This window comes from Cryobacterium sp. MP_3.1 (genome assembly GCF_035984795.1).
Lineage (GTDB): Bacteria > Actinomycetota > Actinomycetes > Actinomycetales > Microbacteriaceae > Cryobacterium > Cryobacterium zongtaii.
The window spans coordinates 286,426-329,241 of sequence record NZ_JAXCHV010000002.1; the positions used below are offsets into that span (position 1 = coordinate 286,426).

Below are 42,816 nucleotides of genomic sequence, written 5' to 3' on the forward strand. Positions count from 1 at the left end.
GCGAGCTGGCCCTGCAGCGCCGACTGCTGGCGGACGGGTTCGTCACGCCCGGCCAGTTCCTCCGCAACGTGATCGTGCGCGGCGGGTATCGCTTCGTTCCGGTCGTCATCCGACGAGCCGTGTATCGCCGAATGGCCGTGAGCAAGCACACAGACACGCCCCAGTAGGATCGAAGTTTGGTCGAACTGGCCGGCTGTAAGTGAGGATGGGTGTTATGAACGTTGACCTTGTGGTTGTCGGAGCCGGTTTCTTCGGCCTCACTGTGGCAGAGCGCTGCGCCAACGAATTGGGATTGCGGGTTGTCGTCATCGACAAGCGCGACCACATCGGTGGCAACGCATACAGCTCGGTCGAGCCCGAGACCGGAATCGAGGTGCATCGCTACGGCGCCCACCTCTTCCACACCTCGAACAAGGTGGTCTGGGACTACGTCAACAGGTTCACGTCCTTCACGGCCTACCGGCACCGGGTGTACACCACCCACAAGGGTGAGGTCTTCCCGCTGCCGATCAACCTCGGCACCATCAACCAGTTCTTCCACAGCGCTTACTCGCCCACCGAGGCCCGCGCGCTGATCAGCGAACAGGCCGCGGAGGGCGAGCTCGCCACGGTGAGCAACCTCGAGGACAAGGCCGTCGCCCTGATCGGCCGTCCCCTCTACGAGGCGTTCATCAGGGACTACACCGCCAAGCAGTGGCAGACCGACCCGCGGGAGCTGCCCGCAGAGGTCATCAGCCGCCTGCCCGTGCGGTACAACTACGACAACCGGTACTTCAGCGACACCTATGAGGGACTGCCCGTCGACGGGTACACGGCCTGGATCGAACGCATGGCCGATCACCCCAACATCGAGGTGCGGCTGTCCACGGACTTCTTCGACCTCGACCAGGAAATCAACATCCGCGACACCGTCGGCACGGTCCCCGTCGTCTACACCGGTCCCGTCGACAGGTACTTCGACTACTCGGAGGGGCCGCTGTCCTGGCGCACCCTGGACTTCGAGGAAGAAGTCATCCAGACCGGTGACTACCAGGGCACACCGGTGATGAACTACGCGGACACCGACGTCGCGTACACCCGCATCCACGAGTTCAAGCACTTCCACCCCGAGCGGGACTACCCGAACGACAAGACCGTGATCATGCGGGAGTTCTCGCGCTTCGCCGAGGAAGCCGACGAGCCCTACTACCCCGTGAACACCGCTGCAGACCGCGAACGCCTGCTGCGCTACCGGGAGCGCATCGCCGAGCAGCCCAACGTGATCTTCGGCGGCCGACTGGGCACCTACCAGTACCTCGACATGCACATGGCGATCGGTGCCGCACTGTCCACCTTCGAGAACAAGCTCCGTCCGCTTTTCGCGACGGACGCCACGGCCTGACCCGGTCGTGGGCCACACGGAAGGCTGACGTGTCCGGAACCTCCCTCGCCGACACTCCGGTCGGCGCCGCCCCCATCAGGCAGATCCATGCCCTGACCGGTGTGCGGATCCTTGCCGCCCTCTGGGTGGTGCTGTTCCACATCCGGTTCAGCATCGCCGCAGAGTTCCCCGCGGTGTACGCCGCCTTCGCTCCGATCATCACCCACGGCGACTACGGCGTCGACCTCTTCTTCATCCTCAGCGGTTACGTCATCACGCTGAACTACGGGCGCAAGATGGGTGGCTCCCTCGACCGTAAGGCGAGCGTCAAGTTCTGGTGGGCCCGGCTGTCGCGCATCTGGCCGGCGTACTTCGTCATGCTGGCCTTCGTGTCGGTCTGGCACGGCAGCTTCCTGATCTTCGGCGCCACCGACCCCGTCGCGCCGCGTGACTTCAGCGTGTGGAGCTTCCTGCGCCAGTCGACCCTGGTCGTGCAGTGGACCGAAGCCGACTTCAACCGGCTGACCTGGAACGGCGCCGCCTGGTCGGTGTCGGTCGAAGCCCTGGCCTACCTGCTGTTCCCGATCCTCGCCCTGCTGTTGTTCCGCCTGTCGCGGGTGCTCGGAACCCGCGGCCTCGGCATCCTCGCTGTCGTCACGGTGATGCCGGTGGTGCTCTTCGCCCTCGCCCTCGGATCGTTGTACGCCCCCTGGATGTGGCTGATCCGCATCCTCTGCGAGTTCGTGGCCGGCGGGTTGCTTTTCTACGCTCTCGAACGGGTGCAGAACCGGCCCGGTGCTCAGCGCATCGCCAACTGGCTGGCACCCGCACTGATCGTGGTGGTGCTGATCGTGGCCTACCTGCTCAACGGCAGGGTCAACGAGCGGTGGGGAGTGCTCGTGGTCCCCGCGTTGCTGGTCTTCGTCGGTGCGATCGTGGTGGGCCGCAAGGGCCTGATGAGTCTCCTCGGGCACCGCTGGCTCGTGATCGGCGGCATGGCGTCGTACAGCGTCTATCTTGTGCACATGCCGCTGATCGAAATTGTCTGGACGGCCCAGGAGAGGCTCCCATTCCTGGCGCAAGGTACACTTGCTAGCAAGATCCTCATCTTCCTGGTCCCCGCGCTTGCCACGATCTTCGGCTTCGCCCTGTGGAAGTGGGTCGAGGAACCGGCCCGCCGCGCCATGCGACGCATGTCCCTCCAGAACATCCCCGAACGCGCCGTTGACGACGTGCCCATCAAACAGGCCGGCATCGAGGCACCACGTGCTTGATCCGGTCGGCTGCGGGAGTCGACGGTGCCACCGGGCATCGACTCCTGCCAGCCAAGCGAAGTGAAAGTACCCTCTTCACCATGTCTGACCTTCTCTCGACGGCCTTCGGTCGTCCCGCACTGTTCACCGCCGACCTCTCAGCCCCGGCGGCGGAGAAGCTCGGGTCTGCGCTGACCGAGCGGCAGCTGGCGCTGCTGGTCTCCGCGACCAACTTCCACGCCCTCGACAATCCGGGCGCACGCCTGCGCATCGTGGTGCACATCAACCGCCCGGGCCTCGGGGCGCACCTGACGGATGCCGGCACCCGGCACGAGAAGGTCACCGCCGAAGCGACCAGAGTGGCCGAGTTCACCATCGTGAGCACCGTGGCCGGCTCGCCGCACCCGCACTACACCCATACCCGCAAGAGCTGGCTGACCGACCCGGAAACGGGGGTTCGCAACATCGTGATCGACGCCGAGCGCGAACCCGGATCCACCGCGACCGTCGGGCGGGCCAGCCTGTACTGGCGGCTGCGCGGCGGCATCGAACGGCGGTACCCGTTCGAGTACGACCGGCTGCGGCAGTGGCTGCTGCGCGGACGTGAGTCCTCGCTGAACTCCACCGTCGTGGCGCGCCGCGTTGTCGACCTGACCGGCGTGCCGACCGGCGGCACCGCGACCGACCTGGAACCCGCCGTCATCATCGGCCTGCACTGGCTCGAGCTGGGCGGTGCAGAGCGCTGGGCAATGGAGTCCATCGCGCTCGCCCGCAACAGCGGGCTGCGACCCATCGTCATCACCGATGTGCCCTCGACGCACCCGTGGATCACCAAGGCCGAGTTGGACGGTGCCATCGTTCTCACACTGACGCACCCGGTCAACCAGCCAGAGCACTCAGAACCGGTGCTCGAGGCCCTCGCCACGAACTTCGACATCCGTGGCGCATTCGTGCACCACAGCCGGTGGCTCTACGACCGGTTGCCGTGGCTGCGCAACCGCATCCCGGGGCTGCACGTGGCCACCACCCATCACATCCTCGAATACAACGGCGGTGGCTACCCGGCAATCGGCGCGGCCCTGGACGAGTTCATCGACGTGCACCACGTGATCTCGCCGCAGCTGCAGGACTGGTTCGTTCGGGTGCAGGGCGTGGACCCGGCGAAGGTGGCGCTGGCGCCCCTGATCGGTCTCACCACAACGGGGTCGGTCGCCGAGGTGGCGCGTGCGCGCGTCGATGAGTCGGTGCTGACTCTGGGCTTCATCGGCCGCTTCGCGGCGCAGAAGCGTCCCTACCTGTTCACCAAGTTGGTCAGGGAGCTTCAGGACGTCGAGGGGCTGACCATCCGGGTGGTGATCCAGGGTGGCGGCGAACTCGAGCAGTTCGTCCGGCGGGACATCGACAGCCACAAGCTGTCCGGCCTGGTCGAATGGGTGGACGAGGGATCTCCGGTCAGCAATACCCTCGCCCGGATCGACTGCCTCGTCCTGAGCTCGCAGAACGAAGGACTCACCCTCACCACGCTGGAGGCCTTGGCAGCGGGTGTGCCCGTGATCTCCACCGACGTCGGCTCCCAGCGCACCGTCATCGTGCCCGACGCCCTGGTGTCCCGCGACCCCGGCCTGTTCCTGACCGAGGCGAGCGAAATCGTCACCCGGATGGCCGGCTCAGAGGATTATCGAACAGACGTCTGGCGTCGAGAAGTCGCCCTGGCCCAGGAATTCACCGAGTATGAAAGCGCCCACGATTGGGCCGGAAAGCTGTTCGAGTTATGGATCAAGTAAGCGCCGTCGTCGTCACCTTCAACAGGCTCGCGAAGCTCAAGACGGTGATCGCCTCCATCGAAGCCCAGACCTTCGCGCCCACCCGCCTCATCATCGTGGACAACGCGTCGACCGACGGCACCGCGGAATACCTCGGTCAGCTGACGACCAGCATCCCGCTCGAGGTGATGTCCCTGCCCACGAACACCGGTGGGGCCGGCGGATTCTCGGCGGGCATGGAGCGCGGCTATCAGCTCGGCGCCGATTTCGTCTGGATCATGGACGACGACTGCTACCCGCAGCCCGACGCCCTCGAGAAGCTGCGTGACGGCTTCGTCGCCGCCGTCGCCGAGCTCGGCCCCGAGGTGCCGTTCTCCTGCTCGCTGGTCAACTACATCGACGGCGCCATCTGCGAGATGAACAACCCTGAACCCACCTGGGACTGGGCCAGGCTCGTGTCCAAGGGTCAGCGTTCGGTGACGGTGAAGAGCTGTTCCTTCGTGTCGGTGCTCATTCCCCGTTGGGTGATCGAGAAGCACGGCCTGCCGTACTCCGAGTACTTCATCTGGTTCGACGACCACGAGTACACCCTGCGCATCACCCGAGCCTGCCCGGGTGTGCAGGTCCTCGACAGCGTTGTCGTGCACGACATGGGCGACAACAAGGGCGTCAACTTCGGCTTGATCGATGACGCCAATGCGTGGAAATTCGCCTACGGCATCCGCAACGAGGCGTCCTTCAGGCTGCACCACCAGAGTCTCTTCGCTTACCTGTACCTGTGCGCCCGGGTGGCCCTGATGATGCGGCGGGGCCGGGTCGCCGGCAAGCTGCAGCGCCGGATGTACGGTCGCCTGCTGGCCGGAATCCGGTTCAACCCGGCCGTCGTGTTCCCCCGGACGTCGCCTCAGTAGGTCTGACGCGTTCGTCGCACGGTCCGCAATGCACAGACGAGAGCCCCGGCTGGATATCCAGCCGGGGCTCTCGTGAGCCTGCGTGGGGCTAGGCGGCGGCAGTGGAGCGGCGGCGCAGTCGGCCGACCGAAACGAGTAGCGTCCAGATCAGGATGCCCGCCAGCGCGGTCAACCAGGCGGTCACCTCGATGGCCCAGCCCGGCGGCTGGAATGTGACGGTGACGACCTCGCCGACCGACGACTGCGGAATATCCACCCCAAGGAGGAAACCGTCCACAGGCGCCGTGCTGAGCGTGGCGTTCTCGGCCGAGTATCCGGGCCAAGCCAAGCGGCTCAGGGCCACCGTGCCCCCGTCAGCGGGCGCTGAGAGCACCTTCATGGTGACGGAGGTGTCCGTCTGGGACAGGGTCTCGACGCTGGTGCCGTCGCTGCTCCACACCACGTCACCGGTGGAACCGACGGGTTCGTCCCGGCTCCAGACCACGGTCAGTCCGGTGTCGCGCTCGATGCTCCACCCGGCGGGGGGTGTGCGCCATTCGTCGTCGTCGTCGTCGAACGCGGCCTTGAGAATCTGGATGTTGTCGATCGAGAGCTGGTCCACCAGGAGCAGCCCCGTCGCCTCGCGCGGCTCGAAGAGGGTGATGAGCAGTTCGGGGCAGGTGCCGCCCAGGTATTGCAGGCAGAGCGCCGAGTTGTACGCGGCGAACCCGATGAGCTGGTAGCGGTTCTGCACCTGGGCCGGGCTGAGGTACCACATGTTGGCCATCAGCGTCTCCCGCCAGACCGCGGGGTCGGCCCCGTAGATGAGGGGGTCGCCCACTACGATCACGTCGCCTTCGATACCTTCGAGCACGCCCTTGGCGATGCTCGTGTCGGCGGGCACGTTGTTCATCGACAGTGGGCTTGAGCGCGTGTCGTAGTGCTGGGCAGCCGTCAGCACCAGGCTGACGGCGACGGCGACGGCGGCCACGGTCGGCCAGACCGAGCTGTGTTCGGGGCGCCGGCGCATCAACCACCAGATTGCGCCGAGACCGAGGATGGCCACCAGGCCGCTGAAGATGAGGGCGAGATAGTGCGGCGGAAGTTGGGCCCAGGACAGGTAGACCGCGGCAATGATCACGGCGGCGGCGCCGAAGATCCGGTTGCGGCCCGGCCGGGGCACGCCAGCCCGGCTGAGGGCGACCACGGTGAGGACAATCAGGGTGAGGGCGAAGTACGGCATGAAGCGCACCGGATAGCGCAGCGGCCCGATCACGGTCGGCAGGAGCACGTAGAGCAGGGACAGGCTCATCACGATGGTCAGGTCCCGCACCTGTGCGCGGTTCTGCAGGGCCTTGCGCCAATCGACGAAGAACAGCACCGGCAGGAACCAGGCGATGTAGACCACCGGGCTGGTCGCGGTGGGCCCGGACCACCACCAGGAACTCACCTGCGGGTAGCCCGTGGCGATGGTGGAGCTGAAGATGCCGCCCAGGTCCACGCTCATCATGCCGTCGTTGCCGACGATGTTCACGGCACGGTTGGTGACCGACCCCGTCAGCGCGCCGGGCAGGAAGACCGTGACGGCCACGAGCACCAGCGCGACGCCGACGCCGACGACGCGCATGGCTTTGGCCCAGTGCCGGCGGATGAGGCAGTCGACGCCGACGGCGAGAAGCACGAAGCCGATGGCGAAGACACCCTGCACGTAGCCGACGGTGACGATGAGATAGCCGACCAGGAAGGCGGGCAGCGGGTTCGCCGAACGCTGGGTGAGCCGCCGCAGCGCGACCCAGAAGTAGGGAATCAGCGCCCAGACCAGCAGACCGGTGACCCAGGATGGGGCGTCGAAGTAGATGGTGAAACCGTTGAGGGTGACGGCGAAACCCGCCACGTAGGCCAGTGGCGGAGCGGCACGGTAGGACCGGGCCAGCAGGTACACGCCGCAGCCCGCGATGATCAGGAGCAGCACCTTCAGAACTGTCATGAACAGCACCGCGTTGGTGCCGAGGTACGCGCCGACGCCGATGAGCATGATCAGCGGGTTCCAGGTGCCCCACTGACCCTCTGCCAGGTAGTTGCCGCTTGACCATACCGACGGGTTGAGGACCGGGAGTTTTCCGGCCAGGAGGTTCTGTCCGATGTGGTACCAGACGCCGAAGGCGCCGTTCTCCGAGTCGTCCTGGAAATAGAACCGTCGGTTCCAGATGAGGGGAACCAGTGCGAGCACACCGACGGTCAGAGCGGTCAGCGCCAGCCACTTGAGATCGGCGAGCCTGTGCGGGCCGGTGCGGTTCATGGCGGAGGTGTCTTTCGTCGAGGTGGTCGGCAGGGGAGGGACTGACATCAGTCAGTGACCAGCGCGTCGGGGGCGACGGGTGCGGCTTCGCCGTTCCGTGCGACGGCGAGATACACGCCGTGCAGGAGAACACCGGCGGCCGGTCCGACGAGCAGCGCGAGCATGGTGCGCTCGAGGAAATCGACGGGCAGCAGCAGGCAGACCACGGTGGTGAGGGCGGCGACGACCCAGCCGGCGGTGAAGGCGCTGTGCGCGTTGCGGGAGAGCACCGCGGGAGCGCTCACGCACAGCGCACCGACGAGCGCGGAGGAGGCCACGAAGGTTGCGATGACCCAGTCCTCTGGCACGCTTTGGCCGGGGAAGAGGAAGGCGAACACGGCGGGACCGGCCAGGAAGCCGAGGACGGCCAGGACGGCGCCCAGACCCAGGACCAGGGCCTCGAGCTGCAGCAGCGATCGCCAGAACCGGTCCAGTCGACCGCGGAAAAAGACGATGAGGAAGCTCTGCAGGGCCATCCCCACGACGATCAGCGGAGCCCGGGTCAGGGTGGCCGCGAGAATGACGAGGCCGAGTTCGGCGGCGGGCACCGCCGGTGAGGTGAGACTGAGCACGAGCGGGAACCCGCTGACCATCAGGCCCATCGACGCGGCGGCGACGATGGTGCGCACGACGTTCCAGGTGAGAGCAGGCAGCGCGACGTCCAGCTGGGTCTTGCCGACGACGCGGGACCTGGCGAAGGGCCAGATGGCCAGCACGGTGACGGGGAACGGGATGGCGACAGCCCACGCGAGCGGGACTGAACCGGGCAGGAAGGCCAGCGCGATCCCGATCAGCACCAGCCGCAGCACGCCTTCGACGACGATCAGGCCGAAGAGGGCCTTCCAGTGGCCGATGCCGTAGAGCGACCCGGCCAGCACCGCGAGGGGCACATAGGAGGCGGCGCCGACCGCCAACGGCACGACCAGCGACCAGCCGTCGGTGGGGAAGACCTGAGCCTGCCAGAGCGGGGCGGTGCCCAGCACGAGCGCCAGGACGACCAGGAACGCGGCCACAGCGAAGACGCCTGCTCGGTTGCGGTAGCTGGTGTTGCCGGTGTCGCGCGGATGCGTCGCCCTGGTGACCTCCTGTTGGATGCCCGAGAGCGCCGCGGCGACGAGGAAGATGAACGACCAGAACACGGCGAACACGGCGTACGGGCCGACGCCGATCACGGCGGGCACCAGCCAGGTGATGACGTACCCCGCGATGCCCACGATTCCGGTGGCCGCGACGATGAGGATGAAGCCAGAGGACTTCTGGTCTGCTTCCTCGTCGGCGCTCTGGGCCGTCACAGCGTTACGCACCGTTCCCTTGCATCGAGGCGACAGCGTCGTTGACCGCGCCGTCGAAGCAGACCTTGCCGTCGCGCAGCACGATTCCCCGCTTGCAGACCTGGGTGACCATATCGACATCGTGGCTCACCACGAGCATGGTTTTACCCTGATCGGTGAGCTCCTGGATCTTCTTCTTGCACTTCTCGCGGAAAGGGGCGTCACCGACGGCCAGGACCTCGTCGACCAGCAGGATGTCCAGTTCGGTGTGGATCGCCACGGAGAACGCCAGCCTGACGAACATGCCCGACGAATAGTGCTTGACCTCGGTGTCGATGAACTCGCCGATCTCGGAGAATTCGACGATGTCGTTGAACCGGCGGTCGATCTCGTCCTTGTTCATGCCGAGAATCGCGGCGTTCAGGTACACGTTCTCCCGGCCGGAGAGATCGGGGTGGAACCCGGCACCGACCTCGATCAAGCCGGCGACCCGCCCGCGGGTGAGGATCCGGCCGGAGTCGGGTCGCATCACCCCGGAGATGAGCTTGAGCAGGGTGGACTTTCCGGAGCCGTTGTAGCCCAGCAGGGCCACGGATTCGCCCTCCTGAACGGTGAAACCGATGTCGGAAAGCGCGGAGAAACTTGTCGTCGTCTTCTTCTTCTGAAGCTTGGCGATGAACGATTCCTTGAACGAGTGGGTGTGCCGAAGGATGAAGGTCTTGTCGACGCCGTCGATGATGATGCGCGGCAGGGCCAGATCAGAGGTTCTGGGCAAAGTGCCCCTCCAGACGCTTGAAGACGAGTTGCCCGATAGCAAGGATGATGAGCGAAATCAGCAGGCCGATCAGGCTGAACGCGGCCAGGTGCGGCGGCTGGGGCAGGGAGCCCGTTGTGGTGCTGAACCAGAAGCCGGCGTGGAACAACTCAACTGCGGAGGTGAGCGGGTTGGAGAGGTAGAGGTTGAAGACCCAGGGTGAGACCTTGTCGGCGACCATCGTCCACGCGTACAGCACCGGGGAGGTCCAGGTCGCGAAGAGGAGGATCAGTTCGACGAGGTTCTGCGCGTCGCGGAACGCCACGTTGATGGCCCCGAAGAACAGTCCGAGACCGATGGCCAGGGTGACGACGATGAGCATGCCGAGGATGATGCTCGCGATGCCGACCAGGGTGGGTACCCAGCCCGCGAACAGGCAGACGACGACCAGGATCAAGACCTGCGGAAGGAAATGCACGAAGGCGACGATCACGGCAGAGATCGGGAACAGTTCCCGGGGCAGATAGATCTTCTGCACCAGGGCGGTGTTGTCGACGATCGACCTGGTCGCGTTGCCGAAGGCCTCGCCGAACAGGTTGATCGCGATCATGCCGGAGAAGAGATAGATCGGGAAGTTGTCGATCCCCTTGTTCAGGCCGAGGAAGAACCCGAAGACCAGGTAGAACACCAGGAACTGGGCGGCGGGCTTGACGTACGACCACACCCAACCGAGAACCGAGCCGTGATAGCGGGTGAGGGTGCCCTTCCGGATCAGCAGCCGCAGAAGGTATCGGTATGACAGGGCGTCGATGATTCCGCGGCTGTGGCCGGGGACCGTGAACTCGCTCAGGTCAGCAGGAAATTTTTGACTCACTCGAACTGGTTCCGATCACTTGACTGCGTCAGGGACTGTGTGCTCTCTCCCGCGCGGGGCGGCCGGAGAGCTCGCAAGATTGTAGCTGCACTTGTTCAGCGGATGGTGCGGGCGGCGGGCCTGGTGAGCCGGAGCGCATCCGCGGATTCGTGAAATGCCAGCTTAGACTTCTCAGTCCCCGCTCCTGAAATCCCGTTATAGGGGGAAGCGCGGATCTCGATCGCCCACTAAGTTCACCGGCACAGCCTCACACGTGGCACCGGAAGGGCGAACCAGTGGACTCAGAGCGGTCGGCGAGGACATCCGTACGCGGGTGGCTGGCGCGTGGCGTGAGTGTTCTGGTGGCGGTGGCCGTGTTCGCGGCCACGCAGGCCGGCATGTACCTGGCGAATCCGGGCTGGTCGATCAACCGGTTTCGCGCCTTCTTCGAGCACGATCAACTGGGCTACCTGGCAATCGTCACGAACTTTTCCGAGGGGCAGTTCCAGGACGTCGAGCCGGACACCGAGACCGGGTCGAACACGTACCCGCGGGCGTACTACGAGTTCGCGGGACTGGTCGCGCGGGCGTTCGGGCTGACGCCGATCACCGCGTGGAACATCACCGGCCTGGCGGCCCAGCTGGTGCTGGTCGCCGTGCTCGCCACGGTGCTCATTACGGCCGGAAACCGGTGGTGGATGGGCCTCTTGGCCCCGATTCCGTTCCTGCTGGGAACCTTCGCAGCGTTCCAGGGCGACGGCTGGTACACCGAATTGGCGTCCCATGCCGTGCTCTGGGGTCCGTTCGCGGTGCTGCATCCTCTCAACGGTGAAGCCGTCTCCCTGTCGATTGCGGGGATGGTGCTGCTCAGTCTCGGCTGGCTCTGGTGGCGGCCGCACGGACAGCGCGTGCGCCTGTTCGGCACCATCGGTCTCAGCCTGGTGATCGGTCTGCTCGCAAACGTGCAGACCTACTCCTTCATCGCCGCGGTGTATTTCCTTGCCGGGGTCCTCGCCGTGCTGGCCATCGTCAGCGGGCGCTGGCTGATCCTCGCTGTCCTGAGCATCGGCCTGATCCCGGTGCTCTTCGTGTGGGGTCCTCGGGTCGCCGCCGAGTTCGGCCAGCTGCCCGCCCTCGTGTTCGGACTGCTGCCGATGGCGCCCGGATTGGGGGTACTGATTGTGCGGACGAGGGGGGTCGTCGCGCTGTTTTTCGGTGCCGCGGCGCTCGGGGCCTCGCCGCAGATCGCCGCGACGGTCGGCGGGCTGGCCGCCGGTGACCCGTTCCTGGTGTACAGGGTTGCGTCGAATTCCCAGCTCGGGGTGCCGGCAGCAGCGGGCCTGCTGGGCGGCACCGTTCTGATCGTGCCGCTGGTCGGGATCGCGATCGCGGGCCTGATCCGGCGGCGACCCGAATGGGCCGCCTACGCGCTGGGCGGCGCGACGGCCTGGTTGCTGCTGGCGTCGAACGACCTGTGGGGCGCCAACGCGGAACCGTACCGGCTGTGGATCGATATGTTCTTCCTCATTGCCGCCACCATCCTTCCGGTGCTGGTGCTGGTGGCGAGGGACCTTCGGGCCTTATCGGTGGGTCGGTGGGTGGGCCTGGCCGGGTTCGCGGTGGTGACCGTGCTGGCGTTCCTGTCGATGGGGGACTTCGTCCGCTTCGCCGGCTCGTTCCAGGCCAGGGCTCTCCTGGACACGGACTCGGACCGGTACCGGGTTGCGGCCGGCCTCGCGAGGGAATCGGCTTCGGAGAGTCCGGGGACGCTGCTCATCGTGGGCCCGTGCCTGGATCCGCGGGTCGTGAAGGTCACCGCGGGGGTCCCCATCGCGTACTTCCACTACGGGATGGCGTGGCCGGAGGATTTCGGCGCGGTCAACGCCATCGTCGCCGCGGGAGGAGCCCTCGACCCGGTGGCGGCCCGGCAGGCGAGCTCGACCCTGGTACTGACCGATGGGCGCTGCTCGAATGATTGGGCCGCACGGTACGCCGACATCCTGGTGCCGCAGTCGAGCGGGTCCTATGTCGCATCAGACGGTACGACCGCCACGCTGACCATCTCCACCATCCGCTGACCGGTGGGGGAGTCGGGCAGATCAGATCAGTTCGTTGCGCGGGCTGGGCGATAGCAGTCGGCGCCAGCTCTGGCCCTGCGCGGCCTTGACGGAGCAGATCAACAGCAGGAGCCAGCCGAACTCGACCAGCACGGTGCTCTCGGCCGCCGAGGTGACCAGAAGCACCACCAGGACCAGCGGCGACCAGACGTACACCACGGGCTTCTTGTTCGAGGCGAGCAGCCACGACCTGATGAAGGCCAGTGCCACCAGCACCACGAAGGAGAGGAACCCGACCAGGCCGACCTGGAAGTACACGTCGAGGAATGCGTTGAGGGCGGAGGAGTGCCGGCTACCGGTGACGAAGTCGAGCCAGCCGTACGGACTGACGTCCTGTGGCCAGATCCCGGTCCAGCCCCAACCCTCGAGTGGATGGACCTCCACCAGCCGCCACATCTCGCGCCACAGCGACGACCGGGTCTCGAATTCACTGCCGGCGTTGAGCAGGTCGATGATGCCGGTGCGGCCGACGAAGGCGAATAGGGCGGCGAGCACCGTGGCGCCGAGCAGGCTCAGCTGCAGCAGCCAGCGGTCCTCGGCTCGGGTGCGGCGCAGCCAGTACAGGGCCAGCGCGGCGATGCCGACGGCGCTCGCCACGACGACGAACACCGGTGAATGGGTCAGCAGCAGGCCGAGCAGGGCCAGCGCGATCGAGGCGGCGGCGCGGCCCGGTCGTACGGAGCGGGACCGCAACTCGATGATGAAGCTGATCGCGGCGATCAGGGAGACCAGGCCGAGCGCGTTACGCGACCCGAAAACTCCCTGAATGGGGCCGAGCATGGTGATGTTGCCCTGCACGCCGAGGAATGCGATCGGTAGGTCCAGGAGCAGGCCGGAAAGCACTTCGAGGGCCAGGGACAGCCCGAGGAGCAGCCTGAGCACATCGCCGGTGGCTCGAACGATCTGAATGGTGTCGCGCACCAAGGCGACGTAGATCGCCAGGAACGCGAAGGCCAACTGGTAGGCGACGCCGCTGACGGTCTGCAGCGCATACCCGCTCCACAGCACCGACAGTGCGCACCAGACCAGGAAGACCAGGATCGACAGGGGAAGCAGGCCGTGCCATTCGATGCTCTGCCGCCGGGCGATCATGGAGGCCGTCGCGAGCACGACCAGACACACCAGTGCGGCGAGCAGGCCCGGCCAGCCCATCAGGCTGCGCAGCAGGTGTGTGGAAAAGGCGAACCCGAGGATCAGGTGAGTGAGGGTGGCGCTGAACCGCGGCGATGCGAGCACAGCGGTGATGGCGTCGGGAACGTACGGGGGCCGTGCGGGGCCGGTCATCGCCGGCCCAGGCCGAGCAGCTCCGCGTCTGCGCCGGGACGCTTGGTCCGCACGGCCAGGATCACGAGAAGCACCCAGCCGGATTCGACGAGGATCCGGCTTTCGGCCAGGCTCTGCGCAAGCAGCGCCACCGTGAGCAGGAGGGGCAGGATCGAGGAGACGGCGTAGGTTTCAGTGTCGGCAATGCCCAGGCGTGGCCTGTCGACGGCCAGGAACCAGGACCGCCACAGGGTCGAGAGGGTGAGCGCGGCGAAGATGATCAGGCCGAGGATGCCCAGTTGCAGCCAGACATCCAGCCAGGCGTTGTGGGCCTGCAGGTATTGCACTCCCTTGCGCACCGCGAGGCCGTCGAAGGGTTCGACCCACGGTACCCAGTAGCTCACCCAGCCCCAGCCCACGAGGGGGCGTTCGCCGGCGAGATCGATGACCCGGCCCCAGATGTCGAAACGTCCGGTCAGGTCTTCGCTCTTGCCGAGCATCGAAAGCAGCGCCGGCGAGAACGCGACGAGCCCGACCACCACGGCGGCCAGGACGGCGGCGGCGCTCAGGTAGAGCGGGCGCCGGCCCAACGGTGGCAGCCGGCGGGCCCACAGTGTGAAGAGCAGGGCGATGGTGACGGCCAGGAGGGCGACGGACACTGTGGCCGAACGGGTCAGCCACAGCATGATCAGGGCCACGGTCACCCAGGCGATGCCGCGGCCGCGGGCCACGGTGCCGGCGAAAAGCTGCACGGCGAAGACGATCAGTGCCAGCAGGGCGATGAAGCCGAGCAGGTTGCGGCTGGCGACGATGCCCTCGATCGGGCCGCCTTCCAGTAGCAGTCCGCGCGACCAGTAGAACGCGGCCGGGATCTTGCCGGAGTATTCCACCCAGAACGGGAGCACCGCGTGGCCGATGAACACGGCGACGACGACCTCGAAGAGGATCGAGAGGCCGAGGATCCACCGCAGGGCGACCGCGAGTGTGCGCAGGAGCTCGGCCCAGGTGAGGCACAGCGCAAGGAACAGGGCGGTGATCGTCGTGATCCACTGCAGGGTGATACCGATCGCGCTCGCCCCCGGATACGCCGACCAGGCGAGGGACACCGTGGCGACGAGCATGAACGCGGCCAGGGACTTCGGGAACCCGCGCCAGGTCCACTCGGGCTTCAGGGAGACGAGGAGACCGATGCTGCCGACCAGAATGAACACGGCGATGGCGCCGAAGCCCCACCAGCCGAGCAGGTTTCGCCAGAACTGGCCGGCCAACACGCTGAAGAACACCAGGGTCGCGAACAGGCGAACTGTGAGGCGGCTCTGAACGGCGGGCATGTGTCTAGGGTACTGGGGCGACCTCCTCTCAACCTGCCCCCATCTTCTGATACCCTCAGGGGTATACCGTCGTGCCCGCTTTCCGTTCCCGAAGGGACCCCCACATGACCGACATCTCGGTTACCGAACTCGCCGCCCTTTCCGATCCCGTCGTGGTCGATGTGCGCGAACCTTACGAATTCGAGGCCGGTCACGCGGCCGGTGCCATCCCCATTCCGCTGGGTGAACTGAGCGAACGGCTGGACGAGGTACCGCGGGACAGCCCCGTCTACGTCATCTGCGCGGCCGGAGGCCGAAGCCAGCAGGGCGCGGCATTCCTCGAACGCAACGGAGTCGAGGCCGTCAACGTGACCGGCGGCATGAACGCCTGGCAGCAGGCCGGCCTGCCCACGGCCCTGGACGGGATCAGGTCATGACCGAGTCGGCTCCAGTGGCCACGGTCGTGACCGACGACCAGCGTGCCGTGAACCAGAAGAAGGTGCTCAACCGGCTGCGTCGCGCGCAGGGGCAGCTGAGTGCGGTCATCACTGCCGTCGAGGCCGGTGGCAGCTGCAAGGATGTCGTCACACAGCTGGCCGCGGTGTCGAGCGCTCTCGACCGGGCCGGCTTCACGATCGTCTCCTCGGCGATGCGGGATTGCATCGCGGACCCCGATAACGCCGAATCCCTCACAGTGGACGAGCTGGAGAAGCTCTTCCTCGCCCTGGCTTGACCTGACCTGACCCGGCGCCCACGAGTCGAGGTGCGCCCGCGGCTACTCGTTTTGTCGTCGGGTTTTGGGGTCGTGGGCGCGGTGTTGGGGTGGTTTTCGCCAGGTTCCGGTGGGGTCGATCCAGTGGGGGGCTTTGACTTCGGGCATGCCCAGGACCATTCGGATTTTCCAGCCGCCGGCGTTGTCGATGCCGTGGTGGTGGCGCCAGCACAGCAGCACCCCGTTCGAGACGTTGGTCGGGCCGCCGTGCTGCCACGGTGTCACATGGTGCACCTCGGTCCATTGCGGTGGGCAGGTGCAGCCGGGGATGATGCAACCACCATCTCGGGCGGTGATCGCCCTGCGTTGCAGCGGCGTGAAGCAGCGAACTGTGTCGCCCAGGGCGAGGACGGCGCCGGTGCCGCCGAAGAAGACCGGCCGGAAGCCGCCGTTGTCGATCATCTGGTTGATCGTTTTCATCGAGACAGGACCCTCGACGCCGTCGATCCAACCGACCCCGACCCCGGTGACGAGGTCATGGGCACTCACGTGCACCATCACCGTCGGTGGCATCCCGCCCATGGTCGGGGTGCGGGGGTCGTGGGCGACCTGGACCAGGATGCCGCGGAGGATGTCGGCGCGTTTCTGGCCGCCGTCGCGTTCGTCGAGGATCTCGCCGGGAACCAGTTCGCCGGCCTCGATGCGCTGCTGTTCGTCCGCGGACGGGAACGCGGGGGCGCTTCGCGCGGACAGGAACGTGTTGAATAGGGTCTGCATGATGCCCTTGAGCTCCGGCGTCACCCCACCGCGCAACGGATGCAGGCCTTGGCTGAGTTTGCCGAACGAGAAAGTGGACTTCGCCTCGAAAACCGCATCGTTCGGCGCGGCGCCGTCGGGATTCAACACCGCCTGCCAGGTCAGTGCCATCTCACGGATCCGGTCGGCCGGGAAAGTGAACCCGGCCGAGTCGCCCAGACGAGCGATCGGTCCCGTGCAGCCGGGGCCGGGGGTGCGGCCGAATACCGACCCGGTCGCGGATTCGACCAGCTCGGCCTCACCTCCGTCCACCAGCGACTGGTCGGCGTCGAAGCGGCCGTGCACTTTGTAGTCGGCCAGGCCCTTCACGATGTTCTCGGCCGCGTCGATGCCGATCTCGCCGGCGGTCAGCGCTGCGGCCACGAATGGGAACTCGGGCTCCAGGACCGTGCCGCCCCACATCCGCGGGGCGACCTTCTCACCCAGGGCCACGCGTCGTTTCATCTCCGGCACCGAGGTGCCGGTCAGCCCGATCAGCAGATCATTCTGGTGCGACGCCCCCAACCGCCAGGCCAGCGACTCCGCGCCCAGCCCAGTGCGGGACCGGTAACCGACCACGGTCGCCGTGGCCACCCGGGCGGCATCCACCGGCCGGCCGGTCCGCTCGACCATCTGCGTCAACGCCACCACCTCCGGGTCACTCAACGCGTTCACGTCAATGGAGTCCATCACCGCCATCACCGTGCGCGCCGCATCATCCAGGGCCTGGAGCTTCTGACCGAACGCACCGGTATGCGCGCGCTGCACCCCCGGCAGCTCGGCCGGATCCCGCCACTCGGGCCGCGGCTTCGACCGAACCCGATCGGCCCGGCCGGCTCGGCTCGAGCCCGTGGCGGGGCCGACCGCAGGGGCGGCCGCAGTGTGGGCCTGCGTGTCGGAGGTGCCGCTCAGACTGTCGACATCCGCGACCGAGAGGGGATCTGGACCGGACAGGCCGGTGTTCCAGTCGTGCAAGTTCGGACCGGTGGGAGAGGATCCCGTCGGTGCGGTGGAGCCACTATCCAGCTCGTCGTCCATACTCCCATTCTCTCACGAATCGTAACTTTATGCGAGGAAATGTCAACAAAATGTAGACGGGAATCGAATACATTTCTGCAGTGAAAAAGGTTGACTCACGGGGTCTCGGCGGGCTCGACCGACGAGACGGGCGCGTTCCGAGAACTGCTGACGGACTCGGCTTCGGCGACGCGCCCGACGGCGGCGGGGCTAGTTGAACCCGGCGCCGCCCTCGGCGAGGAAGGCGAGCCGGCGCAACGTCTCTTCGTTTCGGATCTTGATGGCCGGTTCACGCAGGAAGGAGGGGGCGAACCGGGCGGGACCGGCGGTGGCGTCCTCTGTAATGCGTACGACGCATCCGTCGCCGCGAGCCTTCACATCCAACGCCACGTGGGCCTCACCGAGCGGCCAGCCGCGGGCCTTGAACAGCGCGTGCCTGGGTGGATCCCACTCCAGAACCGACGTGGTGTCGTCGATCAGGGCGGGCCAGACGCCGACAGAGTGGTAGATGACGCTTCCTGCGATCGGCCACGCCGGGTCGACGTCCCGCATCCGGGAGGCCCCGACGACCCAGCTCGGGTATAACCAGCCGTCCGCCAGCACGGCGAAGACGCTTTCGGGCGGGCAGTTCATGGTGCGATGGTTAACGGCCACGGTGTCACCTATTCCTGGTTGGTCGGGGAGAGATCGGGGGCGGTACGTACTCCGAGGTCGTGACGAAGAGCGCTGAGGGCGGCGTGCCAGCCGGCCAGGCCGTGCACGCCGGGGCCCGGCGGTGTGGACGACGAGCAGAGGTAGACGCCGTCCAGGGGAGTGCGCCAGGGGTCCGGGGAGAGAACCGGTCGGCGCACGAGTTGGGTCATGCTCACCTCGCCGGCGGAGATGTCGCCGCCGATGTAATTGGGATTGTGCGCTTCCACGCTGGATGCGCTGCGAGCGGCGCTGGCCAGGATGGTGTCGCGGAAGCCTGGAGCAAAACGCTCGATCTGGCGCACGATCGCCTCGGTCTGGTCGATGGTGGAGCCGCGCGGAACATGGGTGTACGCCCAGAGGGTGTGCTGACCGGCCGGGGCGCGGCTGGGGTCGAGGCCACTGGGCTGGGACACGAGAACGTAGGGTTCCTCGGCGTGCCGGCCGCGCGCGACGGTGTTCTCGGCTCGCCGGATCTGCGCCCGGGTGCCGCCCACGTGCACGGTGCCCGCCGCCCGCAAACCGGCGGCCTGCCACGGCACCGGGTCGGACAGTGCGAAGTCGACCTTGGCGACGCCGTTGCCGTATTTGAAGGCGCGCAGCCGCCGAGCGTATGCGGCGGGCAGTTCGCCCTCGGCGAGGCGAAGCAGCGCCCGGGGCGTCAGGTCGAGCATGACCACGCGGGCCGGCGGCAGGTCGCTCAGCCGCCGCACCTCGGTCGACGTGACGATCTCGCCGCCGTGGGCGAGTAGGTCGTCGACCATCGCGGTCACGATCGCGCCACTGCCGCCGACGGGGATCGGCCAGCCGCCCGCGTGCGCGTAGGTGGCGAGGGTGAGGCCTGCGCCGGCGGTGGCGATGCTCGGCAGCGCCCTGATCGTGTGCGCGCTGACGCCGGTGAGCAGGGCCGGCGCCGTCTCGCCCGCGAAGCGCAGATCCCAGAGCGGGCTGCCCTGCTCGAGAGCCCGCAGACCGAAGCGCAGCGCGGTGGCCGGATGCCTCGGCAGCCGCAGGAGCTGCGCACCGGTGAACTCCGCCACCCGCTCGGAGTGTGCCACCAGGGGAGCGAACAACCGGTTCCAGGCCGCGCCGTCCCGGCCCAGCTCGGCGGCGGTGCGTTCCAGGCTGCGATAGGCCAGCCCGGCGGTGCCGCCCGGCAACGGATGCCCGTAGGAGACCTCGGGGACGACCAGTTCGATCCGGTCCGCGAGCCCGAACCGCTTGAAGAACTCGGAGGCCAGCGCGAGCGGGTGCACGGCGGAACAGACATCGTGGTGGAAACCCGGCAGGGTCAGCTCCGCGGTCGCGGCGCCGCCGCCGACGGTCGCGGACCTCTCGTAGACCCGCACCGAGAGGCCGGCCCTGGCCAGCGTGACCGCGGCAGCGAGCCCGTTGGGGCCGGATCCGACCACAATCGCGTCCACCTCAGGCGCTCCCCGCCGCACGGTCACCATCTAACGGACCGTGGCCTGCGCCCGGCCGGAGCGGATCTTCGTGAAGCGACGCTGGAATCCCCACTGGGTGACCCGCAGCATGGCCTCGATCACGATGGCCTGGCTCATCTTCGACTCGCCGGCCTCCCGCTCGCGGAACTCGATCGGGAGCTCCACGACCGAACGGCCCTGATCGAGCACCCGCAGGGTCATATCGACCTGGAAACAGTAGCCCTTCGACGAAACGGCCGCGAGATCCATCGCCGCGATCGTCGCCGACGAGTAGACCCTGAAGCCGGCGGTGACGTCCTTGAGCGAGAGACCGAGCACCAGGCGCGCGTAGGTGTTCCCGCCCCGGCTGAGCAGCTGCCGGTGCCGCGGCCAGTTGACCACGCTGCCACCGGGCACCCACCGGGAGCCGACGGCGAGGTCGGGGGCGCCGGGTTCGTCGGAGGCGACCCGGCCGATCATGTCGGGCAGGCGCTCCGGCGGATGTGACCCATCGGCATCCATCTCGATCAAGAACTCGTAGCCTCGCGCCAGTCCCCACATGAAGCCCAGCACGTAGGCGGAGCCCAGGCCGAGCTTGCCGGTGCGGTGTTCGACCTTGATGCGGTCGTCAGCCTCGGCCATCCGGTCCGCCAGGGCACCGGTGCCGTCCGGGCTGCCGTCGTCGACGATCAGCACGTGTGCGGCGGGCGTAGCCGTCAGCAGGCGCGAAACGATCTTTTCCAGGTTCTCGAACTCGTTGTAGGTCGGGATGATCACCAGACTTCCGGCGCCGCGGGCCGCTTCTGAGGTTCGCATGCCGGAGAGCTTAGTTCGCCAGTATGTCTTTCTCGTCCGAAGTCCCGGTCAGGGCCGGCCGCACCCCGCCCGGACCGGTCAGACGAAGGCGGCCAGACCGGTGATGCTGCGGCCGACGATGAGGGTGTTCATCTCCTGGGTGCCTTCGTAGGAGTAGATCGCCTCGGCGTCGGCGAAGAACCTGGCGATGTCGTAGTCCAGCACGATGCCGTTGCCGCCGAACAGTTCCCGGCACCACGAGACGGTCTCCCGCATCCGCGACGTCGTGTACGACTTCGCCAGGGCAGAGTGCTGGTCGCGCTGGGTGCCGTCGTCGAGCATCTGGGAGACCCGCACCACCATGCCCAGGCTGGCCGTGATGTTGCCCAGGCTCTTCACGAGCAGGTCCTGCACCAGCTGGTGGCCGCCGATCGGCTTGCCGAACTGCACCCGTTCCACGGCGTACGCCGCCGCGGCCTCGTAGGCGCCGATCGCCAGTCCCACGGCCGCCCAAGACACCTCGGCGCGGGTGAAGCGCAGCACCTTGGCGGTGTCGCGGAACGAGTTCGCGTTCTGCAGCCTGTTGTGCTCTGGCACCAGAACGTTCTCCAGCGTGATGTCGGCGTTCTGCACCGAACGCAGGCTGATCTTGCCCTCGATCTTGGTTGCCGTGTACCCGGCGGTGTCCGTGGGCACGATGAAACCCTTGACGGCGCCGTCCGCTGTGTCCTTGGCCCACACGATGGTGATGTCGGAGAAGGTGGCATTGCCGATCCAACGCTTCTGCCCGTTGAGCACCCAGGTGTCACCGTCCAGGGTCGCGGTCGTCCGCAGCCCCTGCGCCGAGTCGGAGCCGCTCAACGGTTCGGTGAGGGCGAAGGCGCCGACGACGTCACCCGTGGCCAGGCGCGGCAGCCAGAAGGCCCGCTGCGCAGCCGACCCGCAGGCGGCGATCGATCCGGCGACGAGACCGTTCTGCACGCCGACGAAGGTGGCGACGGATGCGTCCACCCGCGCCAACTCGAGCGCCACGAAGCCGCGGAACACCGCAGAGTTCGGGAACGGCCGGGTTTCCTCCCAGCCGAACGAGTACGCGCCGAGAGCGCCGAGCGGCTTGATGATCTCGGACGGGAACTCGGCCCGCTCCCAGCATCCGTTCACGACGGGTCGCACATCCGCCTCGAGATACGAGCGGATGCGCGCGAGCGCGGCCTTCTCGTGATCCTCGAGGAGGTTCTCGTACCCGAAGAAATCACTGCTGAGCGGTTCGAAAGTCATCTGGCTCCCTTGCACTAGATGCCGGCCGCGCGAGCGCGTTGACCGGGACGTTCAGCCTAGAACTCTGCGCCGGGCGAAGGAAAGCGGTTGGTAGTTTGGTCTAAACCTCGAGGTTCAGGAGCCAAGCATGTTTGTGGGCATCAGCAACACACCGCGCGATTACGCCTGGGGCTCGCCGACAGCGATCGCCGACCTGCTGGGCCGGCCCGCATCCGGCGGCCCCGAAGCCGAGCTCTGGCTCGGCGCCCACCCCGGTTGCCCATCGGTGATCGCCGACCCCACCCTCACCGGGGGAGCGGCCAACCTCGCCGAATGGATCGACCGGGACCCGGCAGCCGCGCTCGGTGCCGCGCACGCCGGACAGGCGCGCCTGCCGTTCCTGATGAAGATCCTCGCCGCCCACGGCCCGCTCTCGCTGCAGGCGCACCCGTCGCCTGCCCGCGCCGCGGCCGGCTTCGCCCTCGAGAATGCGGCCGGTATCCCGATCGACGCGGCCGACCGCAATTACCGGGACCCCTTCCACAAGCCGGAAATCATCTTCGCGCTCAGCGACACCTTCCAGGCCCTGTGCGGCTTCCGCGACCCGCGCCAGATCCGCTCGATCCTCGCCGAATTGCGCGCGTTGGACGCCACTATGGACGATCCCCAGCCCGCGGCCCTGCTCGGCCTGGAAAACCGTCTGATCGGCGACGACGCGATCCACGACGTCGTGGACTGGCTGCTGCGCGACGGTCGCGGCGGCGACACCGGCGAGGTGTCCTGGCTGGTCGAGCGGGTCGTGGCTCTCGCCGAGCAGGCCGCATTCCTGATCGACGGCGGCGCGAGGGTGAGCTTCGCCGCCGAGTTCGACACCGTGCGCTCGCTCTCGGCCGCGTACCCGGGCGACCCCGGCATCGTCATCTCCCTGCTCACCAACCTGGTGTCGCTGAAACGCGGCGAGGTGCTCTTCCTGCCCGCCGGCAACATCCACGCCTACCTGTCCGGCCTCGGCGTCGAGGTGATGGCCGCGTCGGACAACGTGCTGCGCGGCGGCCTCAGCCCCAAGCACATCGACGTCGACGAGCTCCTCGACGTTCTCGACTTCGCACCGCTGCCGGTGCCCTACCTGGCGCCGGAGCCGCAGGCCGACGGCGTCGCCGTGTACAGGCCCGACGTACCCGACTTCGAGTTGGCGCACATCGAGGTTTCGGCGGATGCGTCCGCCACAGCATCCGGCCCGGCCGGCGTGCCGATGCGGCAGCTGACGCTCACCGGACCCGGCATCGCGATCTGCACGGCCGGCCGGTTCCTGGTCGCCGGTGCGGGCTCGTCGGTCTCGCTGGCCAGGGGAGAGTCGGTCTACATCACGCCGGACGAGGGAACGCTCACCTTCGCGGGTTCCGGCGAAGTCTTCCTGGCCACCACGCCGTAGTCCGTCCCGCCCGGAACCGTGCCGGCGTAGTCCGGCGCGGTCCGGCGCCGGCCGAAGGTGCGGCGGTACGCCGTCGGTGTGGTCTGCAGGCTGCGCACGAAGTGGTGCCGCATCACACTCGCGGCCCCGAATCCGGTCTGCGCCGCGATGAGGTCGAGGGTCTCGTCGGTCTCCTCGAGCAGTTGCTGGGCCAGGATCAGGCGCTGCCGGTTCAGCCAGGCCGTCGGCGTGGTGCCCAGCTCGGCCCGGAACCGGCGCGCGAAGGTACGCGGCGACATCAGCGCGCGCCTGGCGAGCTGGTCGACGGTGAGGTCCTGGTCGAGGCTCTGCAGCATCCAGTCGGTGATCGTGGCGAAGGAATCGCTGCGCTGTTCGGGAATCGGCGCCTGGATGAACTGGGACTGGCCGCCGTCACGCTGCGGCGGCACCACCATGCGCCGGGCGATCACGTTCGCAGCTGCGGCGCCGAGTTCCCGGCGCACCACGTGCAGGGCCGCATCAATGCCGGCGGCGGTCCCGGCGCCGGTGACCACGTGGTCGTCCTCGACGAAGAGCACATCGGGGTCGACGGTGGTGTTCGGGTAGGCCAGGGCGAGGGCCTCGGCGTACATCCAATGGGTGGTGCTGCGTCGCCCGTCCAGGATTCCGGCGGCGCCGAGGATGAACGCGCCACTGCACACGCTGAGCACCCAGGCGCCCCGCCGCTCAGCCTCACGGACGACGCGGAGCACGTCGGGGTGGATCTCGCTGCCGGCCTCGTAGGCGGGGATCGCGATGAGGTCGGCGTCCGCCGCAGCAGCGAGGTCGTCGCGCACGACGATGTCGAAGCCGATCTTGGTGCGCAGGGCGCCCGGCACCGCCGTGACGACGTGGAAATCGAAGGCCGGGCCGCCGTGTTCCGACCTGTCGATACCGAACACCTCGCAGATCACCCCGAACTCGAAGGGGGCCATGCCGGGGATGGCGACGCAGACGATCTTCTTCAGCATGGGGTCCTCGGAGACGATGGCAGGAATGTGCGGGTAAACGGCAACTCTGCCACTCGTGGCAGAAAGTCGCAAGACCTACCGTTAGTGCCATGATCCTGTTTCTGAGTGTACTGCTGGCCCTGTCCATCTGGGCCGTGGCGGCGAGCATCGTCACCATGCGCTCCGACGGCTACGGTGAGGCCGAACTGGCACGCCGTAACCGGCATCCCGAACCGTTCCCGCGCGGGCGATAGTGTGGTCTGCAGCGGCAGCACACGGTTGCCCGGAGAGCGCAGGGGCACCACATGGCTTGGCTTGTAACCGGAGGGGCCGGCTATATCGGCTCCCACGTCGTCCGCGCGTTCCTCGCCGAGGGCATCGAGGTCGTCGTCCTGGACGACCTGTCCAGCGGGCACGCTGACTTTGTGCCGGCCGGAGTCCCCTTCATCAAGGGCACCCTGCTCGACACCGAGCTGCTGGCGAAGACCTTTGCCGAGCACCCGATCAGCGGCGTCGTGCACGTCGCCGGATTCAAGTACGCCGGTGTCTCGGTATCCCGCCCGCTGCACACCTACGAGCAGAACGTGACGGCGACCGCCCTGCTGCTCGCGGCCATGCAGGAGGCCGGCGTCGGCCGCATCGTGTTCTCCTCGAGCGCCGCGGTCTACGGCACCCCGTTCACCGACCTCGTCACCGAAGAGACCGCGAAGAGCCCCGAGTCGCCGTACGGTGAGTCCAAGCTGATCGGCGAGTGGCTCCTGCGCGACCAGGCCGTCGCCGCGGGACTGGCGCACACCTCGCTGCGGTATTTCAATGTGGTCGGCTCCGGCAGCGCTGACCTGCGCGACACGAGCCCGCACAACCTCTTCCCGATGGTCTTCGAGGCCCTGATCGACGGTCGCACCCCGCGCATCAACGGCAACGATTACCAGACCGCGGACGGCACCTGCGTGCGCGACTACATCCACGTTGCCGACCTCGCGATCTCGCACGTCGCCGCCGCCCGGCGGCTGGACGCCGGTCTGACGATCGCCCCGGTCTACAACCTCGGCAGTGGCGAGGGCGTTTCGGTGGGCGAGATCATGAGCACGGTCGCGGCCGTGACCGGGATCCCGTTCAGCCCGGAGATCGGCCCGCGTCGTTCGGGAGACCCCGACCGCATCGTCGCGTCGGGCGAGATGGCCGCGCGCGACCTGGACTGGAAGATGCGACACACCCTCGAAGACATGGTGCGCAGCGCCTGGGAATCCCGGCAGGCATCCACCGTCTGATCAACGACACGATTCGGGCATAGTGGGCGAGTCTGAACTCTCCAGCCCGCATTGAGGGTTTACGATCCGCGACTTGACGGATGTGAACTACACCGGTGTAATTAGTTCTAGCGCGAAAACGTGCGTGAGCTGATGGGTGGAGGCGATATGACGTTGTCTGAATATCGTTCTGGGGTACCTGAAGACTGGTTCGTCGATCCCGTGCGCCTCGGCGTGCCCGGCGTTCGCAAGGATCCGACGATTGCGGAGGGCGCGGACGACAATCCGCTCGCCTGGCAGTCGGACTCCCTGTGCGCCCAGACCGACCCGGAGGCCTTCTTCCCGGAAAAGGGCGGCTCCACCAGGGACGCCAAGAAGATCTGTGCGTCCTGCGAGGTCCGCCCCCAGTGCCTGCAGTACGCCCTCGCCAACGACGAACGCTTCGGAATCTGGGGCGGACTGTCCGAACGTGAGCGACGCAAACTTCGAAAGCGGGCGGGCTGAGCCCGATCCGCGGAGCGAGGCCGGACGGCCGGATTCAGGGCGCGCCTGACCGGTTCAGCGATCTTCACCGATAACCGACCTAGGCTGTTCCCGATATGCAAGCCAGAGTCACCGCCATCATCGTCGCCCGTAACGGCGCCTCGCACCTCGAGCGAACTCTCGAGGCCCTCCGCCGCCAGACCCGGCAGCCCGACACGGTCATAGCGGTTGACTGCGGTTCCAGCGACACCACCTCGGAACTGTTGGCTGCGTTCGGGCCCACCCATCTCATCTCGGCGGATTCCGCCCTGTCGTTCGGTGCCGCCATCAGCGCCGCCACCCGGGTGATGAGTCCTCCGGCCGGCGACCACGAGCTGCTCTGGCTCCTCGCCCAGGACAGCGCTCCGGAGCCCGGCGCCCTCGAGAGCCTCATCGGTGCACTGGAGGTCGCGCCGTCAGTGGCGGTGGCCGGACCCAAGGTCATGGAATGGGTCGCCGACGACTACATCCACGATTTCGGCGAGTCGATGACCCCGTACGGCGCCACCGTGACGCTGGTCGAGAGTGAACTCGACCAGGAGCAGCACGACGGCATGAGTGATGTCCTGGCCGTCAGCGCCGGCGGCATGCTCGTACGCCACAGCGTCTGGGACAAGCTCGGCGGCTTCGACCCCGCGCTTCCCATCGTCGACGATTCCCTCGACTTCTGCGTGCGCGTGCGCCTCGCGGGCCACCGCGTCTCCGTGGTCGCCGCGGCCAGGGTCAGCTCGGCCGGGGACGGCGTTGCCGGCCCCGACGGTTCCTCCCGCGGTCGGGCCAGTCGTCGCCGGGCGCGCGCCGAACGGTCCGCTCAGCTGCACCGCCGGCTGGTCTACGCCCCGGCCTGGGCGCTGCCGGTGCACTGGATTTCCCTGATCCCGCTCGCCTTCCTCCGCGCCATCGGAAACCTTCTGCGCAAGGAACCGGGGTCGATCCTCGGTGAATTCTCCGCCGCCTTCGCCGCCGCCTTCCAGGGCGGCAGGGTGCTCACCGCTCGGCGGCGGCTCGCCGCCACTCGCACCCTCGCCTGGTCGTCGATCTCCTCCCTGCGCGTGTCGGCCGCTGAAGTGCGCCGTCGGCATGCCCTCACCAGGGAAGCGGCCCTCACCGGACTCCGCGGCGACCGCCCGGAAATCCGGTTCTTCGCCGGCGGCGGGGCCTGGACCCTGCTCGCCGCCGCCCTGGTCGGCGTCGCCATCCTGGCGCCGCTGATCGGAGCCCAATCACTCACCGGCGGTGGCCTGCTCCCGCTCTCCGCTACCGTCGGCGACCTCTGGGCCAACGTCGGCTACGGCTGGCGGGACATCGGCCTGGGCTTCACGGGGGCGGCTGACCCGTTCGCGGTGGTGCTCGCCATCCTCGGCACCCTCACCTTCTGGTCACCGTCCTTCGCGATGGTCCTGCTGTATCTGTTGGCCCTCCCGCTGGCCGCGATCGGCGCCTGGATGGCCGCGACCCGATTGACTCACCGTGGTTCGATCCGCGCCGTGGCCGCCGTGCTGTGGGCGCTCTCGCCCACCTTCCTCACCGCTCTCGCGGCCGGCCGGCCCGCCGCCATCATCGTGCACCTGCTGCTGCCCTGGCTGTTCTTCGCCGGTTTCGCCGCCGCGCGGTCCTGGTCGGCATCCGGATCGGCGGCCCTGCTGTTCGCCGCGATCGTCGCCTGCGCGCCGTCCCTCGCTCCGGCGCTGCTGGTGGGCTGGCTGATCTGCGTGCTCGTCAGCGGCCGCAGCGTGATGCGATTCGTCGGGATCCCGCTGCCGGCGCTCGCTCTGGCCATCCCCCTGCTGTGGGACCAGGCGCTGCGCGGCAACTGGTTGGCGTTGCTGGCCGATCCCGGAGTTCCGGTGCCCACGGCCCCCGTGCCCACCTGGCAGTTCATCCTCGGCTTCCCGGCCGGCGATTTCGGTGGCTGGACCCAGCTGCTGCCGATCTGGGGCGGCGATGCTGCCGTGGCCGGTTACCTGGTTCCCCTCCTGTTGATCCCCATGGCCGTCCTGGCCCTGATGGCGTTGCTCCTGCCCGGCGCCCGCGGCGCAGCGCTCGCGCTGGTCACCGCCCTGCTCGGGCTGGGCACGGCCATTCTCGCCGGTTCCCTGTCGGTGGCGGAGCTCGGCTCCCAGGCGGTAGGCATCTGGCCCGGCGCCGGACTCAGCCTGTACTGGCTCGGTCTGGTCGGAGCGGTGGTCTTCGCCGCCCGCGGCCTGCACCGCATGGCCATCGCACCGCTCGTGGTCACTGCCCTGGCCGTGGCCGTGGTGTCCCTGCCGCTGGCCGGGGCCATCCCGCTCGGCACCTCGGCCGTCGAGGAGGGTATCGGTCGCACGCAGCCCGCTTTCGTCACCGCCGAGGCCGCCGTCGAGCCCAGGGTCGGCACCCTGCAGATCGTGCCGCAGCCCGATGGCGGCATCCTCGCCACCATCGTCCGGGGCTCCGGCGTGCGCCTGGACGCCCAGTCCACCCTGAACAGCACGGCAAGCACGCTCACCGAGGAACAGACCGAGCTGGCCACCCTGGCGGGCAACCTCGCCTCACAGAGCGGACTGGATGCCTCGGCCGACCTGGCGAAGTTCGGCATTCGTTTTGTCCTGCTGCTGCCGGCGGCCGCCGAGCCCGCCGAGTGGGGTGGCGACGTCGGCATCACGCAGGCGGCCAGTGACACGAGCACCCGCACCACGACCTCCCTTGATGGCAACGCCGCCCTGGCGCCCGTCGGTGATACCGCTTTCGGCCGGCTGTGGCGTTCTGACGTGCCGACCGACGCCGCTGTCAACGGGCAGGTCCCCGCTGATGCCGGTGGAATCTTCGGGCTGGTGACCGGCCTGATCGCCGTGTTCGTGATCGGCGCGACGGTGCTCCTGTCGGTGCCGACCGGGGCCGGCAGAGAGGCCGTACGGCAGGCGCACCGCGAAGCGATCCGACGCGCATCCCGCCTGAGCAAACCGGCCAAGCCCACCCGGGTAGCGCGTCCGTCGCGGCCCGCGCGGCCCCGGCGCATGAAACGTCCGGCAGGCCGGCGCGCCAAGGGTGTCCTCCCCAGCATCGAGGACTCGGCCTCGCCGACTCCGGCGGAAGCTCCGGCCGAGCCGGCCGAGGCCACTGACCGACCGTCGGCGGACACCAGCAGCCCGAAGGATTCAGACCATGGCAACTAAGCGCAGAGTCGCCGTCCTCGGCGCCAGGTATGCCGCGGGCCTGATCGGCATCGGAGTCGTCGTCGTCGCCGTCGGCGGTGCCGCGATCGTGCCCTGGCCCTCGCTCGTGAGCGACCCGCCGTCGACCCTGGTGACGCCGGTCGCGAGCGACCAGCTGCGGGTCTGCCCCGGCCCCCTCCTCACGCTCGCCGAAGACTCCACCCAGGCGGATGCCGCGACCTCCGTCGGCCCGTACACGGCCGTGTATGCGGCGCGCGGCACCGGCTCCGGCGCCGACGAGGTCCCCGTAGAGCGCACCGACCTCACCGCGACCGACAACTCGCAGGCACCACGCGACGGCGCCCCGAGCGTGCTGACCGTGCCGGTGGAGGCCGGCGCCACCGACGCCCCACTTGTCGCCGGTTCCCAATCACAGACCGCGACGGGCGAGTCCGTCGGCGGGCTGGCCGCGGCCGCCTGCACCGAAGCGTCCAGCGACTCCTGGCTGGTGAGCGGGTCGACCGACGTGGGCCGCACCAGCCTCGTGCTGCTGAGCAATCCCACCACCGTCGTGGCGTCCGTCGACCTCGCCGTCTACGGCGAAGCCGGCCCGGTGGATGCCCCCGGCTCCACGGGCATCCTCGTGCAGCCCGGTAGCCAGCGGATCGTGTCCCTGGCCGGGCTCGCGCCCAACCTGCGGTCCCCGGTCGTGCACGTCACCGCCACCGGTGGGCAGGTCGCCGCGACCCTGCAGCAGAGCCTGGTCAGGGGCATCCAGCCCGGCGGGGTCGATCTCAGCGGGCCGACGACCACACCGTCCACGACCCAGACCATCCCTGGCGTCGCCGTCACCGCCCTGGGCGCAGAAGCCTCTGCCGATGTCGGTGCCGTGTCCGACGACACCCCGTCGGTGCGCGTGCTGGTTCCCGGCGACACTGACGCGACCGTCAGTGTCGGTGTGCAAAGCGAGGACGGCGCGTCGACAGGGACCTCCCTCGAGGTTGAAATCCAGGCCGGCATCGCCACCGAGATCCCGTTGAGCGGAGTCGTCGCCGGCAACTACACGGTCAAGCTGAACGCCGACCAGCCGCTGGTTGCCGCGGCCGTCACCACGACGGCCGGAAGCGCCGCCGCCGACTTCGCCTGGTCCGCCGCAGCCGCGCCCCAGGACGGCGACTTCCTGGTCAGTGTCGCCGACGGTCCGTCGCCGGCCCTGCACCTGGCCAACACCTCAGGTGCGGACACCGACCTGACCATCACCTCTGAAACCGGGTCGATCATCGACGTGAGCGTGGCCGCCGGCCAATCCGTCGTGGTGGCGCTGGCCGGATCCCAAAGCCACCTGGTTGCCGGCGGAACGGGTATCGCGGCGTCGGTCCGGTATACCGGTGACGGCCAGTCCGCGTCGTTCACCCTCAGCCCGATCGGGCCGCTAGCCGCCGCCATCCCGGTTTACTCGCACTGACCCCGTCCTCCAAGGAGCCCGCCGTGACCCAGACCAGCAACGCACCGGGCGCTAGGCGCCCGAGCGGCCGCCACCTCCTCGTCACCGGCGGCGCCGGCTTCATCGGCGGGGCCATCGTCGATGAAGCCCTCACCCGTGGCTGGCGGGTGCGGGTGCTCGACTCCCTCCGCCGCGACGTGCACGGCGGACTGCCCGCGGTCGATCCCCGCGTGGAGTTCGTGGTCGGTGATGTCACAGACGCTGCGGTCGTCGCGCACGCGTTGCGCGGCATCGACGTGGTCTGCCATCAGGCCGCCAAGGTGGGTCTCGGCGTCGACTTCTCCGATGCGCCCGACTACGTGCACAGCAACGAACTCGGTACCGCGGTGCTGCTGGCGGGGATGGCCGCGGCGGGGATCGACAGGCTGGTCCTGGCCTCCTCGATGGTCGTCTACGGCGAGGGCAGCTACCGCAGTGCCAACGGGGTGGCCCGGCCGGGCCCGCGCCGTGCCGTGGACCTCGACGCCGGCCTCTTCGATCCGACCGACGCCGCCACCGGGGAACCGCTGGAACCCGCGCTGGTGGCTGAAGACGACCCCCTGGACCCCCGCAACGTCTACGCGAGCAGCAAGCTCGGCCAGGAGTACCTCGCAACGGCCTGGAGCCGCAGCACCACCGGCCGCGCAGCAGCGCTGCGCTACCACAACGTCTACGGCCCGGGGATGCCGCAGAACACGCCGTACGCCGGGGTCGCGTCCCTGTTCAGGTCCGCCCTGCAACGCGGCGAGGCCCCCACGGTTTTCGAGGACGGCCGCCAACGCCGCGACTTCGTGCACGTGCGCGACATCGCGTCGGCGAACCTCGCCGCGATCGAGTGGACCGGCACCGCCCCGGCCGGCACCTTCCGCCCCTTCAACGTCGGCAGTGGCACCGTGCACACCATCGGTGACATGGCCGCGGCCCTGAGCACGGCCGCCGACGGGCCGGCCCCCGTCATCACCGGTGAATACCGTCTCGGCGACGTTCGGCACATCACGGCGTCCTCAGAGCGGATGCGAACCGAACTCGGCTGGATGCCGTCGGTGAGCTTCGACGAGGGGATGCGCGAATTCGCCACGGCCCCGCTGCGGGCGGCCGTGGTCTGACTCCTCCGGCCGGGCCCCGCGCCCGGGATCACACCCCAGCGGTCTCCGGGTGCGGGGGAAGCAGCACGTCGAACCGGCATCCGCCCGGCGTGTTCTGCACGGTGACCTCGCCATGGTGCGCCGCCACGATACCGTCCACGATGGCCAGGCCGAGTCCGGCGCGGCCCTGGCTCGCCGACTCGGCCTCAGGAGTGCGCGGTTCGGTGCCCCGCCAACCGGGCTCGAACACCCGCTCGAGGTCCGCAGGGTCGATGCCGCCGGCCGAATCCTGCACCGAGATGACGGCGCGCCCGTCGGCGTGTTCGGTGACCGAGACCACGATGGTGCCGCCGGGCGCCGATTGTTGGACCGCGTTCATGACCAGGTTGCCGACGGCCCTGGCCAGCTCGCGCGGGTCGGCCAGGATCGTCAGACCCATGGCGCCCTCGAAGCGCAGGTCGAGCGATTTTGCCCTCGCGACGGGACCGAGGTCGGCCACGGTGTCGCTGATCAGGTCGTAGAGGGCGACCCGGGCCAGGTTCAGCCGGAGGGTGCCCGACGTGATCCTGGACAGCTCGAAGAGGTCGTCGACCATGCCGTTCAACCGGTCCACCTGCCCGCGGATCTGAACGTAGTAGCGGATGGGATCCTCGACCATGTCATCCTCCAGGGCCTCCGCCATCGCCCGGATGCCGGCCAACGGCGTGCGCAGGTCGTGGGAGATCCACGCGACCAGCTCCCGACGGGCCGACTCGATCTTGCCCTCACGGTCCCGGGATTCCCGCAACCGTTCCCCGGTCGCGGTCAACTGCTCGGCCAGAGCCGCGAATTCGGTATTGCTGTGCCGCTCCGCGGACGTGACGGGCTCGCCCCGGCCCAGGCTCGCCGCCGCAAGAGTGAGGTGCCGGCTGTCCCGCGCAATCCACCGTCCCAACAGGGCCGCCATCAGCAACGAGACGCTCCCCGCCACCCCGGCGACGAAGTAGAACACCGTCAGGTCGTGATCTGACACGTACATCAGCGACGCGGCCGCGGCCATCCCGCTGACCACCGACACGATCGTGGCCAGGGCCACCACCACGAGTTGCAGCACGAGCGAGTATCTGGCGAGCAGGCGCAGGCTGATCAGGCCGAGGGTGCCCACGATGAGAGCGCAGGCCAGTGCGATGACGAGCACACTCACCAGCCCGGGAACCGTCATCGGAGGACCCCCTGGTCCAGATCGCCGGCCCGGCCGGCGGCCAGGGGTTCGGGGTCGAACCTGTAGCCGACCCCCCACACCGTTTTCAACAGCTGGGGACGGGTCGGATCGGCCTCGATCTTCTCCCGCAACCGGCGCACGTGTACCGTCACGGTGGACAGATCGCCGAAGTCCCAGCCCCAGACCGACTTGAGCAGCTCCTCCCGGCTCAGCGCCCGGTGCGGACGACCGATCAGATGCGCGAGCAGATCGAATTCCCTGGCCGTGAGCACCAGTGCGGCACCGTGCATCCGCACCTCGTGCGCCGCCAGGTCCAGCGTGAACGGTCCTGCCTCGACGGTCCCGCCGCGGGCCGGTTCGGCCACAGTGCGGCGCAACACGGACTGCACGCGCAACACCAGTTCGCGGGGTGAGAACGGCTTGGCGAGGTAGTCGTCGGCGCCGGCCTCCAGCCCGTCGATCCGGTCCTCTTCCTGGTTGAGCGCGGTCAGCATGATCACGGGAATCGCCCACGTGGTCTTGATGCGGCGGCAGACCTCGATGCCGTCCAGCAGGGGCAGCATCCGGTCCAGCACCACGAGGTCGGGGCGCTGGGCCTCGGCCTGGCGGAGGCCGAGGCGCCCGTCCGGTGCCCGATCCGCACGGAATCCTGCCGCCACCAGGTAGCGGCAGACGATTTCGGAGACCGTCGGGTCGTCATCGATGACCAGGATGCGGCGTTGAGTGTCGGGGGGCCCGGTCATCGGCGAGGGGTTCACCCTTGAAGGATAGGCGCTCCGGCTCCGCGGCGGCTCTGCCACGGATATTTCCCCAGTCCGTAACGTTTGCTACGGAGTGTCGGCACGCCCCCCGACCTAGGGTCGAGGGGTGAGCGAAAACATGGTCGATGTCGTGATGCCGTGCCTGAACGAGGCGGGGGCGCTGCCCTGGCTGCTGGCCCGGCTGCCGGAGGGGTACCGGGCGATCGTTGTCGACAACGGCTCGACGGATGACTCGGCGCGCATCGCCGAGGCGGCCGGGGCCCTGGTCGTGACCGAGGCCCGTCGGGGGTTCGGTGCGGCCGCGCACGCCGGGCTGTTGCGGGCGACCGCTCCCATCGTGGCGTTCTGCGACGCCGATGCGTCGATGGATCCACGCGATCTGCCCCTGGTGGTCGACCCGGTGCGAGCCGGAGAAGCCGATCTGGTACTCGGCCGGCGCCGTCCGACGACCGCCGGATCGTGGCCCGTGCACGCTCGGATAGCCAATTCCACTCTTTCTTGGCGACTGCGCCGAACAACAGGTGTGAACATTTACGACTTGGGCCCGATGCGGGCCGCCCGCAGAGACGACCTGCTGTCCCTCGACCTTCAGGACCGGCGCAGTGGCTACCCGCTGGAGGTCTTCCTCAAGGCCGCCGCCCGAGGGTGGCGCATCCGCGAGGTCGACACCCCGTACGCCCCCAGGGTCGGCCGCAGCAAGGTCACCGGCACGGTGCGCGGCACCCTCACGGCCATCACCGATATGTCGCGGCTCCTGAAGGAGGCCAGACGATGACCACCCTGATCGTCATCGCCAAGGAATGCCTGCCCGGCAAGGTGAAGACCCGGCTGCACCCGCCGCTCAGCCTCGAGCAGGCCGCGGAGCTGGCCGCTGCCAGTCTCAACGACACCCTCGCCGCCGTCGCCGCGCTGCCCGCCACACGTCGGGTGCTTGCGTTCGACGGTGTGGTGGCGCCCGCCGCCGCCGACGGCTACGACATCCTGCCTCAGGTGGCCGGTGGCCTCGACGAACGCCTCGGCGCGATCTTCGACGGCTGCACCGGACCCGCCGTGCTGATCGGCATGGACACCCCCCAGGTGACCGCCGACGTGCTCGCCCCGCTGTTCGAGGCCTGGCCCGACGACGTCGACGCCTGGTTCGGCCCCGCCGCCGACGGCGGATTCTGGGCCCTCGGCCTGCGGCACCCCGACGGCGACCTGATCCGCGGCGTGCCGATGTCCCAGAGTGATACCGGCACGCACCAGCTCGCCCGGCTCCGAGCCGCGGGGCTTCGGGTGCGCCTGCTGCCGACCCTCACCGACGTGGATCACATCGAGGACGCCCACCTGGTGGCCGCTCTCGCCCCGCACAGCCGGTTCGCGCATGCCCTGGCCGGCTTCGGCGCACTTCAGCTGAGCGAGGTGACCCGATGACGCTCCTCGCCGGCCGCGCCGGTCTCGAGGCGGACCCCACGTTCGGCTCCGGCGGCACCGAACCATACGCGGCCGCACTGCGCGACGAATCCGCGGTGCTGTACCTGCGCAACACCGCGGCGCAGGCCCCGGCGGCGGCTCCGATGGATGCCGGCCGCTGGAGCGCGGGCGCCGACGCCACCGACCTCGACGTGCTGACCGGCGCCGCCGGGCCGGTGCTCGACATCGGCTGCGGCCCGGGCCGGATGGTTCGGGCGGCCATGGACCTCGGCTTGTCGGCCCTCGGCGTTGACGTGTCCCCGACCGCGGTGCGCATTGCCACGGAGGCGGGCCTCACGGTGCTCAACAGTTCGGTCTTCGCCCCGATGCCGCTCGAGGGCGGCTGGGGCACGGCCCTGCTCCTGGACGGGAACATCGGCATCGGCGGCGACGCCGGGGCGCTGCTGGCCCGGTGCGCCGAGCTTCTCGCCGCAGACGGCGTGCTGATGGTCGAGGTCAGCCAGGATCCCGATCGCGACCACGCCTTCGAGGGCACCCTCGAGGACGCCCAGGGCCGCAGCAGTGGCGTGTTCCCGTGGGCCGAGATCGGTATCGTGCCGCTCCGGGCGCGCGCCGAAGAGGCCGGGCTCCGGGTGGATCAGGACTGGATCCGCGACGGCCGCTGGTTCGCCCGCCTGGTTCGCAGGTAGAGCCATACCGAGATCAGGACGCTGGCCACCGCGAGCGTGAGCCAGAACAGGCCCAGGTTCCGCGCGTAGTCCAACGGCAGGATGGTGGGGTTCTTTGGCCCCAGGCCTTGCGCGGCAATGGCCGGCAGCACGAGGAGCGTCATCAGTGACCCGAGCACGATGGCGGCCTGAACGGTCACGATGATCGCGCCGGCCAGCCTGTGCCCGGCGCGCCGGGTGAGGACTCCGAGCCCGAACACCAGCGGCGAGATCACGGCGTCGTGCAGCACGATGGCCGCGCCGATCCAGAGAGCGACCCCCGGCAGCCGCCGCAGAGCGACGGTGTCGACCATCAGGTACCCCCCGAGTGCGAGTCCGAGCGCGCCGACGACGACGAGTACCACTCGCGCCGCCCGCATCCGGCTCGATGGCCGGGCCGGGGATGATGTTGTCATCATGCGTCGATCGCCTCGATCCGGCTGAGCCACTTGGTCTGCAGAACGCCCGGCCGGCCCGGCGCGATCATGCGCGCCGGATAGCCGTGCTCGAGGTCGAGGATCTCGCCGTTCAACTCGAGGGCGACCAGAGTGAGCGGGTCGCGCACATACTCGCTGCCCATTTCGGTCTGTTTGAAGCCGCCGCGCTGCTCCAGGCTGATCAGCCGGAGGTCGGACGCGGGGGAGCCGCCGGCAGCGTCGACGAGGTCACGCAGGCGCACACCCCGCCAGGCGGCCATCTGGCTCCACCCCTCCACGCACGCGATGGGCAGGTCGACATCGGTCTGCGGGAGTGCGGCCAGGTCGGCCCGACTGAACGAACGTTCGGTGTCGCCGACCGCCAGGGTGAGCACCCAGTCGGCCGACAGGGCCGCCGTGGCCACCTTGGCCTGCGCCGAAGTGCGGTTGACGGGCACGCCCTGCTGGCCGACGCCCTTCTTGCGCGGTCCGAAGACGTTGACGGCGTCCAGCGGCGCGAAGGTCTGGCCGGCCGTGAGCCCGACGACGGCCGCGACGGCCAGGGCCACGGTGGCCAGGAACCCGCGGCGGCTGGTGCGGGCGGGGAGCTCCGGGGTGCTGTCGATGTAGGCGAGCACCCGTCCGGTGAGGCCGCGGGTGCGAGACAACCCCTCGTCGTCGGCTGACGTCGCCGCGACGGTGTCGACGGGGTGGCGTTCCTCGGGTCCGGCAGCCGGTTCGGCTCGCCAGTGCGCCGCGATCAGCGGCAGTTTCACGCCGATGTGAACCAGCAGCGAGCCGACGATCACGAAGGCCAGCGCGAAGTGCACCTGCTTGAACGGGAACGGGAACGGGTACCACTGATACGTGTTGAGCAGGCCGATCGTGATCTCCACCAGTGAGGCGCCCACGAAGAGAGCGATCGATGCCCGCTCGAGGAAGTTGGCGAATGAGGTGACCGGCGGGTACTGGAACAGTTGCGGGAAAACCACGTAGAGCTTGGCCAGCAGCAGCGGGAAGCAGGCGATCCCGGCGATGATGTGGGTGCCCTGGCTGAGCTGATAGAGGCCGACAGGTCGGGTGGGGAAGGTCATCCACGGCAGTGGCTGCTGCAGGAAATGGCTGTACAGGCCGGTGCCGAAGCAGAGCAGGAAGGCCAGGCCGAGGAGGCGGCCGATGACGGTGGCCATTCGCGGGTTTCGCACCGGAGAGGCGAGCTGGGCCCTAGCCTCGTACATCAATCGGCGCATAGTCCATTCCACCACCTCATCGACGCCGGGAGCCTCGGTAATCCTTACGGTTCAATGACGCCGCCATCGGCCCGTCGGAGCGCCCGTCGACGGGTGCGGGAGGATGGCAGGGTGCGTATTGCCATTGTCTCGGTCCTCTTGGCGGCCAGCGCTGCCCTCACGGCGGGTATCGTGCTGGCTTTCGACCTGTTCAGGCCGCACCGGGACACTGTGCCTCTGCTGCTGGGCACCGTTCTGCTCTGGCTGCTCTTCGCCGCGGCCTTGGTGGTCCTGCGGAGGGTGCGGGGCCGGGCCGTCGTGGTGCTCGTGCTCGCCGGATCCGTGCTGATCGGTGGGGCGGCGATGGTCGGCCCGCCGAACACCAGCACCGACTCCGCGCGCTACGCGTGGGATGGCATCGTGCAGAACGCCGGCATCTCGCCGTACGCCTATGTGCCCGCCGACGACAGACTCGACGAGCTGCGGCCGGACTGGCTGTTCCCGGCTCCGGTGTCCGGCGACGGCGGGCCGGACTGCGTGGGCGAACGAATCGAGACCGTGGACCGGGGTGCCGGCCTGCCGCTCTGCTCGGCGCTGAACCGCACGACGGTGCCCACCATCTATCCGCCGGCCGCCGAAATCTATTTCGCCGCCGTTCGGGCCGTCGTCGGGGCGGACGCGGGCTATTGGCCGCTGCAGCTGACCGGTCTGCTGCTGAGCGTCGGCATCACCGGGATGCTGCTGGTCGGCATGCGCCGCCGCGGCATCGACCAGCGCTATGCGGCGGTGTGGGCCTGGTGCCCCCTGGTCGCGACCGAGGGCGTCACCAATTCGCACGTGGATCTGCTGGGGGTGGCCTTCGTCGTCGCCGCCGCGTTCTGGGTCAGCAGCGCGAAGTACGTCCGCGGCGGCATCCTGCTCGGGATGGCCATCGGGGTCAAGCTGATCCCGGCAATCGCCGCGCCCGCCATGCTCAAACGACAGGGCTGGAAGGTCGTCGTCGCGGCGATCGTGACCTTCGCACTGCTGTATCTGCCGTATGTGCTGGCCACCGGCATCGGCGTGCTCGGGTACCTGCCCGGCTACCTCACCGAGGAGGGCTACGAGGACGGGTCCAGATTCGCGCTGGTCTCCCTGATCGCGCCGGGCGGATCTGCCATCGTCGTCGCGGCGATCCTGCTGGCCGGTCTGGCCGCATTGACCATCTGGAAGACCGACCCCGAGCGTCCCTGGCTCGGCCAGCTCGTGATGATCGGCGGCACCCTTCTGGTGCTCAGCCCCCGGTACCCCTGGTACGCGTTGCTGCTGTTGCCGTTCATCGCGCTCAGCGGCCGGTGGGAATGGTTGGCGATTCCGCTCGCCCTGACCCTGCGTCTGCTGGTGCCCACGCTCACGGTCAGCAGGGTCTCGCTGGGCATTGCTCTGGTGCTGATCGTGGTCGTGTCGGTGCGGCGCGCCGGTCCGGGCGCGCTCAACCGGTGGCGTGGCGCGCTGACCAGGATCCCCGCCGCGCTCAGGAACGGTCAGCGCACGTAGCGCAGAACGTTGACGCCGGTCAGGCCCCATTCCTCGTCGAGGGAATAGCCGAGCGTGCCGAGCTTGGCGGTGACGCTCGGGCGCCAGTCCTGCTTGTCGCTCGTCACCAACCAGACCGCGTCGACGCCGTCGAACCGGTCGGTCACGGCATCCAGCGGGTACCGGGTCTCCCACAGCCCGCCGGTCTGGGCGGCCGGGGTCTTCAGCTTCACGTCGATCAGCCCCTCGAATGCATCTGGATACGAATACGCGATCACCCGGGTTGTCGCCGCCGGATGCTGGCGCACTGGCCCGTAGATGATGGCGGCAGTGTCGTCGGGGCGCGCGGCCCGCTCTCTGCTGATGAGGTCGGCGACCTCGCTCCAGGACGAATTCTGCTTGGCCTCCGGCTGTCGCTGTGCGATGAACTGCGGAGCGGCCAGGCCGGCCAACGCGACGAGGGCGGTGACGATCAGCCAGCGGCGCCGCAGTAGGTCGAGCGCCACCCCGATCAGGATGGCCACCGCCGGCGCGCTGAACGTGAGGTAGCGAGGGGAGTACAGCGGCGTCGCCATCGCCGACGCGACGATGACCCCGAGCGTGGGCACAACCAGCCACGGCACCGCGATCGCCAGTAGCGACGGATTTCGGGACTGCTCCTGCGACACCGCGAAACCGGTGGCCCTGGTTCGGCGGGCCGTGACGACCAGGGCGACGACGCCGATAACCAGCAGGGCCCAACCCGCCACCGCGAACGGCCGGTTCAGGTAGAACCACTGGGTGACGAAGACGCCGTTCCAACTGCCCCAGCTGATCGGGGCGATCCAGCTCACCTGGCCGGACTGCCCCACCACGGCCAGGGCAAACGGCACCAGGAGCGCCCCGGCGGCGAGCGAGGCGACGATCCAGCCGAACAGCGACGCGCGTGCGGCCCGGTCTCGCCGCCGGCCGGCCCACACCGTCCACAGCGCGGTCAGCCCGTGGGCACCGACCAGGAAGGCGAGGTAGATGAAGGTGACGGTGGAGACAACGGCGACCGCGCCGTAGAGCGTCCACCAGAGCACGCGGATGCGCCGTGGCGCCGGCCCGCGACGCCACGCGGCGAGGAAGATCAGGGTCAGCGCCACCGCGAGTGCGGCGGTCAGCGCGTACGAGCGGCCCTCGGCGCCCATCCAGGTCACCCTGGGCAGCAGGCAGAAGGCGACGCCGGCGAGTATCGCGGTGCGGCGGCCGACCCGAGAGCGAACCAGAATGACCGTCAGCGCGGCGGCGACCCCGACGCAGACGGCGCTCGGCAGGCGCAGCGCGAACGGCGAGTAGCCCACGAGGTCGAGCCAGAGGTGCATTCCGGCGTAGTACAGACCGTGCACGGCATCGATGCTCACCAGCATCCGGCCCAGCTCCGGCCAACTGCGCATGGTGGCGGAAACCGTCGCAGCCTCGTCGAACCAGAGCGAGGGCTGCCACGACCAGGCCAGCGTCAGTAGGGTGCCGAACAGCCCGACGAGCAGAGCGTCACGCCCCGACGAGCGGAACGGGATGCGCATGGTCCGAATCGGTGCACGGCGGAGTGTTGTGGTGGGGGCGGTCATGGTCGAGCGTTCTCCCATTCGTACCCAGTCATGTCGGTCGGCGGCCGATGCGACCCCCTGTCGAGGGTAGGCGACTTTTCCCGGGAATCTACCCGGAGGCAGATATCGTCGTGTACCCCTCAGAGCCCCGTTCGCGAGCACGGCCCGCTTTCGCGGTTTGGGCACGGGGTGTGTGGTGTTTGTGGCGCGAAAAAACGGCCGAGCGGGTGCTCGGCCGTTTTTCGTGTGGTGCGGGGTGTTACTTGGTGTTGACGGTGATGGTGGCGATGCCGACGAGGAGCTGGTCGGCGACGGCGTCGGTGTTGAAGGTGGTGTTGAGCAGGGCGGCGGCGTCGGCGCTGATGTGCACGGTGGTGCCGGTGAGGATGGCGTTGTCGCCGTCCATCTTGAGGGGTTCGAGGGTTCCGCCGTAGAGGTCGAAGAGCTTGACCTGGGTGGCGGCGGATTCGCCGTTGGCGGTGACGTCACCGAAGAGTTCGGAGGTGCCGGGGTCGATGGTGAAGTTGGTCAGTTCGACGACGGTCTCGCCGGCGGTGAGGGAGAAGCCGCTTCCCTCGTGTTCGATGTTGCCCTGGACGTAGGGGCGGTAGTCCTCGGCCGGGTCGTAGTAGTCCACGTTGCCGCCGGTGATGGGGAAGTGCAGGCTTCCTTCTTCGAGGGTGGCGGTGCCGACGGTGCCGGGGGTCAGGCCCAGGCTGGTGAGGGCGGCGGCGAAGTCGGCGTCCAGGAGCACGGAGGTGTCGACACCGGTGAGGGTGGGGATGGAGGCGACCGGGGTGGGGGTGGCTTCGGCGGAGCTGCTGGAGGACGAGGAGCTGGACGACGACGTCGACGCGGTGCCCTCGTCGGTGGAGCAGGCGGCGAGGCCGGCGACGAGCAGGCCTGCGGTGGTGAGGCCGAGTGCGGTCTTGGTGAAGCTGCGCATGATGAAGTCCTTTGCTGTGGAGTGTGGGGGCTTGCTTGGTATGCAGGTGGTTCGGCCCCACGTCAGAAAAGGTTTGGTCTTAATTTTGGTCGTCGTGGCGTGCGCGTGCGGCATGCGCCCTTAGAAGTGGCGGAATCGATCCGGCGCGAGATCCCAGGGGTCCTTGCCCAGGAGTTCGGCGACCCCGCGGAAGACGCAGCTCTCGATCACCATGCGCTGATGGAACTCGTCATTGCGGTGCAGTCCGCTCAGCCGCTGGATCGGCAGCCGGAAGAAGGTGATGCGACGCTCACGGGCATCCACCGCGTACCGCGCCACCCCGACGCCGGGAATCACGTTGGGCGGCCCTGCGGCCACCTCGAAGGACACATCGGCGAGTTCGGCCGGCCACACCATGCGCAAGTAGTCGACCGTCGACGCGATGGTCATGTCGAAAGTGTCCACCCGCGTACGCAGGGGAGGAAGGAAAGGACCGGTGGCAGAACTGCGGATACCACGGCCGTGTCGGTCCCGGCCCCGACCGCGCGAGGTCGGTGCTTGCACGGTTGTGCGGCGTGAACGAGGCATACCTTCAGTCTACTTCCGGGGCATCGGCGGTACCCTGAATCACCATGTCAGTCAGAGCGTGTTCAAGAATCTCCTGCAACGATGAGGCCGTGGCGACTCTCACGTTCTCCTATGCCGACTCGATTGCTGTCCTGGGACCGCTTGCCGGCACCCACGAGCCACACACCTATGACCTCTGTGAACGGCACGCGCGTCTGACCACCCCGCCCCAGGGTTGGCAGCTGATCAGGCACCGCATCGTGTCGATCGCGGATGCCCAACGCGGCGTTCAGCCCTCGCCCTAGTCGTCCCTCGGACATCCGCTGTCGGCGCGTCATATCGGTCGAACCATCCCGACACGCCCGGGTGTCAGATCCAATTTGCGGCCCCTCCGGAATCCCCGTAATGTCATCTCTCGTCACCCCACAGGTTCGGAAAAGCCGCAGAGCTTCCGGCCTCAAGCGGGACCAACTCCCAGTCAAAACAACCCACATCGTTTCGGTGTGGCTCTTCGTTTTGGCCAGGAATCAGCTCTTCGCAAGATCCGTCCGATCGAACGAACGGAGCGTTTTCAGGCACTAGTTTGCCGGAAACACGCCGTTCAGTCGATTTGACACGGATTCAAACGGAGGCTAAGGTAGTCAAGTTGCCCCGGAGCGACAGCCATTAGGCTTGAAGTCGGGTGCGTCCGATCCTTGAGAACTCAACAGCGTGCACAATGTCAAATGCCAAAAACCTCGGTCGTAGGGTCCCTTTCTAGGGGATACCGCGAAAG

39 protein-coding genes (1 of these 39 only partly in view) are annotated in these 42,816 nt (G+C 68.4%); 20 read left to right on the forward strand and 19 right to left on the reverse strand.

Features of this window, described 5'->3' with window-relative positions:
- From RCH12_RS02885 to RCH12_RS02905, 5 genes are all read left to right on the forward strand, one after another.
- Positions 1–167 carry the 3' portion of a glycosyltransferase gene (locus RCH12_RS02885; RefSeq protein WP_088455277.1) on the forward strand. 679 nt of this gene lie to the left of the window's left edge, so only the last 167 of its 846 coding nucleotides appear in the window; the start codon falls outside the window, past its left edge; its stop codon occupies positions 165–167.
- 47 nt (positions 168–214) lie between these two features.
- Positions 215–1,381, forward strand: coding sequence for a UDP-galactopyranose mutase (gene glf, locus RCH12_RS02890; RefSeq protein WP_088455278.1), 1,167 nt, complete (start codon positions 215–217; stop codon positions 1,379–1,381).
- A gap of 29 nt (positions 1,382–1,410) precedes the next feature.
- Positions 1,411–2,634, forward strand: coding sequence for an acyltransferase family protein (locus RCH12_RS02895; protein ID WP_166789024.1), 1,224 nt, complete (start codon positions 1,411–1,413; stop codon positions 2,632–2,634).
- 80 nt (positions 2,635–2,714) lie between these two features.
- The gene (locus RCH12_RS02900) at positions 2,715–4,397 is read left to right on the forward strand and encodes a glycosyltransferase (RefSeq protein ID WP_088455280.1); all 1,683 of its coding nucleotides are present in this window, start codon (positions 2,715–2,717) and stop codon (positions 4,395–4,397) included.
- Complete coding sequence (locus RCH12_RS02905; RefSeq protein ID WP_088455281.1) at positions 4,385–5,287, forward strand: glycosyltransferase family 2 protein; 903 nt, start codon at positions 4,385–4,387, stop codon at positions 5,285–5,287. Before RCH12_RS02900 ends, RCH12_RS02905 begins: the two co-directional genes overlap by 13 nt.
- An 88-nt stretch (positions 5,288–5,375) precedes the next feature.
- Here the strand turns inward: RCH12_RS02905 and RCH12_RS02910 are convergent, their stop codons facing one another.
- Genes RCH12_RS02910 through RCH12_RS02925 form a run of 4 tightly spaced genes read right to left on the reverse strand, consistent with a single transcriptional unit; the run spans position 5,376 to position 10,503 of the window.
- A complete protein-coding gene (locus RCH12_RS02910; RefSeq protein ID WP_327015986.1) occupies positions 5,376–7,613 on the reverse strand; it encodes a hypothetical protein in 2,238 nt (745 codons plus the stop codon).
- The gene (locus RCH12_RS02915; protein ID WP_327015987.1) at positions 7,613–8,896 is read right to left on the reverse strand and encodes a hypothetical protein; all 1,284 of its coding nucleotides are present in this window, start codon (positions 8,894–8,896) and stop codon (positions 7,613–7,615) included. The genes RCH12_RS02910 and RCH12_RS02915 overlap by 1 nt, the downstream gene beginning before the upstream one ends.
- Positions 8,897–8,900: 4 nt before the next feature.
- Positions 8,901–9,650: an ABC transporter ATP-binding protein gene (locus RCH12_RS02920; RefSeq protein WP_327015988.1), complete on the reverse strand. Its 750-nt coding sequence runs from the start codon at positions 9,648–9,650 to the stop codon at positions 8,901–8,903.
- Positions 9,634–10,503: an ABC transporter permease gene (locus RCH12_RS02925; protein ID WP_174776281.1), complete on the reverse strand. Its 870-nt coding sequence runs from the start codon at positions 10,501–10,503 to the stop codon at positions 9,634–9,636. Before RCH12_RS02925 ends, RCH12_RS02920 begins: the two co-directional genes overlap by 17 nt.
- A gap of 329 nt (positions 10,504–10,832) precedes the next feature.
- Here RCH12_RS02925 and RCH12_RS02930 point away from each other — a divergent pair, with 329 nt between their 5' ends.
- Positions 10,833–12,560, forward strand: a complete 1,728-nt coding sequence (locus RCH12_RS02930; protein ID WP_327015989.1) for a hypothetical protein — start codon at positions 10,833–10,835, stop codon at positions 12,558–12,560.
- Between the two features lie 21 nt (positions 12,561–12,581).
- On the opposite strand, the gene RCH12_RS02935 is transcribed toward RCH12_RS02930, so the two are convergent.
- On the reverse strand, positions 12,582–13,883 hold the full coding sequence (locus tag RCH12_RS02935) for an O-antigen ligase family protein (protein ID WP_103461175.1): 1,302 nt from the start codon (positions 13,881–13,883) through the stop codon (positions 12,582–12,584).
- Positions 13,880–15,193, reverse strand: coding sequence for an O-antigen ligase family protein (locus tag RCH12_RS02940; protein WP_327015990.1), 1,314 nt, complete (start codon positions 15,191–15,193; stop codon positions 13,880–13,882). Before RCH12_RS02940 ends, RCH12_RS02935 begins: the two co-directional genes overlap by 4 nt.
- A 104-nt stretch (positions 15,194–15,297) precedes the next feature.
- Here RCH12_RS02940 and RCH12_RS02945 point away from each other — a divergent pair, with 104 nt between their 5' ends.
- Both RCH12_RS02945 and RCH12_RS02950 read left to right on the forward strand, forming a co-directional pair.
- A complete protein-coding gene (locus tag RCH12_RS02945) occupies positions 15,298–15,609 on the forward strand; it encodes a rhodanese-like domain-containing protein (RefSeq protein WP_103430306.1) in 312 nt (103 codons plus the stop codon).
- On the forward strand, positions 15,606–15,905 hold the full coding sequence (locus RCH12_RS02950; RefSeq protein ID WP_103430305.1) for a metal-sensitive transcriptional regulator: 300 nt from the start codon (positions 15,606–15,608) through the stop codon (positions 15,903–15,905). Before RCH12_RS02945 ends, RCH12_RS02950 begins: the two co-directional genes overlap by 4 nt.
- 42 nt (positions 15,906–15,947) lie before the next feature.
- On the opposite strand, the gene RCH12_RS02955 is transcribed toward RCH12_RS02950, so the two are convergent.
- The 5 genes from RCH12_RS02955 to RCH12_RS02975 form a co-directional block, all read right to left on the reverse strand.
- Positions 15,948–17,717 (reverse strand): HNH endonuclease signature motif containing protein, encoded by a 1,770-nt coding sequence (locus RCH12_RS02955; protein ID WP_327015991.1) that lies wholly within the window; start codon positions 17,715–17,717, stop codon positions 15,948–15,950.
- Positions 17,718–17,906: 189 nt separating this feature from the next.
- On the reverse strand, positions 17,907–18,329 hold the full coding sequence (locus RCH12_RS02960; protein WP_103461171.1) for an SRPBCC family protein: 423 nt from the start codon (positions 18,327–18,329) through the stop codon (positions 17,907–17,909).
- Positions 18,330–18,358: 29 nt separating this feature from the next.
- Positions 18,359–19,840: a phytoene desaturase family protein gene (locus tag RCH12_RS02965; protein WP_327015992.1), complete on the reverse strand. Its 1,482-nt coding sequence runs from the start codon at positions 19,838–19,840 to the stop codon at positions 18,359–18,361.
- Positions 19,841–20,626, reverse strand: coding sequence for a polyprenol monophosphomannose synthase (locus RCH12_RS02970; RefSeq protein ID WP_103430302.1), 786 nt, complete (start codon positions 20,624–20,626; stop codon positions 19,841–19,843). It lies immediately after the preceding gene.
- A gap of 78 nt (positions 20,627–20,704) precedes the next feature.
- Complete coding sequence (locus RCH12_RS02975; RefSeq protein WP_327015993.1) at positions 20,705–21,883, reverse strand: acyl-CoA dehydrogenase family protein; 1,179 nt, start codon at positions 21,881–21,883, stop codon at positions 20,705–20,707.
- A 127-nt stretch (positions 21,884–22,010) separates the two neighbouring features.
- Here RCH12_RS02975 and manA point away from each other — a divergent pair, with 127 nt between their 5' ends.
- Positions 22,011–23,294: a mannose-6-phosphate isomerase, class I gene (manA, locus tag RCH12_RS02980; RefSeq protein WP_327015994.1), complete on the forward strand. Its 1,284-nt coding sequence runs from the start codon at positions 22,011–22,013 to the stop codon at positions 23,292–23,294.
- On the opposite strand, the gene RCH12_RS02985 is transcribed toward manA, so the two are convergent.
- Positions 23,222–24,283 carry a GlxA family transcriptional regulator gene (locus RCH12_RS02985; protein ID WP_327015995.1) on the reverse strand — a complete coding sequence of 354 codons (1,062 nt, stop codon included), beginning with the start codon at positions 24,281–24,283 and terminating at the stop codon, positions 23,222–23,224. The genes manA and RCH12_RS02985 overlap by 73 nt on opposite strands.
- A gap of 89 nt (positions 24,284–24,372) precedes the next feature.
- Between RCH12_RS02985 and RCH12_RS02990 the strand changes: the two genes are divergently transcribed.
- The 6 genes from RCH12_RS02990 to RCH12_RS03015 all read left to right on the forward strand — a co-directional run bounded on the left by RCH12_RS02990 (position 24,373) and on the right by RCH12_RS03015 (position 31,757).
- On the forward strand, positions 24,373–24,516 hold the full coding sequence (locus RCH12_RS02990; protein ID WP_165787882.1) for a hypothetical protein: 144 nt from the start codon (positions 24,373–24,375) through the stop codon (positions 24,514–24,516).
- Between the two features lie 51 nt (positions 24,517–24,567).
- On the forward strand, positions 24,568–25,533 hold the full coding sequence (gene galE / locus RCH12_RS02995; protein WP_103461165.1) for a UDP-glucose 4-epimerase GalE: 966 nt from the start codon (positions 24,568–24,570) through the stop codon (positions 25,531–25,533).
- 147 nt (positions 25,534–25,680) lie between these two features.
- Positions 25,681–26,016: a WhiB family transcriptional regulator gene (locus RCH12_RS03000; RefSeq protein ID WP_103430297.1), complete on the forward strand. Its 336-nt coding sequence runs from the start codon at positions 25,681–25,683 to the stop codon at positions 26,014–26,016.
- Positions 26,017–26,111: 95 nt separating this feature from the next.
- Positions 26,112–29,189, forward strand: coding sequence for a glycosyltransferase family 2 protein (locus RCH12_RS03005; protein ID WP_327015996.1), 3,078 nt, complete (start codon positions 26,112–26,114; stop codon positions 29,187–29,189).
- Positions 29,179–30,633 (forward strand): DUF5719 family protein, encoded by a 1,455-nt coding sequence (locus RCH12_RS03010; RefSeq protein ID WP_103430295.1) that lies wholly within the window; start codon positions 29,179–29,181, stop codon positions 30,631–30,633. The genes RCH12_RS03005 and RCH12_RS03010 overlap by 11 nt, the downstream gene beginning before the upstream one ends.
- A 23-nt stretch (positions 30,634–30,656) precedes the next feature.
- Positions 30,657–31,757, forward strand: coding sequence for an NAD-dependent epimerase/dehydratase family protein (locus RCH12_RS03015; protein ID WP_327015997.1), 1,101 nt, complete (start codon positions 30,657–30,659; stop codon positions 31,755–31,757).
- 28 nt (positions 31,758–31,785) lie between these two features.
- Here RCH12_RS03015 and RCH12_RS03020 read toward each other — a convergent pair whose 3' ends face one another.
- Together RCH12_RS03020 and RCH12_RS03025 are read right to left on the reverse strand one after the other, a co-directional pair.
- Complete coding sequence (locus RCH12_RS03020) at positions 31,786–32,937, reverse strand: sensor histidine kinase (RefSeq protein WP_103430293.1); 1,152 nt, start codon at positions 32,935–32,937, stop codon at positions 31,786–31,788.
- Complete coding sequence (locus RCH12_RS03025) at positions 32,934–33,680, reverse strand: response regulator transcription factor (protein WP_327015998.1); 747 nt, start codon at positions 33,678–33,680, stop codon at positions 32,934–32,936. The genes RCH12_RS03020 and RCH12_RS03025 overlap by 4 nt, the downstream gene beginning before the upstream one ends.
- Positions 33,681–33,816: 136 nt before the next feature.
- On the opposite strand from RCH12_RS03025, the gene RCH12_RS03030 reads away from it, so the two are divergent.
- From RCH12_RS03030 to RCH12_RS03040, 3 genes are read left to right on the forward strand one after another with little or no spacing between them, the layout of a single operon-like run.
- The gene (locus RCH12_RS03030; RefSeq protein WP_103430292.1) at positions 33,817–34,473 is read left to right on the forward strand and encodes a glycosyltransferase family 2 protein; all 657 of its coding nucleotides are present in this window, start codon (positions 33,817–33,819) and stop codon (positions 34,471–34,473) included.
- Positions 34,470–35,111, forward strand: a complete 642-nt coding sequence (locus RCH12_RS03035; RefSeq protein WP_327015999.1) for a TIGR04282 family arsenosugar biosynthesis glycosyltransferase — start codon at positions 34,470–34,472, stop codon at positions 35,109–35,111. The genes RCH12_RS03030 and RCH12_RS03035 overlap by 4 nt, the downstream gene beginning before the upstream one ends.
- Positions 35,108–35,800, forward strand: a complete 693-nt coding sequence (locus tag RCH12_RS03040; protein WP_327016000.1) for a class I SAM-dependent methyltransferase — start codon at positions 35,108–35,110, stop codon at positions 35,798–35,800. The genes RCH12_RS03035 and RCH12_RS03040 overlap by 4 nt, the downstream gene beginning before the upstream one ends.
- Here RCH12_RS03040 and RCH12_RS03045 read toward each other — a convergent pair.
- Both RCH12_RS03045 and RCH12_RS03050 read right to left on the reverse strand, forming a co-directional pair.
- Positions 35,749–36,237, reverse strand: a complete 489-nt coding sequence (locus tag RCH12_RS03045; protein WP_327016001.1) for a hypothetical protein — start codon at positions 36,235–36,237, stop codon at positions 35,749–35,751. The two genes, RCH12_RS03040 and RCH12_RS03045, sit on opposite strands and share 52 nt — an antisense overlap.
- A complete protein-coding gene (locus RCH12_RS03050; protein WP_327016002.1) occupies positions 36,234–37,484 on the reverse strand; it encodes a molybdopterin-dependent oxidoreductase in 1,251 nt (416 codons plus the stop codon). Before RCH12_RS03050 ends, RCH12_RS03045 begins: the two co-directional genes overlap by 4 nt.
- 111 nt (positions 37,485–37,595) lie before the next feature.
- Here RCH12_RS03050 and RCH12_RS03055 point away from each other — a divergent pair, with 111 nt between their 5' ends.
- Complete coding sequence (locus RCH12_RS03055) at positions 37,596–38,999, forward strand: glycosyltransferase family 87 protein (protein WP_327016003.1); 1,404 nt, start codon at positions 37,596–37,598, stop codon at positions 38,997–38,999.
- On the opposite strand, the gene RCH12_RS03060 is transcribed toward RCH12_RS03055, so the two are convergent.
- The 3 genes from RCH12_RS03060 to RCH12_RS03070 all read right to left on the reverse strand — a co-directional run bounded on the left by RCH12_RS03060 (position 38,987) and on the right by RCH12_RS03070 (position 41,924).
- On the reverse strand, positions 38,987–40,570 hold the full coding sequence (locus RCH12_RS03060) for a glycosyltransferase family 39 protein (RefSeq protein WP_327016004.1): 1,584 nt from the start codon (positions 40,568–40,570) through the stop codon (positions 38,987–38,989). The genes RCH12_RS03055 and RCH12_RS03060 overlap by 13 nt on opposite strands.
- A gap of 238 nt (positions 40,571–40,808) precedes the next feature.
- On the reverse strand, positions 40,809–41,495 hold the full coding sequence (locus RCH12_RS03065) for a hypothetical protein (protein WP_134493537.1): 687 nt from the start codon (positions 41,493–41,495) through the stop codon (positions 40,809–40,811).
- Between the two features lie 120 nt (positions 41,496–41,615).
- Positions 41,616–41,924, reverse strand: coding sequence for a hypothetical protein (locus tag RCH12_RS03070; RefSeq protein ID WP_327016005.1), 309 nt, complete (start codon positions 41,922–41,924; stop codon positions 41,616–41,618).
- A gap of 182 nt (positions 41,925–42,106) precedes the next feature.
- Between RCH12_RS03070 and RCH12_RS03075 the strand changes: the two genes are divergently transcribed.
- Positions 42,107–42,346 (forward strand): DUF3499 family protein, encoded by a 240-nt coding sequence (locus RCH12_RS03075; RefSeq protein WP_327016006.1) that lies wholly within the window; start codon positions 42,107–42,109, stop codon positions 42,344–42,346.
- Positions 42,347–42,816: the final 470 nt, after the last annotated feature.

Excerpts from the sequence above, each read along its gene's own strand:
- glf (WP_088455278.1), top strand. The coding sequence starts at position 215 with ATGAACGTTGACCTTGTGGTTGTCGGAGCCGGTTTCTTCGGCCTCACT.
- RCH12_RS02900 (WP_088455280.1), top strand. The coding sequence starts at position 2,715 with ATGTCTGACCTTCTCTCGACGGCCTTCGGTCGTCCCGCACTGTTCACC.
- RCH12_RS02905 (WP_088455281.1), top strand. The coding sequence starts at position 4,385 with ATGGATCAAGTAAGCGCCGTCGTCGTCACCTTCAACAGGCTCGCGAAG.
- RCH12_RS02910 (WP_327015986.1), bottom strand. The coding sequence starts at position 7,613 with ATGTCAGTCCCTCCCCTGCCGACCACCTCGACGAAAGACACCTCCGCC.
- RCH12_RS02935 (WP_103461175.1), bottom strand. The coding sequence starts at position 13,883 with ATGACCGGCCCCGCACGGCCCCCGTACGTTCCCGACGCCATCACCGCT.
- RCH12_RS02940 (WP_327015990.1), bottom strand. The coding sequence starts at position 15,193 with ATGCCCGCCGTTCAGAGCCGCCTCACAGTTCGCCTGTTCGCGACCCTG.
- RCH12_RS02945 (WP_103430306.1), top strand. The coding sequence starts at position 15,298 with ATGACCGACATCTCGGTTACCGAACTCGCCGCCCTTTCCGATCCCGTC.
- RCH12_RS02950 (WP_103430305.1), top strand. The coding sequence starts at position 15,606 with ATGACCGAGTCGGCTCCAGTGGCCACGGTCGTGACCGACGACCAGCGT.
- RCH12_RS02955 (WP_327015991.1), bottom strand. The coding sequence starts at position 17,717 with ATGGACGACGAGCTGGATAGTGGCTCCACCGCACCGACGGGATCCTCT.
- RCH12_RS02960 (WP_103461171.1), bottom strand. The coding sequence starts at position 18,329 with ATGAACTGCCCGCCCGAAAGCGTCTTCGCCGTGCTGGCGGACGGCTGG.
- RCH12_RS02965 (WP_327015992.1), bottom strand. The coding sequence starts at position 19,840 with ATGGTGACCGTGCGGCGGGGAGCGCCTGAGGTGGACGCGATTGTGGTC.
- RCH12_RS02970 (WP_103430302.1), bottom strand. The coding sequence starts at position 20,626 with ATGCGAACCTCAGAAGCGGCCCGCGGCGCCGGAAGTCTGGTGATCATC.
- RCH12_RS02975 (WP_327015993.1), bottom strand. The coding sequence starts at position 21,883 with ATGACTTTCGAACCGCTCAGCAGTGATTTCTTCGGGTACGAGAACCTC.
- manA (WP_327015994.1), top strand. The coding sequence starts at position 22,011 with ATGTTTGTGGGCATCAGCAACACACCGCGCGATTACGCCTGGGGCTCG.
- RCH12_RS02985 (WP_327015995.1), bottom strand. The coding sequence starts at position 24,283 with ATGCTGAAGAAGATCGTCTGCGTCGCCATCCCCGGCATGGCCCCCTTC.
- RCH12_RS02990 (WP_165787882.1), top strand. The coding sequence starts at position 24,373 with ATGATCCTGTTTCTGAGTGTACTGCTGGCCCTGTCCATCTGGGCCGTG.
- galE (WP_103461165.1), top strand. The coding sequence starts at position 24,568 with ATGGCTTGGCTTGTAACCGGAGGGGCCGGCTATATCGGCTCCCACGTC.
- RCH12_RS03000 (WP_103430297.1), top strand. The coding sequence starts at position 25,681 with ATGACGTTGTCTGAATATCGTTCTGGGGTACCTGAAGACTGGTTCGTC.
- RCH12_RS03005 (WP_327015996.1), top strand. The coding sequence starts at position 26,112 with ATGCAAGCCAGAGTCACCGCCATCATCGTCGCCCGTAACGGCGCCTCG.
- RCH12_RS03010 (WP_103430295.1), top strand. The coding sequence starts at position 29,179 with ATGGCAACTAAGCGCAGAGTCGCCGTCCTCGGCGCCAGGTATGCCGCG.
- RCH12_RS03020 (WP_103430293.1), bottom strand. The coding sequence starts at position 32,937 with ATGACGGTTCCCGGGCTGGTGAGTGTGCTCGTCATCGCACTGGCCTGC.
- RCH12_RS03025 (WP_327015998.1), bottom strand. The coding sequence starts at position 33,680 with ATGACCGGGCCCCCCGACACTCAACGCCGCATCCTGGTCATCGATGAC.
- RCH12_RS03030 (WP_103430292.1), top strand. The coding sequence starts at position 33,817 with ATGGTCGATGTCGTGATGCCGTGCCTGAACGAGGCGGGGGCGCTGCCC.
- RCH12_RS03035 (WP_327015999.1), top strand. The coding sequence starts at position 34,470 with ATGACCACCCTGATCGTCATCGCCAAGGAATGCCTGCCCGGCAAGGTG.
- RCH12_RS03040 (WP_327016000.1), top strand. The coding sequence starts at position 35,108 with ATGACGCTCCTCGCCGGCCGCGCCGGTCTCGAGGCGGACCCCACGTTC.
- RCH12_RS03045 (WP_327016001.1), bottom strand. The coding sequence starts at position 36,237 with ATGATGACAACATCATCCCCGGCCCGGCCATCGAGCCGGATGCGGGCG.
- RCH12_RS03050 (WP_327016002.1), bottom strand. The coding sequence starts at position 37,484 with ATGCGCCGATTGATGTACGAGGCTAGGGCCCAGCTCGCCTCTCCGGTG.
- RCH12_RS03060 (WP_327016004.1), bottom strand. The coding sequence starts at position 40,570 with ATGACCGCCCCCACCACAACACTCCGCCGTGCACCGATTCGGACCATG.
- RCH12_RS03065 (WP_134493537.1), bottom strand. The coding sequence starts at position 41,495 with ATGCGCAGCTTCACCAAGACCGCACTCGGCCTCACCACCGCAGGCCTG.
- RCH12_RS03070 (WP_327016005.1), bottom strand. The coding sequence starts at position 41,924 with ATGACCATCGCGTCGACGGTCGACTACTTGCGCATGGTGTGGCCGGCC.
- RCH12_RS03075 (WP_327016006.1), top strand. The coding sequence starts at position 42,107 with ATGTCAGTCAGAGCGTGTTCAAGAATCTCCTGCAACGATGAGGCCGTG.